The organism is Actinocatenispora rupis, assembly GCF_016861975.1.
GTDB classification, from domain to species: domain Bacteria; phylum Actinomycetota; class Actinomycetes; order Mycobacteriales; family Micromonosporaceae; genus Actinocatenispora; species Actinocatenispora rupis.
The window spans coordinates 170910-227721 of record NZ_BOMB01000008.1; the positions used below are offsets into that span (position 1 = coordinate 170910).

Genomic DNA, 56812 nt, shown 5'->3' on the forward strand with positions numbered 1-56812 from the left:
CGTCGCTGGGCAATCTTCCGTTGCGGCGCAAGGTATCCGGACGGCAGGAGCGTCAGGTCATGGTCCAGGTGGGGGACTCCAGGGTGGCGCGTACGGCGGCGATGCGGTCGTCGTCCCAGGTGACGGCGGGGTCCGGTTCGACGAAGGTCATGACGACGGCGGCCATGCCGAGGGCCGGCTGGGACCAGTCGGCGGCGTCCGGCGCGGCGAACGGGTTGGCGTGCACGTGCCGGGTGGTGATGTCCGGGTTGGCGGGGGCCATGACGACGAGGCCGCGGATGATGGCGGTGGCGAGGGTCGCGATGTCGTGGAAGCTGGTGTCGAGTTCGGGTCGGAGCCGCAGCCCGATCAGTTCGGTGACCCGTTGGTACGCGGCGGCGACGCGGGTGTTGAGGGCGGCGTCGGACGCGGCGAGCGCCTGTTCCACCTCGGTACGCAGGTCGCCGGCGGGCAGGCTGAGAAACGTTGCCTGGAGCGCGAAGTAGGTGCGCCATTCGGCGGAGCGGTGGAACGTCTCGAACTCGCTGCGGGCGCCCTGGCGGAGGACTTCGGCGGCGAGGGCGCGCCGGGTGTCGGGGGTACGCAGCCAGTCGAGGTGGTCGAGCATGATCTGCCGGACGTTCTCGACGGCGTCGGCGTTTCCGCCGCCGATGGCGGGGCTGGCGCCGCGGGCGAGTGCCTTGAGCAGGTCGCTGAAGAACAGGTCCTTGTACGGCCAGCGCCGGTAGACGGCGCTGCGGGAGACGCCGGCGTCGCGGATGACGTCCTCGAAGCTGATGTGGTCCAGGCTGACGGTCAGTCCGGCGCTGTTGACCATGTCCAGCGCGGCGCTCAGCATGCGCTGTTCGGTCTGCTCGTCCGACAGTCGCCGCCGTCGCCGGGCCGCACCGGTGGGAGCTGGTGTGTCCGACCCCACCTTGCCCGCCTCCTCTCGTTGAGACATGATGTTTCAAGTTCTGAATTTCAAACTTCAGACTCGGAACGAACTCTAGCGCACCGTACGCCGGAGCGGACCGACGAAGGGGAGCAGCATGAACACCAGTCCGAACCGCCGCCCGCGCCGCCGCGCCCTGCCCGTACTCGGTGGGGTCGCGCTCGGGATCGTGGCGCTGATCGTCCTCGCGGTCGGTGGCTTCGCCGCCACCCTCACCGGCCGCGGCGGGTACATGGACCTCGGGCACGCCGAGTTCCGCGGCGACGGCCACGCGGTCGTGAGCGACCCGTACGACTGGGGGCGCGGCACGTTCGTCGGCGCGCACTACGGCACGGTCAGGGTGCATCTGACCGTGCACGGGGGAAAACCGGCGTTCCTGGGCCTGGCGCCCGCATCCGCGGTGCGCGACTACCTCCACGGCGTCGCGTACTCGACGGGCCACGGGCGGTCGAACTACCAGGTCGCGTACACGAAGCACGCGGGTGGAGCGCCCGCCACGGCGCCGACCGGGGCGGACGTGTGGAGCGCGCACGCCTCCGGTACGGGGACGCTCACGGTGACGTTCCCGGCGGACAGGTACGACGGCGGGTTGGTGCTCGTCGCGATGAACGCCGACGGGTCGCCGGTCGTCAACGGCCGGGTCGCCACCGAGGCCACCGTACCGTCGCTGGGCGGCATCGTGGCCGGGGTCGTCGCGGTCGGTGTGGTGCTGCTGCTCGGTTCGGTCGCGCTGATCGTGCTGCCGTTCCGCCGCCGCCGCGCCTGACGTACCAGGGGTCCGGCGTCGTGCGCGGCGCCGGACCGGCACGCCTCCGCCGACCGGCGACGCGCTGTCGGTGGGGGCGGCTAGCGTCTGCAGCCATGACCGAACACGCAGACGTCACCGCCACCCGCACCGCGTACGACACGGTCGCCGCGGACTACGCCGACCTGCTCCGTACCGAGTTGGCGGGCAAGCCGCTGGAGCGGGGACTGCTCGGCACGTTCGCCGAACTGGTCGGCCCGGACGGCGAGGTCGGCGACCTGGGGTGCGGGCCCGGCCGGGTCACGGCGTACCTGGATTCGTTGGGGTTGCGCGCTTTCGGCGTCGACCTGTCGCCGGGGATGGTCGAGGTGGCGCGGCGGGACCACCCGACCCTGCGCTTCGAGGTCGGTACGATCGCCGACCTGGACCTGCCGGACGGCGCCCTCGCCGGCATCGTCGCCTGGTACTCGATCATCCACACGCCGCGGGAGCGGCTGCCCGGGGTCTTCGCCGAGTTCCACCGGGTGCTCGCGCCCGGCGGGCGGCTGCTGCTGGCGTTCCAGCTGGGCGACGAGATCCGGCACATCGAGCACGGGTACGGGCACGACATCGTGCTCGACGCGTACCGGTTGTCGCCCGACCGGGTCACGGACCTGCTCGCCGACGCCGGCCTGACCGTCGACACCCGCGTCGTACGCCAGCCCGAGGGGTGGGAGCCCACGCCGCAGGCGTACCTGTTGGGGCACAAGGGGTGACCGGAGCTGTCAGGGGTCGAGTGCAGCATCGTCGGCATGACGAACGACGGGTACCGGCGCGCTGGGAAGTACACGGGGCTGGGTGACGGGGCGCGGCTGGCCGTGGGGCTGCCGACGGACCCGGTCGGGATCTGCGCGGTGGTGCGCGGGCTGGTGATCCAGCCGGACGACGCCGCGGCGGCCGGGATCGGGCCGGATCGCTTGCGGGAGAAGGACATCCGGCCCGTCGCGCGGCTGCTGGACGTACTCGCCGGGCTCGACCCCGCGCCGCTGACCGTGGCGCGCGGACCGGCGACCCGGGTCGTCGGCACCTGCCGGCACTTCGCCGTCCTCGCGTGCGCACTCCTGCGGTACCAGGGGATCCCGGCGCGCGCCCGCTGCGGCTTCGCCACGTACTTCCGGGCCGGACGCTACCTCGACCACTGGATCACCGAGTACCGGGCGGACGGGCGCTGGGTGCGGGTGGACAGCGAGGTGCTCGGCCTCGACGTGGTGGACCGGCCGGACGACCTGGCCGACGGCGCGTTCCTGACCGGCGGCGAGGCGTGGCACCGGTACCGGCGGGACGGCGCGGACCCGATGCTGTTCGGCGTCGCCGGCACCGACCACGCCTGGGGCGCCGCCGAGATCCGCGGCAACGCGATCCGCGACCTGGCCGCGCTGTGCGACCGGGAGATGCTGCCGTGGGACGAGTGGGGCCGGATGACCGCGTCGTACGCCGGGCGTACGGGTGCCGACTACGACGCGCTCCTCGACGCCGTGGCCGCCACCTGCGCCGCCGACGACCCGACCGAACTGGCCCGGCTGTACGCCAGCGCCGACCTCGCCGTCCCCGACACGCTGCACTGACCCGCGCGCCGGATACGGCTCAACCGCAAGCATTTCCCGGCCCGGGGCCGTCGGGAACGGCTGAACCGCAGGCACTCCCGGCCCGGTGCCGCCGGGAACGGCTCAACCGCAAGGGGTTGCGGGGTCAGGCGCGGTCGGTGAGGGGGAGGCTCACGGTGAACCGGGTGTCGCCCGGTACGGACGTGACGCGCAGGTCGCCGCCGTGCCGTTTGACGATGATGCGCCAGGAGACGTCGAGGCCGAGGCCGGTGCCGTGCCCGATCGGCTTCGTGGTGAAGAACGGTTCGAAGATCCGGTCCTGGTTCTCGGCGGGGATGCCCGATCCGGTGTCGGCGATCTCGACGACCGCCTGGTTGTCGTCCCGCGCCGTACGCACGGTCAGCGTGCCGTCGCCGCCCATCGCGTCCACCGCGTTGTCGATGATGTTCGTCCACACCTGGTTCAGCTCCGCCGGGTACGCCGGCACCGGCGGCAACGTCCGGTCGTACTGCTTGACGACGTGGACGCCGCCGAGCTTCGCGGTGAGCATCACCAGCGTCGAGTCCAGCCCCTCGTGCAGGTCCACGAACTGGTGCGGCGCGCGGTCGAGCTGCGAGTACTGCTTGGCGGATCCGACCAGGGCGGAGATCCGTTCCACCGCCTGCTGGATCTCGTTCATCAGCGTCTCGGTCTCCACCGTGTACCCGAGCCAGCGCAGCGCCGGTTCGAGGAACTCGTCCCGGGTGTTCGCGGCGAACAGGTCGAGGTCGTCGACGGTGATGCCGCCGCCGACGAGGACCGGCGCGATGTCCCACCCGTTGGCCACACCGTGGTCGTCGAGCCAGTCGGCGACCGCGTCCTCCCGGTCGCTCGTCTCCAGCGCGGTCAGCGTCGGCGCCTTCGCCACCCGCGCGACGTACTCCTCCTGCACGTCGGTGAGGTGCTTGAGCTGCAACACCTTCGGGTCGCCGGCGGCGAGCATGGCGAGCTTGTGCCGCATCCCGGCGACGCGCTCGCGCAGCGCACCGGTCGCGCGTACCGCGGCGGCGGCCGGGTTGTTCAGCTCGTGCGTCAGGCCGGCGGTCAGCTTGCCCAGCGCCAGCAGCCGCTCCCGCTGGCTCACCAGCGCGTCGGTGTTCCGCGAGCCGGTCAGCATGCCCTGCAACAGATGCACGGCCATCGGGTACCACCGGGAGAACGCGGTGCCGAACTCGTCCGCCGGCAGCGCCAGTACCACCGTGTCGGTCACCGCCCGCACCGACGCCTTGTACTTCTGGTCGATCTGGTCGCCGAGGTAGAACGTGACCGCCCCGAAGTACGCGCCGACCTGGTCACTGCGGTTGATCTCCATGTCGCCGCCGGTGACCGCGCGGTGCATCGTGATCGTGCCGGAACGCAGTACGTAGAAGCAGCGCGCCTCCTCGCCCTCGGTGACGATGGTCGTCCCGGCGGGAACCCGTACCTCGTCGGCGTGCTTGCCCACCCACGCCAGCTGCTCGTCGTCCAGGTGCTCGAACAGGAACAGCTCACGCAACCCGTCCGTACTCACACTCATTGGTGTTCCTCCTTCGTCGGAGCACCGATGAGGCACGGCGCGCAGTGTTCATGATTCGCTCGCTGACGCTCGCTCATGGCTGCTCCTCCTTCGTGGGAACGCCAACGAAGCGCTGAGGGTTCCCGCGGCCGGTCACTGGTCCTCCAGGTACCGGTGGACCAGGGTGACGGCCATCGCGCCCTCGCCGACAGCGGAGGCGACGCGCTTCACCGACTCGGCCCGTACGTCGCCGGCGACGAACACGCCGGCCTGGCTCGACTCCAGGTAGTACGGGTCGCGGTCGAGGAGCCAGCCGGCAGGTCGTTCGCCACCGACCAGCAGGTCCGGCCCGGTACGGACGAAGCCGAGTTCGTCGCGCTCGACGACGCCGCCCAGCCAGTCGGTGTGCGGCGCCGCGCCGATGAACACGAACAGGTGGCTGGTCGGCAGCTCCTCGACGGTGTCGGTGACCCCGTCGCGCAGCCGTACGCCGGTGAGGTGGTCGTCGCCGAGCGCCGCGTCGACCGTCGTGTTGGCCCGTACGCAGATGTTCTCGGTGGCCTCGATCTGCTCGATCAGGTAGTGCGACATGGAGTCCTTCAGCGACTCGCCGCGGACCAGGATGGTGACCGAGGCGGCGTGCCGGGAGAAGAACATGGCGGCCTGGCCGGCGGAGTTGGCGCCGCCCACCACGTACACCGGCTGGCCGGCGCAGGCGGGCGCCTCGGTGTTGGCCGAGCCGTAGTAGACGCCACGGCCGGTCAGCTCGTCGATCCCCGGCGCCGTCAGCTTCCGGTACGACACGCCGGTGGCGAGGATGACGGCGTGCGCGGCGATCTCCGTACCGTCGCCGAAGCGGACGACGCGGGCGGAACCGCGTGCCTCCAGGCCGACGACGTCGCGGGCGGACAGCACCTCGGTGCCGAACTTGACGGCCTGCCGCCGCGCCCGGTCGGTGAGCTGGGCGCCGGACACCCCGTCCGGGAAGCCCAGATAGTTCTCGATCCGGGAGCTCTGCCCGGCCTGCCCGCCCGTCGCCTGCCGCTCCACCAGCACGGTACGAAGCCCCTCGGACGCCCCGTACACGGCGGCGCCGAGGCCGGCGGGTCCGGCGCCGACGACGACCAGGTCGTAGAACTCGGCGGAGGGCGCGGTGGACAGGCCGACCGCGCGCGCCAGGTCGACCTCCGCCGGCTGCCGCAGCACCTCGCCGGTCGGGGTGATCACGACCGGGATGTCCTCGGCCGTCACGCCCGCCGCGTCGAGGAGCCGCCCGCCCTCCGGCTCCTCCACGCTGAACCACCGGTACGGCACGGTGTTGCGCGCCAGGAACTCCCGGGTCTTGTGCGACGGCGCCGACCACCGGTGCCCGACGACCTTCACCTCCGGTACGGGGGAGTCGCCGGTGCTGCGCCACATCTCGATGAGCGCGTCGACCACCGGGTAGAGCTTCTCCTCGGGCGGATCCCACGGCTTGAGCAGGTAGTGGTCGACGTCGACGATGTTGATCGCCTGGATCGCCGCGTCGGTGTCCGCGTACGCGGTGAGCAGCGCCCGGCGGGCCCGCGGGAACAGGTCCATCGCCCGTTCGAGGAACTCGATGCCGTTCATCTCCGGCATCCGGTAGTCGGCGAGCATCGCCGCGACCGGCTCACCGCGCAGCTTGAGCTCCTTGAGCGCGGCGAGCGCGTCCTGGCCCGAGTCGGCGCGCACCACCCGGTAGTCCTGCCCGTACCGCCGGCGCAGGTCGCGCGCCACGGCACGGGACACCCCCGGGTCGTCGTCCACCGTGAGCAGTACCGGTTTGACCTCGCGGCCCGTCATCGTCACCCTCCCCGATCCGTACCGGGCAACGATACGTCCGCGTCGGGCCGTCGTCCGCCGGGGCGCCGCACGTCCGGTTCGTGGTGCGCTGACGGATCCGCCCGCGTCCGCGGCGTTCGGCCGGACCGCGGATCCGGCTCAGCCGACCGGATCCGCCGCCGGCTCAGCTCCCCGGGTACGGGTTGTACGCCGGGGCGTCGGCCACGTCGCGCGGCACCGGCAGCGCGCTGCCCCGCACGTACGCGGACCAGTTCATGTCCCAGCCGGTCCAGCCGTTGCCGGGGACGAGGCGGGTGCCGGTGCCGGTGACGGTGACCGGGTCGCCGACGTGGGTCTGCCCGAACAGCCAGTCGGCGTTGCCGGGCCCGACGTTCACGCAGCCGTGCGAGACGTTGCGGTGGCCCTGGTCGCCGACCGACCACGGCGCCGAGTGGATGAACTCGCCGCCCCAGGTGAGGCGCTGCGCGTCGTCGACCGGCGCGACGTAGTTCTCGCCGGGGATGCCGAGCGTGTTGAACACGGTGTGCGCTGCCTTGGCCATGACGACCATGTGGCCGCTGGAGGACGGCGCGTCCGGCTTGCCGAGGCTGACCGGGAACGTACGGGTGAGCTTTCCGTTCTCGTACACCTGCATGCGCTTGGGCCAGTTGGTCACGCGCATCTCGACCCGGGTCCTCGTGATCGTGGCGGTCGCGGTGCGGTCCTGGTCGCCGTACCAGCCGCCGCCGAGCGGCAACCCGCCCAGCGCGATCCGTACGGTGAGCTTGGTGCCGGGCCGCCACCACGTCGCCGGCCGGTACTCGACGCGCTGCGGGCTGAACCAGTGCCACGCGCCCGGCTGCGGCGGGCTGCTCTCGACGAACAGGCGCCGCTGCACCGACGCGCGCAGCTTCGCCGGCACGTCCCGCAGGATCTCCACCGCCACCGGCATGCCGACGCCGTACGTCTCGCCGTCCTGGACGTACATGCCGGTGCCGACGCGCTTCGCCGGGTCGGACATGGTGGTGAACGTCGTGGTGCGCGTGACCTGCTGGCGGCGCGCGCCCACCGCCGTCACCGTCGCCGTGTACTTCCGGTGGTACGCAAGGGGTTCCGCCGGCACCCAGCTCGACCGGTCGGCGCGCATCGCGCCGGACACGCGGTGCCCCTTGGCATCGACCAGCCGTACGGTGTCGACCGAGCCGCCACCGACGCGTACCCCGATCTCGGTGGTGACCGGGAGGTTCGTCGCCGCCGCGGCCGGCGTGACGGCCAGCGTGACCGGATCCCGGTCGCCGGCCGGCGTGGGCGCAGCGTCCATCGTGGTCGACTTCGTGCCGGTACAGCCGGCCAACAGCGTGACCGTCGCCCCGACGGCCACCGTCATCGCCAGGACCCGCTTCACCGCTTTCCCCCGTCCCCGCCGTACATGTCTCCCTCATCGTGCATCGGCAGGTACGCGGGGCGCGCCGGATCGGCGTTACCTGCCCGGATGTCGGGTCGGGGAGCGGGGACGCGGGCGGGCCGCCCGGAGTGTCGTCCGGACGGCCCGCACGGCTCAGACGCGGAGGTTTCCGCCGGTCTGCACGGACTTGCCGTCCGCCGGGACCGAGCGGTCCACGCCGGCCTCCACGTTGCTCGTGTGCAGCAGGTACGACCCGGGGCCGAAACCCTTGTCGGACAAGGCGATCCGGCCGCCGCTGAACCGGGCGCCGACCGCGCGGTACCGGTTGGTGCCGGCGTCCACGCTGACGTGCGCGGTACCGTCCGGCGCGGTGCTCGCGTAGTCACCGAGATCCCACGTCACCGTACGGTCGCCACCGGTACGGGACAGCAGCGCCTTCGCCGTGTTCGTACCGGAAACCGTTGCGCCGCCGCCGATCCGCAGCCGCTGGTCCTTCGCGCCGGCCAGCGAGATGCCCACATTGGACAGTGCGCCGCCCTCGACGAGTACCGCACCCGCGGCGAACGTGGCCGGGTCCGCGTCGTCCGGCCCGGTGACGACGCAGTCGGTGAACCGCAGTTCGCCCGTACCGCTGAAGGCGTTGCCGGACAGGCCGACCACGCGGCACCGGTCGAAGTGCACCGGGCTGGTGACGTTCGCCTGGACGATCTCGTTGGCCTTCTGCCCCGGGTAGATGACCTGCGTGGTCGGCGTCGCCGGGATCACGCAGCCGGAGATGACGTTCGGCCGGGCGGACCGGTTCGACGTCTGCGACACGATGAACGTGTCGCTCGCCTCGCAGCCGCGCATCTGCACGCCGTCCGCGTTCACCCAGATCATGCCGGAGCCGTCCAGCCCGGCCTTGCCGATGACCTTCACGTCCTCCAGCGTCAGGTCGGTGACCTTCACCCGCGCCACGAACCACGAGCACACGTGCCGGCGTACGGTGATGCGCTTGGCGGACGAGCCCCACGGGGCGCCGCTGTTCGCGAACGTCATCAGCCCCGAGCACCCGGTGTACACCAGATCGTGCTCGTACTGGCCGTGCGTGACGAACGGTCCCTGGTCGTCGCCGTCGCCGTGGCAGTTCGTCACGTAGCAGTACGCGCTTGCGGTCCAGTCGTTGAGGTGCCGCGCGTTCGAGGTGTGGCAGTCCTCGACGTGCCCGTACAGGCAGTAGATCTGCTGGGTCAGGTAGCCGGCGCCGCCGTAGTCGACGGCCGGCGGGTTGGTCAGCGAGCACTGCGACGTACGGAAGTGCGTGCACCAGCGTCGCATCACGACCGGCCAGAACGTTGCGGTGCCGTGGATCTGCGACACGTCGCAGCGCACCGCGTACTCGTAGGCGACCGGGTGCGAGCCGGACAGCTCGTCGCCGCCCACCCCGACGAACACCATGTTGCGGACGCTGGCGTTCACGACCGGCTCGACCTTGCGCCACGTGAACGTGCGCCCCGCCGCGAACGCCCAGCCGTTCTGGTAGTTGACGCGCACGTGGGTCTTGTCGACGAGTTCGGTGATCTGCACGAGCTTCTGGAGCTCGCGCTCCCACGTGGTGTTGAGCAGGTTCACCTCCAGCGCGTACCAGTCGCCGACGGTGAAGGCGCCGGAGTCGGCGACCTGGAACACGTCGGACAGCTCGGCGATCGCCTCGGTGGTGGTGAAGTCGGTGCCCTTCTCTGCGACCTTCCCGCGGAAGTAGAGCACCGCGCCGAACGGGTTGTCGTGCGTGTTCGGCTCGATTCCCTTGCTGTGCACGGTGTTGCCGCCGAAGTCCAGCTCGATGTCGCTGCGCGCGAACGTGTGCCGCTTGGCGAAGTTGAGGTCGGTGTGCGCCTCGATCCGGGCGACCGCAGGGTCGTGCACCATCGCGTCCAGCGCCGCATCCGCGTTCCGGTCCGTACCGAAGATGCCGAAGCGCCGGAAGTCCACGGTACCGTCGTGCAGCGCCAGCCAGCGTCCCTTGCCGTTGCTCGGCTTCAGCACGGTGCCGCCGTTGTCGTCCACTGTGGACTTCGCCGACCACCGGTACCCGCCGCCGCCACCGTCGCCGCCCTTGGCGTACCCGCCGACGAGGGCGAGCGTGCCGTCCGCCTCCGGGCCGTACGCCAGCAGGTCGGCCACCGTGTCGAAGCCGTGCACCGCCGCGCCACCGTCCGGCGCCGCCTGCGCGGTACCGGTGGCCGTCGCGGCGAGCAGCAGCCCGCCGACGCCGGCCGCCCCGGCGAGTACGGCGCGCCGACTCGGTCTGACCTTCTCCATCTCCGAGATCCCTTCTGTGATCTCACGACGAACCCGACACGGGCGCCCGCGCGGCCCCGGGGCGCCCGCTCGAAACGGAACTCAGGGCGTCAGCGTCGTGCCGGTGTGCACCCGCTCGCCGTCCGGCGGGAAAGCGTGCCGCGCGACGTCGTCCTCCACGCACCCGGCGTGCAGCAGGTACGATCCGGCGCCGAACGCGGCGGGCGCCAGCGCGAGCGATCCGCCGCTGAACCGCGCTCCGACCGCCGTGTACCGGTTGGTTCCGGCGGACAGCGCGACGTGTGCCGTGCCGGCCACCGTACGACTGTCGTATGTGGACAGTGCGACGCTCACGGTGCCCGAGCCGGTGCCCCGGGAGACCAGCGCGCCGGTCGCGTTCGTACCGGAAAGCGTTGCGCCGCCACCGATCGAGAGCCGCTGGTCCCGTGCGGCGGTGAGCACGAACCCGGTGTCGGTGTACGTTCCGCCGCGCACCACCACGTCCCCCGCGAACGACATCGGCGCGCCCTTCGCCGTCCCCGTCACGGTGCAGTCCGTCAGGTACACGGTGCCGGTGCCGTGGAACTCGAAGCCGCTCGCATCCGGGAACACGCACCGGTCGAAGTGCACCGGTACGTTCACCGGCGTCTGTACGACCACGTTCGCCGAGGCGGTGTCGAACGTGCAGCCGCTGATGACGTTCGGCCGGGACGAGCGCGACGACGTCTTCGCCACCGCCAGCGTCCGCCCGACGCAGCCGCGCATCTGGAGCCCGTCCGCGTTCACCACGAACGTGCCGCGCGGGTCGAACGTGTCGCGCGCGACGACCCGCACGTCCTCCAGCGTCAGGTCGGTGATCCTCGTACTCACGGTCAACCAGGACAGGACGTGCCGCCGGATCGTGAACCGCTTCGCCGACTGCCCCCAGTCCGCGCCGCTGTTCGCGATGTCCATCAGCCCCGAACATCCCGTGTACACGATGTCGTGCTCGTACTGGCCGTGCGTGGTGAACGGGTTCCCGCCGGCGTCGTCGCCGTCCCCGTGGCAGTTCGTCACGTAGCAGTAGCCGGCGTTGACGAAGTCGCACAGGTGCCGCGCGTTCGAGGTGTGGCAGTCCTCGACGTGCCCGTACAGGCAGTAGATGTTCTGCGTCAGGTAGCCGGCGCCGCCGTAGAAGACGGTCGGCGGGTTCTTCAGGCTGCACCGCGCGGTGCGGAAGAACGTGCACCAGCGCCGCATCACGACCGGCCAGAACGTCCCCGTCGCCTGGATGTCCGCCACGTCCGCCCGCACCGCGTACTCGAACGCGACCGGGTGCGATCCCGTGTACTCGTCCGGATCCGGCTTCGGCCAGTCCGACTCCCCGTACTCCGTGAACGGTCCCGAACCGACGAACACCATGTTCCGTACGGTCACGTCCTGCACCGGCGCGACCCGGGTCCACGTGAACGTCCGGCCCGCCGCGAACCCCCACCCGTTCTGGTAGTTCACGCGGATGTGCGTGCCGTCCACGATCTCGGTCACCCGCACGAGCTTCTGCAGCTCCCGCTCGTACGTCCCGGCGAGCCGGTTCACCTCCACCGTGTACCAGTCGCCGACGGTGAAGGCGCCGGAGTCGGCGACCGGGAACACGTCGGACAGCTCGGCGATCGGCTCGGTGGTGGTGACGTCGGTGCCCTTCGCGGCGACGGTGCCGCGGAAGTAGAGCACCGCGCCGAACGGGTTGTCGTGCGTGTTGCGCTCGATCCCCTCGGTGGTGACGCGGTGCCCGCCGAAGTCCAGGTCGATCCCGCTGCGCCCGAACGTGTGCCGCCGCGTGAAGTTCAGCGCGGTCCGCGCCACCACCCGGGCCACCGCCGGATCGCGTACCAGGGCGTCGAGCGCGTCGTCCGCCGCCGTGTCCGCGCCGAACACCCCGAACCGCCGGAAGTCCACGGTCCCGTCGTGCAGCGCGACCCACCGACCCTTTCCCTTGGTACGCAAGGGCTCCAGTACGGTGCCGCCGTTGCCGTCCGCGCCCGATCCGGCGTCCCACCGGTACGCCCCGCCGCCGCCGTCACCGACCTTCCGGTACCCGCCGACGAGCGCCACCACGCCGTCCGGCGGCGCCGCGGCGCCGCGAAGTTCCGCCACCGTTCCGTACCGCCGGACCACCTGTCCCACGGCCGCCACCTTCCCCACGCCAGTCCCGCCGACCACGGTGCGGACCCCAGCGACCCGCCAGCTGGTCGCTCATAGAAAACTCTGTTCGCCAAAGCCGAACAACGAAACGTAAACCTAGGCCACGCCCCCACCCACGTCAACACCCGACCCCGCACCTCCCGGACCCCCGTTCCCGCCCGCAGAACCCCCGGTCCGCCGCAGGTACCGAAGCCTCCGCCGGCGCCCAGGGGAACGATCACCCGGAACGGCGCCGCCGGTGCCCCGGGGCGACCGAGGTGCCGGGTGGATGGAGCCGAGTTCGGTTGGCGCACAAGGGATGTGGAGCGTACGGGAGGGCGCGTCCCGCTCCCTCCACGAACCGCAAAGGGCGTGGCCCGGCCGGCTAAACCGGGACTCAACCGCCACGCCCTACCGTGACCCCGGCCCGACACACAGTGGGGCACCGGTACCGGAAAGGGGACACACCCATGCCCGTCACCGAGATCGTCCGTGCCTGGACGGACACCGACTTCCGCGCGACGCTCGCGTCGCACGAGCGGGAGTACGCCCTCGACCACCCGTCCGGCTCCATCGGCGCCGAGCTGGACCAGATCCTCGGCATCTTCGACCCGGACAGTACGAGCACGAGCAGCGCCGGGTGCAGCCAGTGGAGCGGCGGCCTCTGCTGCTGCTGACCGAGAGGGTGCCGGGCGGATCCGTCCGGCACCCGAGCCGAGGAGGACCGCGCATGCCCGCTGCCCCGACCCGCGCCGCGTCCCTCGCGGAGCGCCGCCGTACGCCCGGCCCGGACCGTGCCACCGCCAGCGCCGACAACGCCGCCCCGGGGATCGCCGTAGCCGCAACGGATTCCCGGTCGGAGAAGGCCGCGCGCCGGCTGGACCGGTGGCGCGCGCAACCCCCGTTCGACACGTACTGGGCGGAACGGTTGCGCGCCGACGCCCTCACCGAGGAGGAGCTGCGCGCGCTGCTCGCCGAACCGGACGAGGCGCTCGCCGCCCGGCTCGGCGACCCCGGGTGGGTGCGGGACCTGGCCGCCGCGTACGAGGAGGAGCCGCCGCCGCAGTCGGACGAGCCGCTCACTCCGATCCTCGATCCGGTACTCGCCCGGGCACGCGCCCGGCTGGCGACCGAACTGTCCGATGTGGACGGTGCCGGGAGGTACGTGGAGCTGCTGTACCCGCCGCTGCCGCACCAGCTCAACCACGTGGTGACGCGCTGCCTGGTACTGGAGCTGAACATCGCGCGGCTGCTCGACGACCTGCCGGGGGAGACACCGGAGGAACGCTTCGCCGCGTTCCGGGTACGGCTGCGCGACCCGGCGTACCGGCGGCACCTGCTGGGAGAGTACCCGGTGCTGTTCCGGCTGGCGGCGACGATCGCGGACCAGTGGGTGACGACGAGCGCCACGTTCGTGCGGCGGCTGCTGGCGGACCGCGCCGACCTGACCCGCACGTTCGGCGAACTCGGTGCCGTGACGGCGATCCGGACCGGGCTGGGCGACGCGCACCGCGGCGGGCAGACGGTGTCCACAGTGGACTTCGCGGGCGGGGTGACGCTGGTGTACAAGCCGCGGCCGGTCGCCGTGGACGTGCACTTCCAGGACCTGCTGCGCTGGCTGGACCGTACCGGCGCCACGCCGGGCTTCCGCACGCTGACCTACCTGGACCGCGGCACGTACGGCTGGTCGGAGTTCGTCCGGCCGGCGCCGGCGAGCGGACCCGACGGGCTGCACCGCTTCTACCACCGGCAGGGTGGGCTGCTCGCGCTGCTACATGTGTTGTGCGCCAACGACTTCCACGCCGAGAACCTGATCGCCGCCGGCGAGCACCCCGTCCTCATCGACCTGGAGTCGCTGATCCAACCCGACCTCCTGGTACGCGCGGACGGCGCGCCCGAGGCCGAACTCCTCGCCGTCAACGCCGCGGCCGCCTCCGTACTCCGGATCGGGTTGCTGCCGTTCCAGGCGTGGCAGACCGCGTCCGGCAGCAGCGTCGACGTGAGCGGGTTGGGCGGCGGCGCCGGGGACCGCCTCACCCCGATCGCCCTGCCGTACCTGGCGGAGGAGGGCACCGACCGGATGAGCGTGCGGCTCCGCCGGCAGACGATGGGCCGCCCCGCCAACCGCCCCGTCGACGACGGAACCACACTCCGGGTACTCGACTACGCCGACGACATCGTCGCCGGCTTCACCGAGGTGTACCAGGTGTGCGCGGAGCGGCGGGACGACCTTCTCGCGCCCGGCGGCCCGGTCACCGCGTTCACCGGCGACGAGGTGCGCGTCATCCTGCGCGCCACCATGCAGTACGAGATGCTGCGGCACACCGCGTACCACCCGGACGTGCTGCGCGACGGGCTGGAACTCGACCGGCACCTCGACCGGTTGTGGAAGGACGTGGCGCGGCGGCCCGCGCTCGCCGCGGCCGTCGAGCACGAGCGCGCCGACCTGTGGCGGCACGACATCCCCGTGTTCACCGCCCGTACCGACGAGACGGACCTGCGCGCGTCCACCGGCGCGCCGCTGCCCGGCCTCGTCGGCGCCAGCGGCCTCGCGAACGTCACCGCACGGCTGCGCGGACTCGGCCCCGACGACCTCGCCCGGCAACGCTGGCTCATCCGCGGCGCGCTCGCCACCACCGCCGTCGACGTCCGCGGCGTCGAGTACCCCGGGTACCGGCCGCCGCCGCTGCGGGCCGACGCCGCACCCGACCGGCTCGTGGCGCACGCCGACCGGATCGGCCGGTACCTCGCCGGCATCGCGTACCGGAGCGACGGGGCGGCGGAATGGCTTGGCGTGCAGTCGAACCAGGGCGAGAACTGGTCGCTCAGCCCGCTCGGCGCCGACCTCTTCCACGGGCTGTCCGGCATCGCGCTGTTCCTCGCCCACCTCGGCGCCACCACCGGCGAGCGCGCGCACACCGCGCTCGCCCGCGACGCGTTCGCCACCGCACGCTCCCAGGTCGCGCGGGACATGGTCGGCAAGGTCGGCGGCATGGCCGGGCTCGGCGGCCTCGTGTACGCCGCCACCCACCTCGGCGTCCTCTGGGACGACCCCGGCCTGCTCGACTACGCCGCCTCGCTCGTACCGGCGATCGCCGCCGACGCCGCCCGCGACACCCGGTACGACTTCGTCGCCGGATCGGCCGGCTCCATCGCCGGACTCGCCGCCCTCGCCGCCGTACGCCCCGGCGGTGCGCTCACGGACGCGCTCGCCGCCTGCGCCGACGCGCTCGTCCGCGGCGCCCGGCCCGCGGGCTCGGGCGCCGCCTGGCTCGGCACCGTCATGGTCGAGGAACGCGTCGCCGACGTACCGATGGCGGGCGTCTCGCACGGCGCCGCCGGCATCGTCTGGCCCCTCCTGCTCGCCGCCGGCACCCTCGGCGACACCCGCTGCACCGACACCGCGCGCGCCGGCCTCGCGTACGAGCGGGACCTGTTCCTGCCCGCCGCCGGCAACTGGCAGGACGTCCGCCGCGGCGGCAGCGGACCGGGCGGCACCCTCGTCGCGTGGTGCGCCGGCGCCGCCGGGATCGGCATCTCGCGGCTGCTCTCCCTGCCCCACCTCGACACCCCCGACGTACGCGCGGACCTCGACACCGCCCTCGACACCACCCGCCGCCGCGGCTTCGGCATGAACCACTCCCTCTGCCACGGCGACCTCGGCAACCTCGACCTGCTGCTCCTCGCCGCCGACCGGCTCCACCGCGCGGACCTCGCCGCCGAAGTACGGCTGCGGGCCGGATCCGTCCTCGACTCCATCGACGCGGACGGCTGGATCTGCGGCGTACCAACGGGAGTGGAGGCACCCGGGCTGATGACCGGGCTCGCCGGCACCGGGCTGCAACTGCTGCGCCTCGCCGACCCGACCCGGATCCCTTCCGTGCTCGCCTTCGAACCCCCGCGCCTCGCTCCATAGTGGACGGACATCCGGGTGGTCACCCGGAGGGCCAGTGTGATTCGCGGGAGCGACGTCAGCCGTCGGCGAGGGCCGTCGCCCGCTCCCGGCGGCGTGCCGCGGCGGCCGGATGCCCTGCGGCGTCGAGGATGTCGGCGAGCCGGCGCAGCGCCTCGGCCTCGCCGAGCCGGTGCCCGACGTCGCGACAGGTGACGACGGCGCGGCGGAGCCAGCCGACCGCGGGGCCGGTGTCGCCGGCGCGGTACCGCGCCCAGCCGAGGTTGATCATGACGAGTCCGGCGAGGTGGTGCCGGTCGAGCCGGCGCGCCAGGTCGAGCGCCTCCTCGTGGCAGCGCACGGCCCGCTTGGTGTCACCCAGATCCAGGTACACCAGGCCGATGTTGTCGAGCGTCGAGCTGGCCTTCACCTCGTCGCCCAGCCGGCGCCGGATGGCCAGGCTGGTACGCAGGCAGGTGAGCGCCGCCGTCGGCCGTCCGGTACGGCGGTGCGCCAGCCCGAGGTTGTTCCACGCGCCGGCGGCACCGCCCTCGTCGTCGAGCGTCCGGTACAGGTCGAGGCTGCGGCGCAGGCAGTCGACGGCCGAGGCGTCGTCGCCCTGCCGCAGGTACGCGGCGCCCAGCCGGCTCAGCGCCGTCGCCTCCGCACCCCGGTCCCCGGTACGCCGGGCCGCGTCGAGCACGAGGTGGCCGACGGCTTCGGCTTCCCCGTCGTACCCCCAGACGGTGAGGTAGCTGGCGAGCGTGGAGCCGAGGCGGGTCGCGTCGCGGCGCAGCGAGGGGACGGCGGCGGCGCGGCGGGTGAGTTCGCGGGCGTTGCCGCGCTCGGCGTCCAGCCAGCGGCGCGCGGCGTCCGGCCCCCCGAACTCCGGCCCCGCGTACCCCCGGCCGTCGGTGACCGTACCGACGAGTCGGGCGGCCCGGTCGGCGGCGTCGGCGTACCAGGCGACGAGCCGGCGCAGTGCCGCGGACCGGTCGGCCGGCGTCTCGTCCGCCGCGGCGCGCTCCGCGGCGTACAGGGCGGCCAGGTCGTGCATCCGGTAGCGGCCGGGCTCCCGCGCCTCCACCAGGTGCGCCGCGAGAAGCCGCTCCGCCAACGGATCCGCCGCGCCGTCGCCCGCCCGGTCGCCCGGCGCCACGCCCAGCAGTACGCCGAAGGTGGTGGGGGAGTGCTCGCGCAGCCCGGTGTCGGCGAGCAACCGCCACACCCGTGCGGCGGCCCGGTCGGCCGGGTCGGCGCTGTCGGCCAGCATCCGGTACCCGGCCTCGAACGCGGTCCGTACCGCCAGGTCGTCGATCTGCAGCTCGTCGAGCCGGCGGCGCTCGTTGGACAGCCGGGCCACCAACGCGGCCGGATCGGCGGTACGGAGCCGGGCCGCCACGATCCGCAGCGCCAGCGGTACGCCGTCGCACAGTCCGGCCAGCGTCGCCAGCGTCGCCCGCGGTACGCCGCCGGTCAGCGCCGCCAGCAGCCCCACCGCGTCGCCCGCCGCGAGCGGCCCCACCTCGCAGGTCGCGGCCGCGTCCAGGGTCGGCAGCGTACGGCGGCTCGTCACCACCGCCGCGCAGCCCGGACCCGCCGGCAGCAGCGGCCGGACCTGCGCCGCCGAGCCCGCGTCGTCCAGTACCACGAGGATCCGGCGATTCGCCAGCACCGACCGGTACGCCGCGCTCGCCTCCGCCACCGACGCCGGCGGCCGCGCCACACCCACCGCGCGCAGCAGCGCCGCCAGCACCTCCGCCGGCGACACCGGGTCCGCGCCCGAGCCGCGCAGATCCGCGTACAGGGTGCCGTCCGGGTAGCGGGCACGCAGCGCATGACCGACCCGTACGGCCAGGGCCGACTTGCCACAGCCGCCCATCCCCGTCAACAGGCACACGCCGACCCGGTGCGCGCGGCGCGCCTCCCGCAACGCCCGGCGTACCGCGGTGATCTCGCGGCGCCGACCCACGAACGGCACCGCCGCCGGCGGCAACTGTGCCGGTACCGGGGAAACCGTTGCGCGGGAAGGGTTCCGGCGCGTCGGCGCGGCCCGCATCCCCGGTCCGCGCGGCGTACGCCGATGGCCCCGCGGGGCATCCGAACCCAGCTCCCGGCCCAGCGCCCGCGCCGCGTCGCCGGGCCCGATCCCCAACTCCGCCGCCAACGCCCGCCCCAACCTCCGGTACGCCTGCACCGCCTCCGACCGGTGCCCCGACGCCAGCAACCCGCGGATCAGCCGTACGTGCAGCTCCTCGCGTACCGGATGGGCCGCCGCCAGCTCGCGCACCCGCGGCGGCACCAGATCCGGCCGGCCCAGCGCGAACTGCGCGTCCGCCCAGCACTCGACCGCCTCCAGGCGGGCACGTTCGAGCCGGTCCACGGCGAGCCGCACCCGCGGCGTCCGCGGCACCCCCGCCAGCGCCGGCCCCCGCCACAGCCCGATCGCCTCAGCCAACACGTCCGCCGCGGCCGTCGGGTCCGCGCCCAGCCGCTCCCGGCCCGCCGCCGCCAGCGCCTCGAACCGCCCCGCGTCGACCTCGTCCGCCGCCACCGCCAGCAGATACCCCGTCGTCCCGGTACGCAGCACCAGCCCGGCCGGGTCGTCGATCAGCCGGCGCACCCGATGCACGTACACCTGGACGAGCTTGCGCGCGGTGGCCGGCGGGCTGCCCGCCCACAGCTCGTCCACCAGCGCCTCCGGGGCGACCGGCCGGCCCGCCCCGAGCAGCAGTACCGCCAGCAGCGTCCGCCACTTCGCCGCACCGACACCCCGCCAGCCGGCCGGCCCGCACACCTCGACGTCACCCAGAATCCGGTACCGCATCCCGCAAACCTAGGTTCCCCGACCCGCGCCGGCCTCAGTCGACGGCGGCGTGCCAGACCCAGGACGTGACGGGCGTACGGCCCGGGAGCGGTCCGCGCCCGGTGGACCAGAGGAGTACGGCGGTGGGGTCGCCGGCCGGGGCGTCCGGGAAGAGCCGGGTCAGGACGGCCGCGCTGAGCCGGCCCGGTGGCCGCCACCCGACGCCCAGCCCCTGCACGATGTCGTACGTGTGCAGCAGGGTCTCGGCGACGCCCATCGCGGCGAACCCGGCGCGGTCGGTGCGGCCCCAGTGCCAGGCGCGCAGGTCGGCGGGGGCGACGGTGAGCGCGGCGGCGAGCAGCCCGCCGGCGGCGGCGACGACGGCGAGCAGGTCGGCCGGCGTGGCCTCCTCGTACGCGCAGGTCGTACGGCAGGTACCGGTCGGTGGGGCGGCCGGCGACCTGCCCGGCGTACGCGAGGAGGTCGTGCGCGACGTGTGCGGCGGTCTGCCAGCAGGTCCAGTCGAGGCCGCCGGCGGGCACCTGCCAGTCCCGCCCCGCGTACGGGCCCAGCACCCGCGTCATCTCGCCCGTCGCGTCGAGTACGTCCGTGCCGTCCATGCCCCCACGCTAGCCACGTCGCGACGCGGTCGACGCCCGCTACGGGCACCACGCGCGCCAGCCGGTGTGGGCGACGACGTCGGCCGCGATGTCGGCGACGGTACGGCCGTCGGTGGGGATCCGCGCCACCCACGGCGGTACCTCGGATGCCAGCCGCCGCGCCATCTCCGCGCTGCGGCGTACGTGCCGGTCGAGGGTGGAGCCGATCTCGCGGCGGGCGAGCCGGTCGTTGGCGGTGTCGTCGGACGCGGTGAGCAGCACCCCGAGCAGCCGTACGGGCCGGGCGCCGGCGGCGGTGAGCGCGCGCCGGATCATCGCGCTGTCGAGTACCGAGGCGGTGTTGGTGTAGACGAGCCGGTGCTGGCCGGCGGCGGCGAAGGTGCGCCACAGCGCGGCCAGGTTCGTCTCGGCGAGGGGCAGGTCGGGCCGCGGGTGGACGGCGTCGAGCGCGTCGCCCTCCAGGTACGCGTGGGCCACGTCGGCCGCGGTGAGCTGGGCGGCGACCTCCCACCCGACGGTCGACTTGCCGACGCCGGACCGTCCGCCGATGAGCAGTGCGTCGACGGCGGTCACGACACCGCCGCGGTGAGGTCGAGTTCGACGAGCTGGTCGCGGTAGCCGAGCCGGGCGACGCCGAGCAGGGTGCTGGCGCTGCCGAACGCGGCGCCGAGCGGGGACGCGCGGAAGCGGTCCCAGACGGCGGCGAGGACGGGCTGCTCGTCGCTCGCCACGTAGATGACGGAGCGGACGACGTCCTCGGGTACGGCGCCGGCGGCGGCCAGCGCGGCGTACGCGTTCGCGGCGACCTGGTCGGTCTGGGCGAGCACGTCGCCGACGCCGACGACCGCGCCGGCCGCGTCGAGCGGGCACTGCCCCGCCAGGTACGCCAGCCGCCCGGCCTCGACGACCGTCACGTGGTGGTACCCGGGAGTCGGGTGCAGGCCGGCCGGGTTGGTACGGGTGACTCGCGGCATCGGCGCAGTATCGCCGGTCTCCGCGCCGGCCGCAGCCGGTTTCCGGGCGGGCATGCCTGGTGGAGTATCGCGGTACCGGGGTCGCGCCCCGGTCCGTTTCCGTAGCCTGACCAGCATGGACGATGCGACGGAGTTCGGCGCCGAGGAGTACGCGGGGCGGATGCGCCGCGCGCTCGCGGAGGCCGGCGCGGTGGGGCTGGCCGGGCTGGTGGTCACCCCGGGGCCGGACCTGGGCTACCTGTGCGGGTACACGCCGCCGGCGGCGACGGAGCGGCTCACCGCGCTGGTGCTGACCCCGGGCGCGGCGCCGACCCTGGTGGTACCGACCCTGGAACGTGGCGACGCGGAGCGCACGCCGGCCGGGCTGCGGTTCGTGGACTGGACCGACGGCGTCGACCCGTACGGGGTGCTCGCCCCGCTGCTCACCCGCCCCGACGGCCGGTACGGCGTGTCCGACGAGACGTGGGCGCTGCACCTGCTCGGCCTGCAGCGCGTCCTGCCGCACAGCACGTACGCCGGGCTGTCGGACGTGCTGCCGATGCTGCGCGCGGTCAAGGACGACGCCGAGGTGTACCGGCTGGCCGCGGCCGGCGCCGCCGCGGACGCCGCGTTCGAGCGGATCCTGACGGCACGCTTCGGCGGGCGCCGGGAGCGCGAGGTCGCCGCGGACCTGGCGGACCTGCTCCGCGAGTACGGGCACGAGCAGGTGGACTTCACGATCGTCGGTTCCGGCCCGAACGGGGCGAACCCGCACCACGAGGCCGGCGACCGGGTCATCGAGCCGGGCGACACCGTCGTCCTTGACTTCGGCGGCCTGCGTTCCGGGTACGGCTCGGACACCACCCGCACCGTGCACGTCGGTGAGCCCACCGCCGAGGTACGCCGGGTGTACGAGGTGGTGCGCGACGCGCAGCAGGCGGCGTACGAGGCGGTGGCGCCGGGCGTCGAGTGCCAGCGGATCGACGCGGTGGCGCGGGCGGTGATCGCCGACGCCGGCTTCGGCGAGTACTTCATCCACCGGACCGGCCACGGCATCGGCGTCACCACCCACGAACCGCCGTACCTGGTGGCCGGCGAGCGGCAGCGGCTCGTCCCCGGCATGTGCTTCTCCATCGAGCCGGGGATCTACCTGCCGGGCCGCTTCGGCGTACGGATCGAGGACATCGTCACGGTCACCGACTCCGCCGGCCGCCGCCTCAACAACACCAGCCACGAACTCCAGCTCGTCGAGTAGCCACAACCGTTGCGCCGCAAGGGAAGTAGCTGGACCCCTCGCGGCGCAACGGAACCATCCGATCCCCTTGCACGGCAACGGAACTCGGCGGAGCGCGGTCAGTCCTCGGCGAGGACGACGACGCTGTCGCCGGGCCGGATCGTGAGCGGCGCGGCCTTGTCCGGGTTCAGCACGATCCCGTACGTCGGAGGCACGAGCGACTGCGCCGCCACCCGGTACCCGATGGCCGACTCGCCCTTCGCCCGCGCCGCCTCGACCACCGTCTGGTAGTTGATGGGCATCCCGGGACGCACGTACCGGCCGGCGGGCTTGAGGTAGATCTCGCAGCCGTCCGCGTCGAACAGGTCGTCGAACAGGGTCGCGAGGTGCGGGTTCTCCGACACCTGCGTCATCATCAGGGTCAGCAGCTTGTCGCTGACGATGAAGTCGTCGGCCTGGGTGACCTGGGCGAGCGCGCGGTTCCGGTCGTCGGCCATCTCGCTGACGATGGAGAACCGGTCCCCGAGCTTCTGCTCCATGTCGCGCAGCTGGAGCAGCGTCGCGAGCGTACGGGAGTCGGCGAGCTGCGGGTCGACGTCGTCGCCGCACAGCACGATGACGTGGTCGAAGTCCTGTACCCGCAACGACTCCAGCACGCTGCGGTCCGAGCTGTCCTCGGCCTTGAAGTCCAGCAGCAGGTTGAGTACGGCGAGCTTGCGCATGGCCGGGCCGGCGTCCGGGTGGCTCGCGACCACCTGCGCCTCCGACCCCGCCGACACGTACTGGTCGAGCTGGGTCAGGACGCCGGTGGCGCGGGCGTTCCAGCCGAGGATGAGCGTGCGTTCCTTGGTGGGCGGGGAGTTCGGGATGGCGGTGATGGCGCTGCGGTCGACGGGCGCCGGGCCGGTCGGGGACAGCACCACGGTGTCGTCGTCCTCGGAGATGGCGATGAGCCGGTCGCCGGGCTGGATCCGTACCCGGCTGTCGGGGTTGATCGCGATGCGCCCGTCGCCGCCGAGGATCCCGATGATCGACGACGTCCGGTACGCGTGCAGCGCGTCGGCGTACGTGTACCCGACGAGTGCCGGCTCCTCCTTCAGGTACACCTCGTCGCCGCCGAAGTCGAGCAGGTCGGTGTACACGACGGACAGCCCGGACTGCCGGCAGGTCTGCACGATGAGCCGGGCGGCGATGTCGTTCGCGTCGATCAGGTACGCGCTGGGCCCGCCGGCGAGCCGCGCGGCGGCGAGGTTCTTCGACTCGGAGACGCAGCCGACGACGGGGCACGGGGCGGCGCTGTTCTCGCGCGCCTTGCCCACCGCCAGCAACGTACGTACGAGCTGGGCGTCCGGGTTCGGTTCGGTGGACGGCAGGATGACGACGGCCTTGGCCTCGGCGGGGTTGACGATGGTGATGTCGTCCGGGTCCACCGGATCCCCGGTACGGCACACGACCCGCATCCGGCCGACGTCCGGTACCTTGGCCCGGATCTCGTCCTCCATCTCGACCTTGTCCCGGTCGGCGAGGATCGCGATGGCGGCGCGCCGCTGGTTGGCGTTCGCCTCGGCCAGTTCGGAGATGACCGTGAAGACCTGGTCGGACCAGCCGAGGATGACCGTGTGCCCCTGCTCCAGGACGTCGGAGCGGCCCTTGCGCAGGTCGGCGAGCTTGGCGTCCAGGCCGGTGGTGAGCACACCGATGAACGCGGTGACGATCAGGATGCCGCCGATCGTGATCAGGAACGCGATCGCGATGTACCACCAGTGTCCGGTGTCGCCGGCGACCGTGCCGGGGTCCATCGCGTGCAGGACCGCCTGCCACAGCGAGGCGAGCAGCCCCTTCGGCTCGTTCTCGTCCGGGTGCTTCTCGGGGACCAGCCGTTCGGCCGTCCAGGCGAGTACGCCGCCGACGAGGACGACGGCGAGCGACGCGATGGCGAGCCACCCGACGAGGGCGGGCGTGCCCTTCGACATGGTGCGGTCGAACCAGTACCTGGTTCTGCGGCGTAACGAGTTGGTGCGGGGCACTGCCTCTCCCGGTGTACTTGTTCGCGTCCCGCCCGGCGTCCGTGTCCCGCCCGGCGCGGGGAGCGCAGTGTAAAAGCCTCGCAAAAAAGCTTCAACGTTCGGTTCGAGGAGTGTCGGTACGTCTCCGGACGGTGGCCGTACCGTTGCGGTTGTGTGTCCGGCTGGTGGCCGCTGCGCCGTTTGCGCCGCCTCGCCACCGGTTCCCGAATCGGGCCGCCGCCGCGCCGCTCACGCCCCGCCGCCGACGAGCGTCTCGTCCTGCTCGTCGACCACTTCCTGGCCTGACGGCTCAGAGCCGGCCGGCCGCCTTCAACTCCAGGTACGCGTCCGCGACGGCCGACGGGTACCGGTCGGCGGGGGCGTCGACGACGATCACCTGGTTGCGGGACAAGGCATCCCGGACCCGGCCCCGTTCGGCGAGGGTACGTTCCGCCGCGGCCGCCGCGTACGGGTCGGCCCGGTCGGCGGCCATCGCGGCGACGTCCGGGTCGTGCAGGGCGGCGAGGACGACGGTGTGCCGCGCGGTCAGCGCCGGCAGTACGGGAAGCAGGCCCTCGGACAGCGCGCCGCGTTCCAGCGCGGTGAACAGCACGACGAGGGAGCGTTTCCGTTCGGCGCGCAGGATCTCGCCGGTGACCAGCTCGAAGTCGGTCTCCACCAGCGACGGTTGCACCGGCGCGAGCGCGTCGGCGAACCGGGGGAGCAGCGCGGCCCGGCCGGCGCCCCGGACGGCGGCACGGACGGCGGTGTCGACGGCGAGCAGGTCGACCCGGTCGCCGCCGCGGGACGCGAGCGCGGCGAGCAGCAGGCAGGCGTCCATGGCGGTGTCCAGGCGCGGTTCGTCGCCGATCCGGGCCGCCGACGTACGGCCGGTGTCGAGGACGCACAGCACCCGGCGGTCGCGTTCCGGGCGCCAGGTGCGGACCACGACACCGCCGCGCCGGGCCGTACCCCGCCAGTCGATGGACCGTACGTCGTCGCCCGGCACGTACTCCCGGAGGGCGTCGAACTCGGTGCCCTGGCCGCGCCCGCGCACCACCACCGCGCCGTCGAGGACGCGCAGCCGGGCCAGCTTCTCCGGCAGGTACCGCCGGGACCGGAACGGCGGCAGCACCCGCACCGTCCACTGTGGAGTGATCCGGTCCGCCCGGCGTGCCGTCGTCTGCCGGTACGAGAACCGCAGCGGCCCGTACGAGCGGACCGTCACCCGCGCCGCCGGCCGGTCCCCGCGGCGCGTCGGCGTCAACCAGCTCGCCATCGTGTACGCGCCGCCCGCCGGCACCGTCATCCGGCGCACCGTACCGACGGCGCCGGCGGACGGCACCCAGGCGTCCCGTACCTCCGCGCGGAGCGGGCGGGTGGCGCGGTTGGCGACGGTCAGGTGCACCGCCGCGGACTCGCCGAGGCGGAGCTGCGTCGGACCGGACCGGGTCAGCCGGACCGCCGACAGCGGCGCCGCCGCGACCAGGTCCACGGTCGTCAGCGCGAGCACCGCCGCCACCGAGCAGAGCACGCCCAGCAGCGGCGACGGCCACAACGGCAGCGTCACCGCCAGCGCGGCCAGCAGCGCGACCGGGCGCCAGGTGAGCATCAGCGCGGCGTCGGCACGCTGGCGAGGACGCTGTCGAGTACGGCGTCCGGGGTGACCCCGGTCAGCTCCGCCTCCGGGCGCAGCCGGATCCGGTGCCGCAGCGCCGGACGGGCCAGCGCCTTCACGTCGTCCGGGGTGACGAAGTCGCGGCCGGCCAGCCACGCCCACGCCTTCGCCACGTGCAGCAGGGCGGTCGCCCCGCGCGGCGACGCGCCCAGCGACAGCGACGGCGAACTCCGCGTCGCCCGGCACACGTCCACGATGTACCCCAGCACCACGTCGGTGACCCGTACGGCGCCGACCTCGTGGCGGGCGGCGGTCAGGTCCGCAGGGCCGGCGACCGGCCGTACGACGGAGAGGTCGCGGGGGTCGAAACCGTGGTGGTGCGCGCGGAGCACGGCCAGCTCGGCGTCCCGCTCCGGCAGCGGCACCGTCAACTTCAGCAGGAACCGGTCCAGCTGCGCCTCCGGCAGCGGGTAGGTCCCCTCGTACTCGACCGGGTTCTGCGTCGCGGCCACCACGAACGGGTCCGGCAGCGCCCGCGGCGCACCGTCCACCGACACCTGCCGTTCCTCCATCGCCTCCAGCAGCGCCGACTGCGTCTTCGGTGGCGTCCGGTTGATCTCGTCGGCGAGCAGCAGGTTCGTGAACACCGGCCCCTCGCGGAACTCGAACTCGGCGCTGCGCGCGTCGTACACCGCGGAGCCGGTGACGTCGCCCGGCATCAGGTCCGGCGTGAACTGGATCCGCTTGGAATCCAACGCCAGCGCCCGCGACAGCGCGCGCACCAGCAGCGTCTTCGCCACCCCGGGCACGCCCTCCAGCAGTACGTGCCCGCGGCACAGCAACGCGATGACCACGCCGCTGACCACCGCGTCCTGCCCGACGACGACCTTGCCCACCTCGGCCCGCAGCCGACCGAGCGCGTCCCGGGCCGACACCGTGGCCACCTCAGTCGTGTCCTGCACCCCGGCCTTCCTCCTGTACTCGGCGGACCAGTTCGTCCAGCTCGGCGACGGCGGCGCGCAGCTCGTCGTCGGTCTCCGGCTCCGGGCCGAAGAGTACGGCGTGCACGCGATCGGGTGGCCAGCCCGCGCGGCGGGCCAGCCCGGACACGACCGTCGCGGGCCGGTCGCCGCCCGCCGGCTGCCCGTCGGCCAGGTCGGCGAGCACCGGGGCCAGCCGGCGCAACGCCCCCGCCCGCAGCGCGCCCAGCGCCACCCCGCGCGCCTTCGCCCGCTGGTACAGCCGGGCCCGGCCGCGGACCGTCTCCGCGGCGGGCACCACCACCGGCAGCGGCTCCGCGACCGGCGTACCGAGGCGGCGGGCGCGCCACAGCGCGAACAGCACCGCGGCCAGGAGTACCTGGGCGACGACCGCCCACACCCACGGCGGGAACGCCCCACCCAGCGGGCTCGACCGGTCGCCGCCGGCCTGCCGCCCGGATCCGCCGCCGTCCGCGGTACCGCTCGGCGTCGGCAGGTCGGTCGGCTGCCCGCTCGGGGTGTCCGTCGGCAGTGGCTCGGTCGGCCGCGGCGTCGGCTCCGTCGTCGGCGGTACGGCGGGCGCGGTGGCGCGTTCCGGCCGGTGCAGGCTGAGCCAGGCGAGCCGGTCGTACCCGCCGAGCAGCGCGCCGGCGAGCGCGGCGTTCCGGTGTTCGCCGAGCCGGTCGTTGCGGAACACGTCCGCGGCGCCCACGACCACGATCTCCGGCCCACCGGCCGGTACGACCCGGACCAGGCCGCCGTCGAAGCACCGCGTCCCCCCGCGCACCGCGTACGCGGAGCCGAGGGTGGCGGCGGGTCCGGGCAGCCCGCAGCCGGCCGGTCGTACGCCGGTCGTCCAGCGTGACCCGGTCCGGCGTACCGGAAGGTCCTGGGCGGCGAGCACACCGGGCGAGGGGTCGACGAGGACGACCCGGTCGTCGGCCGGCAGCGACAGCAGCGCGCCGAGCGCGTCGGGCCGGACGAAGTCGGGCGCGGTCACCAGCACCGTCGTACCGCCGCCGCGGGCGCCCTCGACCGCGCCCGCAGACCCGCCGTACCGCTGGACGGTGACGCCGCGCCGGTCGAGCTGGCCGGCCAGCCGGTGCGAACCGACCGCCGCGGTCGAGCCCGGTTCGAGGAAGTCCCGGTCGGTGGCGGTCTCGTGGTCGACCGCCCAGGTGACGACGGTGAACGTGCACAGCACGAAAACCGCGCCCCACGGCGCCATCCACCGCCGCCACCGCAGCCGCCGCCACACCGGCGGACGCGCGCTCACCGGACCGCTCCGACGGTGCGGTGTACCGCGTCGGCCAGCTCGCGCATCCGCGCGTCGTGCCCCGCCGTGGCGTGCTCCCCGCCGTACCAGAGGGCGGAGAAGACGGCGGCGGCCTCGCCCATCGGCCCGACGATCCCCGGCTCCGCGGAGCCGGCCGCGGCGGCCAGTTCGGTGACCGTCCACCCGGGCCGGTGTACGAGCACGGCACGGTCCACCAGCTCGCGCACCATCGCCCGCAGCCGCTCCCGTACGGCCTCGGCGTACCGGCCGGCGGCGGCGTACCGGTCGGCGAGGGAGCGCAGGTCGGCGGCGGGCACGTCGGGCAGCTCGTCGTCGTCCGGCCCGTCGTCGGGCAGCGGCAGCGTGGTGTGCGTACCGGGGTCGGTGTCGCGGCGCGGGTGGCGCCGGCGGGGCCGCCAGTACAGGGCGACGGTGACGGCGGCGGCGAGCAGCAGCAGGAGCGCGGCGAGCCCGGCCACCCCACCCGGTACGTGGTCGGCGACGTCGGCGACCAGCTCGGTCCAGAAGCGGCTCACCCCACCGCCTCCACCACCGCGCGCGGCCGGTCGGAGCCGGCGAGCGCGAGGTCCAGGCCCTCGATCCGCATCCGGTTCTCCAGGTGTACGCACGCGTCCAGGCACGCCAGCGCCGGGTACGCGACCGCGTCCACGACCACCCACGGCAGCGCCGACAGCAGGTCCGACTCGTACGACGACAGCAGCAGGACCCCCGCGTACCCGACGGCGAGGCGGATCGCGAGCCAGCCGACATAGCCCAGCAGCCGGATCCCGGCCACCCGCCCCGAGCCCCGGAACACCAGCCGGAACGGTCGGGTCACGGCCGACGCGCCCGCCCGGTCGGCGACGATCACCGGGACGACCAGTCCGGTCACGGCGTACAGGAACAGCCAGGGCAGGCCGCACAGCAGCGCGGCGACCGTGGCGCACGGCCCCAGCACCGCAGCGGCGAGCAGTACGCCGAACCAGCGGCGCCCCGGCGCGGTCAGCAACGTACGACGGCCGGCCGGTTCGCCGAGCAGGGCACGGACCGCGCCCACCGAGGCCGGCGCGGCGAGTACGGCGAGCACCGTGCTCTCGGTGCCGAGCCACACGGCCAGCCACACCCACCACGCGGGACGCAGCGGCCCACCCGGCGTCGCGGCACTCAGGGCGACCGACAGGGCCTGCTGCGCGGCGGCGAGTACCAGACCGAGGAGCAGCAACGGCAGGCCGCAGCGGCGCAGCAGCACGACCGACGCGTCGAGCAGCTCGCCGACCGTCGCCGGCCGCATCGGCAGCACCTGCACCACTCACTCTCCCGGGGGGCGTTCCGCGCCATCCTGGCACGCATCCGCATCCCCGGAACGACCGCGGCGCTATCCGGTCGGCAGGAAGCGGAGGAACCGGGCGGCCTCGGTCGCGGCCCGGTCCGGGTCGCCCGCGGCGATCGCGTCGACCAGCCCGGTGTGGCTCAGGTACCCCTCGGGCCGGACGGTCTCACCGACGCACGTGTGCAGGATGTCGCGCAGCTGCACCCCGAAGTCCGCGTACAGCTCGGCGAGGACGCGGTTGTGCGCGCACTCGGCGACGGTGTGGTGGAACCGCGCGTCGGTCTCCACGAACACGTCCGCGTCCTGCGCGTCCCACGCCTCGTCCCGGGCGCGCAGCGCCGCCCGCAACACCACCAGGTCCTCCTCGGTACGCCGGAGCGCGGCGAGCCGGGCGGCCTCCACCTCGAACGCCCGGCGTACCTCCATGAGGTCGCGGAGTTCGGCGTGGGCGAGGCGGCGGCGGACGGCTCCGGCCAGCTCGCTGTCCGCCCGGACGTACGTGCCGGCGCCCTGGCGGGACTCCAGGAGGCCGAGGTGGGCGAGGGCACGGACCGCCTCGCGCAGCGTGTTGCGGCCGACGCCGAGCTGGGCGACGAGGTCGGGCTCGGTCGGTATCCGGCTGCCGACCGGCCACTCGCCGCTCGCGATCGCCTCGCGGAGCTGGTCGATGACCGACTCGACCAGCGGAGTACGGGACGCGTTGCGCAGTGGCATTGCCAACAACCTCCTGTCATCCGGTCATCCCATGAATCTACAGTGGGTCGGTGGAACAGACGACCCCCGCCGGACTCGCCGTCGCCGAGCGCGCCCCCGCCGGCACCACCGACCGGCGCGCCGGCGTCCTCGTCCTCGTCGGCATCCTGCTCGTCGCGCTCAACCTGCGGCCCGCGATCACCAGCGTCGGCGCCCTGCTCGGTGAGGTACAGACCGGCCTGTCCATGTCCGGTACGGTCGCCGGGCTGCTCACCACGCTGCCGGCCCTGTGCTTCGGCGCGTTCTCCGCGCTGACCCCGCGGCTGTCCCGGCGCTTCGGCGCACACCGGGTACTCCTCGCCGCCATGGCCGCCCTCGTCGTCGGCCTCGCCGTACGGCCGCTCGCCCCGTCCACGCCGGTGTTCATCCTGGTCAGCGTGCTGGGGCTGGCCGGGATCGCGGCCGGCAACGTGACCCTGCCGGTCCTCGTCCGCACGCACTTCCCGCGGCGGATCGGCCTGGTCACCGGCCTGTACACGATGGTGCTGAACCTGGGGACGGCGCTGGCCTCCGCGGTCGCCGTACCGGCGGCGCACGCGACGGGTGGCTGGCGCGGCGGGCTCGCCGTCTGGGCCGCCGTCGCCGTACTCGGGTTCGTGCCGTGGCTGGGTGCGCTGCGCGCCGACCCGACGCGTACCGCGGGGGCCGGGGCGACGGTCGCGACCCGGATCCGGCCGGCGCGGACCCGGCTCGGCTGGGCGCTGGCGGTGTACATGGGCACCCAGTCGCTCCAGGCGTACGTGGTGTTCGGCTGGCTGGCGCGGATCTTCGCGGACGCGGGCTGGTCGGCCGGCGCGGCGGGCCTGCTGGTCTCGCTGGTGACCGCGATCGGCATGCCGATCGCGCTGCTGCTGCCCGGGCTCGCCAGCCGCGGCCGGGACCAGCGGCCGTACGTGGTGGGCCTGATCGCCTGCTACGTCGTCGGGTACGTGGGGCTGCTCGTCGCCCCGCACGCCGGCGCGATCCTCTGGGCCGTACTCATCGGCATCGGCGGCGGCGCGTTCCCGCTGGCGCTGCTGATGGTCGGTCTCCGCTCCCGTACACCGGCAGGCACGTCCGCGATGTCCGGGTTCGTGCAGTCCGTCGGGTACCTGATCGCGGCGCTCGGACCGTTCGCGGTGGGGTTCCTGCACGACGCGACGCGCGGGTGGACGGTACCGGTCGTGTTCCTGCTGGTCGTCCTGGTGCCACAGCTCGTCGGCGGGCTGATCGCCGGACGTAACCGGTACATCGAGGATGAAGCGGCTCGTTGACGCCCTCCGTTCGGCCGATCCGGCTCGACCCGAACGGGCCGGTCGGCCGTCACGGCGACGGCGGGGTTCGTCCCCGGTGGGCAGCTGATGAAAACATAGGGGCCATGAGCGATACGCAACGAAGCGCAGCGCGACGGTTCGCGTACGCACCGGGTCCTGGGTCGACGCCGCTCCGCGGCCGCGCGGTGAGCCGTCCGGGCGAGGCGGTGGCATGAGGGCTCGTGTGTTGGTCGTCGACGACGATCCGGCGCTGGCCGAGATGCTCGGCATCGTGCTGCGCAGCGAGGGGTTCATGCCCTCGTTCGTGGCCGACGGCGAGCGGGCGCTGGCGGCGTTCCGGGAGACCCGGCCGGACATCGTCCTGCTCGACCTGATGCTGCCCGGGATGAGCGGCATCGACGTCTGCCGGGCCATCCGGGCGGAGTCGGGCGTGCCGATCGTGATGCTGACGGCCAAGAGCGACACCGTCGACGTCGTACTCGGGCTGGAGTCCGGGGCGGACGACTACGTCGTGAAGCCCTTCAAACCCAAGGAACTCGTCGCCCGGATGCGGGCCCGGCTGCGCCGCGGCGAGGACACCGCGCCGGAGCTGCTGACCATCGGCCCGCCCGGCCGGCAGATCACCATCGACGTACCGGCGCACACGGCGACGCGGAACGGCGCCGAGGTGAAGCTGACGCCGCTGGAGTTCGACCTGCTGGTCGCGCTGGCACGGAAGCCGCGCCAGGTCTTCACCCGGGAGGTACTCCTCGAACAGGTGTGGGGTTACCGCCACGCGGCGGACACCCGGCTGGTGAACGTGCACGTCCAGCGGCTGCGCGCCAAGATTGAGCCGGACCCGGAGCGGCCGGAGATCATCCTGACCGTGCGCGGGGTCGGCTACAAGGCAGGTACGGGATAGGCACGATGCGCGCCACGGTCGACGCCGCCGTCCGGTGGATCCGCCGGACGGCACGGCGCCTCGCCCCCGGGGTGATGCGCCGGCTCCGTCGTGCGTTCGGACCGTGGCGGCGCTCGCTCAACCTGCGCGTCGTGTCGATCACCCTGCTGGTGTCGTCGCTGCTCGTCGCCGCCTTCGGCTACTTCGTGGCCAAGCAGATCACCGCCGGCCTGCTGGTCGCCAAGCGCGAGGCCGCGATCCGGCAGGTGTCGAACGGGGCGAACACCGTCGAGCAGCAGCTCTCCACGCTGTCCGGGCCGCAGGACCCGGAGCTGGGCCGGAACGTACGCGACGTGGTGGTGAGCCTGTACAACGAGGCGACCCGCGCCGGCACGTACGAGGTGAAGCTGGTGCCGGACGCGCAGCTCGACACCGCGCCGTACGGCGGGCCGGCGGATCCGGCGTCGATCAAGGTGCCGCCGGCGCTGCGCGACGTGGTCAGCCGGCAGGGCACGCTGGCGTACCAGTTCACGACGGCGAACCCGGGCGGCGGCGCGCTCAAGCCGTACCTGGCGGTCGGGGTGCACGTGGACGTCGGCTGGGGCGTCTTCGACCTCTACTACCTGTTCCCGCTGGACGACGAGGTGTCCGCGGCCAACCTGATCCGTACCACGATGATCGTGGCCGGGGTGGCGCTGGTACTGCTGCTGGCGCTGATGGCGGCGATCGTGACGCGGATGGTCGTGACGCCGGTCCGCGCGGCGGCGCGGACCGCGCAACGGCTGTCCGCGGGCCTGCTGCACGAACGGATGGAGGTGCACGGCGAGGACGATCTCGCCCGGCTCGCCGCCTCGTTCAACCAGATGGCGAGCAACCTGCAGACCCAGATCGTCCGGCTGGAGGAGCTGTCCCGGCTGCAACGCCGCTTCACCTCGGACGTCTCGCACGAGCTGCGCACGCCGCTGACCACGGTCCGGATGGCCGCCGACATGCTGTACGCGGGGCGTGACGACTTCCCGCCCACCGCGGCCCGCTCCGCCGAACTGCTCGCCGACGAGCTGGACCGGTTCGAGGCGCTGCTCACCGACCTGCTGGAGATCAGCCGGTTCGACGCCGGTTTCGCCGTACTCGACGCCGAAGCCGTCGACCTGGTACCGATCGTGCAGCGTGCAGTGGACGGCTTCGCGGTCCTCGCCGAACGGCTGCGCTGCCCGGTGCACCTGATGCTGCCGGACGGCCCGGTCATCGCCGAGGTCGACCCGCGCCGGGTCGAACGGGTGCTGCGCAACCTGATCGGCAACGCCATCGAGCACGGCGAGCACCGCCCCGTCGAGGTACGGCTGGCGGCCGACGACCGCGCCGTCGCCCTCGCCGTACGCGATCACGGGATCGGGCTGCGGTCGGGCGAGGAGAAGCTGGTGTTCAACCGGTTCTGGCGGGCGGACCCGTCACGCGCCCGGCAGACCGGCGGTACGGGGCTGGGCCTGTCGATCAGCCTGGAGGACGCCCGGCTGCACGGCGGCTGGCTGGAGGCGTGGGGCGCGCCGGGCCAGGGTTCGCAGTTCCGGCTGACGGTGCCGGCGCGGGCCGGCGACCGGATCGTGTCCTCGCCGCTCCCGCTGGTACCGCCGGACGCGGACGTGCTGCCGTCCGGTCCGCTCGCGCTGCCGCCCGGACCGACCCGGGCGAACGCCGGCGCGCCGGGAGGTACCGATGACTGAGCGCCGCCGCGTACGGCGGGGTCTGCTGGCGGTCGGTGCGGCGGTGTTGCTGGCGCTGGCCGGCTGCGGGGTGCCCGACTCGGGGCCGCCGGTGGTGGTGTCGACGGCGCCGGTGACCGGGTCGCAGGGCGGCGACGAGAGCAACCAGCGGCCCGCCGACCTGCCCACGCCGGAGACCGCCACGAACCCCAGCGACCTGGTGCAGCTGTTCTACCGGGCGGCCGGCGCCGACCCGAACCAGGTGCAGAGCACCGTGTCCGCGTTCTTCACGTCCGACGTGGCGCGTACCTGGCGGCCCGACCCGGCGGGGCTCACCGTCGTCCGGATCACCAGCTACACGGTCACCGACCAGTCGAAGGACAAGGACGGCCAGGAGAGGGCGACGGTCCGCGCCCGCGGCCAGCTCGTCGGCGTACTCGGGGACCGCGGGATCATGCAGTCGCCGCCGCTCGGCCGGTCCCGGTCGTACCAGCAGTTGTTCCACCTGGTGCGGGTGCCGGTGCCGAACGGGACGACGAAGGAGTGGCTGATCACGAACCCGCCGTCGGAGACGCTGATGTCGACCGAGGCGATGTCCACCGAGTACAACGCCACCATCCTGTACTTCGCGAGTCCGGACCACCGGTCGCTCGTGCCCGACCTGCGGTACATGTCGGTCGGGGTGCTCGCGCCGAAGCAGCGCACCATCCTGGTCGACTGGCTGCTCGCCGGCCCGTCGCCGTGGCTCGGCCAGGCCGCCGTCAACGACATCCCGGACGGGACGAAGCGCCGCGGGAACGTCGTCGCCAGCGGTACCAACGTGGTCGTGGTCGACCTGTCCAGCGACGCCGCGGCCGCGCCGCACACCGACATGCTGGCCGCGCAGCTCGCCTGGTCGCTACGGATGCAGGCGCCGCGGCTGCAACTGCGGGTGGAGGGCCGCGCCGTCCACATCCCCGGGGTGCGCGGCACCACCTTCGACGCCAGCACCTGGCACGGCTACAACATGTCCACGATCGGCGCCGGCTCCACCGGGTACTACGTGTCCGGCGGCCGGATCGTGCCCGCCACCAGCAACGAGTCGCTGCCGGCGGTGCTGTCCGGTTCGCTCGCCGGCGAGCTGAACAGCGACGTGCAGCGCGCCGCCCTGTCCGTCGACGGTTCCACCGCCCTCCTGGTACGTGCCGCGTCGGACGGCGGGTCGGAGGTGTGGCTCGGCCGCGCCGGCGGCGAGAACCGCGGCGGCGTCGTGTACACGCCGGTCACCGGGCTCGGCGCGCACGGCATCGGTACGCCGAGCCTGCTGCCCGGGTCGGCCACCGCCCTCGTACCGGTGCGCGGCTCGCTCCGGTCGGTCGGCTCGGACGGCGCCGCGCACGCCGTCACGTACTCGGAACCGCCCCCGGGCGGGAACGTCACCGCCGTCTCCGTCGCGCCCGACGGCTGCCGCGTCGCCCTCGTCGCCGACGGCCACCTGTACGTCGCCCCGCTGCTCACCGGCCCCGGCGCGGGTCGTCTCACGATCGGCCGGCTACGCCCCCTCGCGAGTACGTTCACGCAGCTCACCGAGGTCACCTGGACGCAGGAGGACGAGGTCGCGTTCGGCGGTCGCGGCACGGTCAGCGAGGACGGCCCGCTGTCCGGCGGCCCGCGTGGCGGGGTCTGGCAGTTCAGCGTCGACGACGTGTCGTCCGACCTGCTGACCGGGTCGGCCGGTGACGCGGTACCCGACCAGCTCGCCTCCGCCACCAGCGACCCGTCCAAGGGCGGTGCGCACGGCACGATCCTGCTCGCCGCGTCCGGCCGGATCGCCCAGATCACCGGCAACGAGGTCGGCCCGCCCGGCGGCGCCACCCGTTCCCCGCACGGCAGTTCGCCCTTCTTCCCCAGCTGACCCGCGCCCGCCCGGGTGCCGGCGTCCGTCCGCCCTGGCTCCGCGGCCGCGTCGCGCCGCGCTCTGCCCTGGGGTCGGGGCCGGTCCGGGCTGGTGTCCTTAGCGCGCTTCCGCTTGGGGCGCGGCCTGTCCCTAGCGCGCTTTCGCTTGTACGGCAACCTGTCCACAGGCGTTGTCCACAGGCACGCCGGTACGGTGGCCGTCGCCGTACCGGCCCGGCAGGGTGGTGGCATGTCCGTCCTCGCCGACGTCCTCGACCTCGTGTTCCCCGCCGACTGCCCCGGGTGCGGTTCGTCCGGCCCGGCGCGTCCGCTGTGCCCACCGTGCGCGCTCGCCCTCGGCGGCGCCCGGCCCTTCCCGACCGTCCCCGACCCGCCCCCGCCCGACCTGCCCCCCTGCGCCACCCTCGGCCGGTACGAGGGAGTGCTGCGCGAGCTGGTGCTGGCGTACAAGGAGCGGGGGCGGATCGGGTTGGCCGGGCCGCTCGGTCGCCGGCTGGGTGACGTGGTCGCCGCGACCGTCCCCGCCCACCTCTCCATACTCCTGGTGCCCGTGCCGGCGACCCCGCGCGCCGTCCGGGCCCGGCACGGCGACCATGTGCTGCGGCTCGCCCGGCACGCGGCCCGCTCGCTCCGGCGTACGGGGCGGGTGGCCGTGGTGCACCGCGCGGTCCGCGCCGTCGGGTCGCTGCCCGACTCGACCGAGCTGTCCGCGGCGGGGCGGCTCAGGCGCGCCCGCGACGCGTTCCGTCCCGCACCGGTCGGCCTGGCCCGGCTGGCCGCGGCGTCCCGTCCGGCCCGGGCGGGCCCCGTCGTCCTGGTCGACGACATCGTCACCACCGGCGCGACGCTCGCCGCGACGGCCCGAGTCCTGCACACCGCCGGGGTACCGGTCGGCGCGGCCGTGGTGCTCGCCGCGACCCGTCGCCGACGTACCGGTCTACCTGCCGGTGAGTAAGCGACCATCCGGTAGATCCCAGGCTGTTGCCAGGCAGGATCCAGCCGCTCGGCATACGGTGTTGGCCTCCGTCGGACAGCCAGTCCGTCGGAGGACCCCGAGTTGGTCCCCAGACCCCGGATGACCTCGGATTCCTCGTGAACAGAGGTATGCCGGGAGGGGTACGAGGGGCTAGCGTCGGGTGCACGGACGGTTTTCCCGTACGAGGGCAGGGAGGTTCCACCGAAGTCGATGACCGGTCGGGACGCACAGGGGGCTGAGGTCGCCGGCCGGGGTGCGGATCGCGACACCGGATCCGCGGAAACCCAAGATCAAGACCGTGGGAGGTCAGGCGTGGATGTAGTCGTCAAGGGCCGGAACCTGGAGGTGCCCGACCACTTCCGCCAGTTCGTCACCGAGAAGATGCAGAAGGTCGAGCGCTACGACCAGAAGCTCTTCGAGGTCGACGTCGAGTTGTCCCACGAGCGCAACAGGCGCCAGTCCGAGCGGTGCCAACGCGTTGAGATCACGTGCCGGTCCCGGGGCCCGGCAGTGCGTGCGGAGGCATGCGCGAAGGACTTCTACACCGCGGTCGACGCGGCCCTGGCCAAGCTTGAGGGCCGGTTGCGCAAGGTCGCGGACCGGCGGCGGGTGCACCGCGGCCGGCGTACCCCGGTGTCGGTCGCGTCGGCGACCGCGCCGCTGGTGGACGAGGCCGCGATGGCGGTCGATCAGGGATCGGTGGCCGTGCTCAACCGACCTGCCGACACCGACGTCGAGCCGATGATGGAGGAGGGGCCCGGCCGCATCGTCCGGGAGAAGGAGCATCCCGCCGACCCGATGACCGTCGACGACGCCCTCTTCCAGATGGAACTGGTGGGGCACGACTTCTACATGTTCATGGACAAGGAGTCCGGCAGGCCCAGCGTGGTCTACCGGCGGAAGGGTTTCGACTACGGCATCCTGCGTCTCGCGATGTGACGCAGCCCGAGGCGACTGGCTCCGGCCCGGCGCGGCTCCGACCTCAGGTCGGGGCCGCGCCGCCGTCCGTCCGACCGGGCAATGTCGCCGGGATCGCGCCGGTCTTCGGGATCGCGCTGCGGCATCAGGCCCGCTGTGCCGCAACCGGCTCCCGGCCACCCGCCGCGGGTACGCATCCCTCAGCGGTCGCGGGCCAGCTCGTACTGGACGTCGTCGATCCGGGTACCGCGCGGTCCGGGCCGGCGGGACAGTTGGACGCCGACCCGGCGGAACCCGGCCCGTTCGAGTACGGCCTGGGAACCGGTGTTGTCGAGGGCGGCGCCGGCCTCCAGTCGGGCGAGTCCGGCGTGTTCGAAGGCCCATTCGGCGAGCAGCCGTACGGCGCGGGTCGCGTAGCCGCGGCCGCGCCAGTCCCGGGCCAGGTGGTAGCCGATCATGCCGGTGGCGGTGACGGGCTCGGTGTAGAGCAGGAGGATCTCGCCGGCGTACCGGTCGCTGGGTGCGTCGCGGATGGTGAGCCGGGCGGCGGCGCCGGCGAGCCACTGGCTCTGCGCCGTACCGCAGCTCTCGCGTACCTGGTCGAGGGTGGGCGGCAGCGGCGGTACGGAGGACTCGTACACGTCGGGCAGTCGCTGCGCGGCGTACGCGTCGGCGGTGTCCGCGGGGCCGAGCGGGTGCAGCGCGACGACCCCGTCGGACAGTTCGTCGCCGGGCAGGTCGGGCAGCAGCCGCGGGGTCGGGCCGGGCGGGTCGGTGGCGAGCCGCGCCCACAGGACCATGTCGTACCGGGTGCCGTCGGGTCGGCTGCCGCCGCCGCGTTCGACGCCTTCCCGGCGGTACCCGGCGGCGAGGGCGACGCGCTGGCTGCCCGGGTTGTCGGGCGCGGCGAGCAGTTCGAGGCGGGCGATGCCGTGCCGGAGCGCCCAGTCGGTGACCGCGGTGACGGCCTCGGCGGCGTACCCGTGGCCGCGTGCCCACGGCGCGAGCCAGTACGCGATCTCGGCGTCGGTCCGGCGCGGCGACACGTGCTGGAGGTACACGCCGCCGAGGAGGCGGTCGTCGGTCCCGTCGGCCACCGCGAACCCGGCGCCGCCGGCGGCCCACCGGCCCGGCGTCTCGACGTCCCGCCAGGCCACCGCCTCGGCAGTACCGAACGGCTCCGGCGTGTACGGCAGGAAACGCCGTACCCGCTCGTCGCGCATCGCCGTGACGAGATCGTCGAGGTCGCCCTCCGCGGGCGCCCTCAGCAACAGCCGGGCGGTACGCAGCTTGTCGGTCGGCAGCTCGCCCATCCACACCTCCCCAGGTACCGGAACGGGCGTATGTTGCACGATCCCATCCACTTTTCTGGTGCGCGGCGCGCCGTGGTGCGGCAGTCTGGCGGTATGAGTACCGCCGAGGTCCATTCCGCCTCACCTGCGGACGCCGCCCAGTTCGGTCGGGAGACCGGGTCGGGCGGCCAGTTCGTCCGCCAGCCGAACCGTTTCACCGACCGGGTCACCCGCGACTCGCGGTCCGCGCCCGGGGAGGGCCCGGACGACGAGGGCCGGTGGCCGGTCGAGCCCGGACGTTACCGGCTGGTCGTGTCCCTCGCGTGTCCTTGGGCGCATCGTTCGGTCATCGACCGGGAGCTGCTCGGGCTCCAGGACGCCATCTCGCTCGCCATCGTCGACCCGATCCGGGACGAGCGGGGCTGGCGCTTCACCCTCGACGAGGGCGGCCGGGATCCGGTGCTCGGCATCGGCTTCCTGTCCGAGGCGTACCTGGCGACCGACGACGAGTACCAGGGGCGGGTGACGGTGCCGGCGCTGGTGGACACGAAGACCGGCCGGGTCGTCACGAACGACTATCCGCAGCTGTCGCTCGACCTGTCGACCGAGTGGGTCGACCTGCACGCGCCGGGCGCGCCCGACCTGTACCCGGAGAAGCTGCGGGCCGAGATGGACCCGCTGATGCAGGAGATCTTCGCCGACGTCAACAACGGCGTGTACAAGGCGGGTTTCGCCACCGGCCAGCGCGCGTACGAGGACGCCTACGACGCGCTGTTCGACCGGCTCGACGTGCTGGAGGACCGGCTCGCCGACCGCCGGTACCTGATGGGCGACGCGATCACCGAGGCCGACGTGCGGCTGTTCACCACGCTGGTGCGGTTCGACGCGGTCTACCACAACCACTTCCGGTGCAACCGGCAGAAGCTGACCGAGTTCATCAACCTCTGGGCGTACGCCCGCGACCTGTACCAGACGCACGGGTTCGGCGACACGGTCGACTTCGACCACATCAAGCGCCACTACTACCTGACCCACGACAAGATCAACCCGACCGGCATCGTGCCGAAGGGGCCCGACGCGCTCCGCTGGCTCACCCCGCACGCCCGCGGCTGACCGTCAGTCGGTACTCAGGCGCGCGCCGTACCAGGTGTCGACGGGGACGCCACGTTGCAGGTGGTGTCCCCGTTCGGTGCCCTCGACGGTGAAGCCGGCCTTCTCCGCGACGCGCCGGGACGCCGGGTTCGCCACGAACGCGCGCCACTCGACCCGGTCCAGCGCGAGCGCCGCGTACGCCCAGTCGCACAGGGCGCGCAGCGCGGTCGTCGCGACGCCGCGGCCGCGGGCCCACGGCGCGACCGAGTAGCCGACCTCGCCGACCCGCGCCGGGTACCCGTCCAGCCGCAGCTCGAACGTGCCGAGGAACCGCCCGGTCGGCGCCGCCGCCGCGAACACCACCCCGGTACCGCCGCGCCAGCAGTCCGCCGCGTACCGGACGAAGAACTCGGCGTCCGACTCCTGGTACGGCACGGGAATGCCGGTGTTCGCGACGGTCTCCGGATCCCGCGAGGTCCGCACCAGGTGCGGCACGTCGCCGGGCCCGAGCGCCCGCAGTACGAGGGTGCCCGCGTCGACGGTCGGCTGCGCGCCGGAGTACGTGCGGGCCTGTCGGGCGGCGCGGGCCAGCCGTACGTCGTCCGGGCCGGCGTCGCGCAGTTCGCCGGGCAGCATGCCGGCCAGCCAGCCGTCGACCGGATCGCCCTCCCCGCCGTGCGGGCGGAGGCCGGCCCGGGTGACGCCCTCCATCCGCATCCCGAGCCGCAGCGCGACCAGCCGGGACGCGTGGTTGCCGACCACCGCGCGCCAGCCCAGCCGGCGCAGCCCGAGCGCGTCGAACCCCCACCGCGCCGCCAGCCGCCCGGCCCGTTCGGCGACGCGCCGGCCGCGGGCCCACGGCGCCGTCCAGTACCCGAGGTCGGCGCCGCGGCGGGCCGGTTCGAGGTGCAGCGCCGTCGAGCCGAGCAGCTCCCCGCCGTCCGCGTCGAACACGCCGAACGGGGTGCCGGTGCCCGCCGCCCACGCCCCGGCCGCACCCGTCACGAACGCCTCCGCGTCGCCCCTCCCGTACGGGACGGGCACGGTCGTCCAGCGCGCGATCTCCGGGTCCTGGCAGGCGCCGAGCACGGCGTCCGCGTCGGTCGGTCGCCAGCAGCGCAGCAGCAGGCCGTCGCCGGCCAGGTCGACAGGGTCCATGGGCGGATCCTGCCGCGCCCGCCGGCGCACCGGAACCGATTTCGCCGCGGCACCGTCCGGGTGTGTGCACTCACCCCGGGTACGCACGCGCGGTTCGGCCCGGACGCTTCCGCCGGAGTACCCGGGCACGGCAGACTCGAAGACCACGGACGGAGGCGCCGATGCCCGACACACAGGCCAGAGAAGCCCAGCCGGTACGCGCCGGGCGCGCGGTGACCGTCGCCCGGGCGTACGCGGCGAAGTGGATCATGACGGCGGCGCTGGTGGTGGCGCTGCTGCTGGGGCTCGGGGCGGTCCTGGTCGGTTTCGGCGCCAACCGCCACAACGTCCTGGTCAGTACGCTCGTGTCCGTGGACGGGTGGCTCGCCGGGCCGTTCGGTGACCTGTTCACGTACGCCGACCCGGTCCGGCAGAGCCTCGTGAACTGGGTGATCGCGGCCGCGGCGTACCTCGTGGCGGGCGGTATTCTCTCCCGACTGGTCCGTCCGTGACGGTGCGTGCCGCCGGCTCCGCGCGACGACTCGCGGGCCGATTGTTCCGTGATGAACGTCCGGATCTGGTAGCAACGTCATGTTCGGGTGACGATCTGACGGCAGGAGTGTGCCGGAGCGCCGTCGCCCTGCCTACGATGGTCGCCGGAGAACAGCCCCCAGGGAGCGTTGAGAAGTGTCCGTACTGGAAAAAGTGCTGCGCGCCGGCGAGGGCCGGATGCTGCGTCGGCTCAAGGCGATCGCGTCCGCCATCAACGAGCTTGAGGACGACTACACCGAGAAGACCGATGACGAGCTGCGCGCGCTGACCGACGAGTACAAGGAGCGGTACGCGGACGGCGAGACCCTGGACGAGCTGCTGCCGGAGGCGTTCGCCACGGTCCGCGAGGCCGCCCGCCGGGTGCTCGGCAAACGGCACTACGACGTGCAGCTCATGGGTGGCGCCGCGCTGCACTTCGGGCACATCGCCGAGATGAAGACCGGCGAGGGCAAGACGCTCGTCTCCACGCTCCCTGCGTACCTGAACGCGCTGTCCGGCAAGGGCGTGCACGTCATCACGGTCAACGACTACCTGGCCCAGCGCGACGCCGAGTGGATGGGTCAGGTGCACCGCTTCCTGGGCCTGACCGTCGGCGTGGTGCTGCCGCAGATGACGCCCGCCGAGCACAAGGCGGCGTACGAGTGCGACATCACGTACGGCACGAACAACGAGTTCGGCTTCGACTACCTGCGCGACAACATGTCCTGGTCGGCCGACGAGCTGGTGCAGCGCGGCCACAACTTCGCCATCGTCGACGAGGTCGACTCCATCCTCATCGACGAGGCCCGGACGCCGCTGATCATCTCCGGCCCGGCCGAGCAGTCCGCCCGCTGGTACCCGGAGTTCGCCCGGGTGGTCGGGCGGCTCAAGCGCAGCAGCGAGGTCAGCCCGTCCGCGCAGCTCGGCGGCAGCCGTCCCGAGCCGGACGGCGACTACGAGGTGGACGAGTCGAAGCGCACCGTCGCCATCACCGAGGCCGGCGTGCACAAGGTCGAGGACCAGCTCGGCATCGACAACCTGTACGAGTCGGTCAACACCCCGCTCGTCGGCTTCCTGAACAACGCCATCAAGGCCAAGGAGCTGTACAAGCGCGACAAGGACTACATCGTCAGCGACGGCGAGGTCCTCATCGTCGACGAGTTCACCGGCCGCATCCTGCACGGCCGGCGGTACAACGAGGGCATGCACCAGGCGATCGAGGCCAAGGAAGGCGTCGAGATCAAGCAGGAGAACCAGACGCTCGCCACGATCACCCTGCAGAACTACTTCCGGCTGTACGACAAGCTCGCCGGCATGACCGGTACGGCGCAGACCGAGGCCGCCGAGTTCAACAAGGTGTACAAGATCGGGGTCACCAGCATCCCGACGAACAAGCCGATGGTGCGCGAGGACCGCGCGGACGTCATCTACAAGACCGAGTCGGCGAAGTTCGAGGCGGTCGTCGAGGACATCGCCGAGCGGCACGAGGCCGGCCAGCCCGTGCTCGTCGGTACGGTCAGCGTCGAGAAGTCCGAGGTGCTGTCCGACATGCTGCGCAAGCGCGGCATCCCGCACTCGGTACTGAACGCGAAGTACCACGCGCGCGAGGCGGAGATCGTCGCGCAGGCCGGTCGCAAGGGCGCCGTCACCGTCGCCACCAACATGGCCGGCCGCGGTACCGACATCCTGCTCGGCGGCAACCCCGAGTTCACCGCCGCGGCCAAGCTCCGCAACGCGGGCATCACGCCCGAGGAGGACCCCGAGGGCTACCAGGACGCGTACGAGGGGGCCCTGGAGGAGGCGGAGAAGGAGTGCGCCGCCGAGGCCGACGAGGTCGTCGAGGCCGGCGGACTCTACGTGCTGGGCACCGAGCGGCACGAGTCCCGCCGCATCGACAACCAGCTCCGCGGCCGGTCCGGCCGGCAGGGCGACCCCGGCGAGTCCCGGTTCTACCTGTCGCTGCAGGACGAGCTGATGCGCCGGTTCCGCGCCGGCGCCGTCGAGGCCGTCATGGAGCGGCTCAACATCCCGGACGACGTGCCGATCGAGTCCAAGATGGTCAGCCGCCAGATCCGCAGCGCGCAGACCCAGATCGAGCAGCAGAACGCCGAGATCCGCAAGAACGTCCTGAAGTACGACGAGGTCCTGAACAAGCAGCGCCAGGTGATCTACGCCGAGCGCAAGCGCGTGCTCGACGGCGAGGACCTGCACGAGTACGTCGACAACATGATCGACGACGTCATCGGGGCGTACGTCACGGGTGCCACCGCCGAGGGGTACGCGGAGGACTGGGACCTCGACAAGCTGTGGACCGCGCTCAAGCAGATGTACCCGATCTCGGTCACGGTCGAGGACCTTGAGGACGAGGCCGGCGGCCTGGAGGCGCTCGACGCCGACTTCCTCACCGAGCAGCTCCGCCAGGACGCCCACGAGGCGTACGCGCGGCGCGAGGAGGAGTTGGGCGCCGACGCGCTGCGCGAGCTGGAGCGCCAGGTGCTGCTCGCCGTCATCGACCGCAAGTGGCGCGAGCACCTGTACGAGATGGACTACCTGCAGGAAGGCGTCGGCCTCCGCGCGTACGCCCAGCGCGACCCGCTGGTCGAGTACCAGCGTGAGGGCTTCGACATGTTCCAGCAGATGCTCGACGGCATCAAGGAGGAGGCGGTCGGCTTCCTGTTCAACCTGGAGGTCCAGGTCGAGGAGGAGTCCGAGGCGCCGGCCGAGGCCGTCCCCGCCGCCACCACCGAACTCACCGCCGAGGAGTTCGCCGCGCAGGTCGGCCGCGCCGCCGGCGACACCGGACCCGCCCCGGACGGCGCCAGCCACGTCGAGATCCACGCCAAGGGCCTCGGCGCCGACTCCCGTCCCCAGCAGACCCTCCAGTACTCCCAGCCCGTCATCGACGGCGAGGCCGGTGCCGGAGGTGTCGAGGTCGGCCGCAGCTCGTCCGCCGCGGCGCTCGGCGTCGGCCCCAAGTCGGGGATCTCCGCGGGCGAGAAGCAGACCGCGCCGGGCCAGAAGGTCGGCACCGGCCCGTCCCGCAACGCCCCGTGCCCCTGCGGCTCCGGCAAGAAGTACAAGAAGTGCCACGGCGCCCCCGGCGCCGGCCCGCTCCCCGAGTGATTCCAGCGGGACGAGTGGTGGCGACGGTCGTCATCGGGCTTGGCTTGACGGCCCGGTGACGGCCCGGACGGCCCAGCGGCGGCCCCACAAGTCCACAGAGGACAGTCCAGAACGTCCCCGGTGATGCCCTGGCCCGACCCGGCCGGGGCATCACTGTCGGCGGGGCCTGGGGGCCGACTGAACGGACGATTGTCGCTGCTCGTGACCCCCGAGATCATCGGTCGGTGTTCCTGCGCTGGATGTTCCGTGGCCGCGGCCGGCTCCGCGTACTGCGTGGTCATGGTGGGCCTGACCTTCGTGCCGTGGCTGCCGCCGTTCAGCGGGTGGGTGGTCCTGCCGGCCGTGGTGACCGCTGCCCCGTGCTTCTTCACCGCGCTGTTCCTGGGGATCCTCCACAGTCGGGGACTACCGGGCTCGTCGGTGCCGTACCTGATCGGGTCGGTGCCGACCCGACTGCGGGTGGCCGGCCTGGCCGTCGCGTTCGGGTGCTTCCTGGTGATCGTGCTGACCGCACCGAGCATCAACAGGTTTGGAGTTGGCGTCGTGGACGGCCACCACGGACACCGACCGGACACGGTCATCGGCCGGACCGAGTACGAACGGCAGCTGCGGTACGACTTCCGCGTGGGCTTCTGTGCCGCCGGCTGGTTCACCGCGCTGCCTGGTCTCATGATCGCGGGTGCCGCCCAGCACAGGGCCGAAGGTGAAGCCGGCTCCTGAGCTGCTGCACCGGCCGCGTACGCCGACCACCGGCAACACAGCCAAGGTGGCCCCGGGGTTGGGCCGACCGGCGTTCCGGCCGTGGCGTTAGTCGCCCTAACAGAGATGGTATTTGCCGGTCCCGCGGCGAAGGGCGCGCCACTGTACGAACACCCGGAGGCAGCAGGCGGCGAACAGGAAGGTGAGCATGGCGAGCAGCCGACCCAGCCATTCGTTCGAGGCCACCACGAAGAGCAGCAGAGTCACCACGGCAGACGCGATGGCGGCAGCGCCGAAACCGATCGTGACAGCAAGAGTGACGTGCCGTTCGACGGCTGGCGAGATGATCATGACCTAGTTGTACCCCCTTTGCACACGCCGCATGCAGCCGCGATCGGCGCCGCATCCGCCCGACTTCGCGTACGGTCAGGGATCGAGGGTGGTGATGCGTTCGCGGAGCTGTTCCTCGGCGGTGTCGGCGTCGGTCCACAGGTCGAACCAGACCCGACTGGTGGCGCCGTCGGGCCGGTCGAGGCCGGCGACGGCGATGCTGTGGACGCCCCACAGCACGTCGAACCGGTCGGGCGAGTCGACGCCGACGGCGAACGGTGCGGCGAGCGCGGCGCGGGTGACGACGATCCGGTCGGGATCCTCGGGTCGACGCCGGCCGGCGGTGAGGTAGCGCGGCTCCTCGGTGATCCTCATCCACCGTACGGCCGCGCCCGGTACCTGTTCGTCGAGGATCTCGGCGACGGACTGCCGGAGCGCCGCGGCCGGGTCGTCGCCGAGCCAGTCGAGCCAGTGGCCGCCGTCGGTGAGCGCGGTGAAGTCGTCCTGGACCGTCCCGTACCGCGGGTTGGGCTCGAACTCGCCGGTGAGCCGTCCGTCGGCGCCGACCCGCCAGACGCCGCGGACGGCTTCGCCCGGCACGTACCCGTCGGGGTCGCCGATCAGCGTGCCGTCGATCTCGGCGACGAGCTCCGCGGGCGGCTCCCGGCGTGCCGTGGTGCCGTCCGCGGGTTCCGGTGGTGTGGTCATGATCGCCATCCTGGCACCGACCCACCAGCGCGTACGGTGCCGGTCCGGCGGCCGGGGCGCCGGACCGTACGACTGTCCGATGTGGACGGTACGGCCCGGCGCCCCGTGGTGCGTCAGCAGTTCTTGTATCCGGAGCCGCGGCTGGTCCAGCGGCACGTGTCGACCGTCGTACCGTGCGAGGTCTTCAGCGTCGCGGTGTCCCCGGTGTTGTTCCAGATGTACGCCCGGCTGCCCCAGTACCGGTTGGCGCTGGTGTTGGTGCCGCGCCCGGTGTGCACGGTGACGGTCTTCCCCGGCCCGAGCCGGAAGCTGCCGAACGTGTACACGTGCCGCGACGCGTCCCGCAGCGTCCACCCGGTCAACGTCACCGTGGTACGCCCCGTGTTGCGGACGTGCACCCACTCGGCGTTCAGGCTGGTGTTGCTGCGGTTGTCGGTCCCCGGCGAGTCGTACTGGATGCGGCCGAAGGAGATGGTGCCGGCGGCCTGGGCGGGCGCGGCGGCGGTGAGGGCGACGCCGAGCATGGTCGCGGCGGCGGCGACCGCCACGGCGGCGGTGCGGACTGTCATTCACGAACTCCCGGGTTCACGTACGTCGGCACTGCGGTGGGTACCGCAACATGCGCCGTACGTTATGGGTGCCCGGCGCCGGTGGGGGCCCGCCGATCGGCCGCAGTTGGTCCGCCGTCGGAACGTCCGGGTTCGCCGTTCCGGCAGGTGCAATCCGCCGTTCGGGCGGTCCGTCCGCAGTGGTCGCAGCCACTGTCGGATGACCGTCACGACCCCTTTTCCGTACCCGACGGGCTTGTAGCGTGCGAAAAGATCCACTCACCGTGGAGTGGACTTCGGTGCGGCGTACCCGGTTGGCCGGTCCTTCTGGGTTAGCCTGGGATCACTTTGGGGATAACGCACTCGCGGTCGGTTGCCCGCCGATGCCACACTCCATTGTGGAACTCGCAGGTCGAACGGCAGGTGGGAGCGCGCAGCGGTAGCGACGTGGGGAGGAGGTGTCCGAGATGACCGCGGTGAACAGGTCACGGTCCTGGCTGGGGCTGGACCCAGACGAGCGGTACGACGACGCGGCGGAGCGGCAGTCCACGGACATCGCGCCGACGTCCTCCAGCGCCAGTGACGTCGCGGTGCCGGACCGGCGCCTCGCGACGATCCACCTCACGAGCTTCCATCAGGCGCGGACCGTGGGCGAGCGGTTCCGCGAGGGTGTCCCGGTGCTGATGGACCTGTCCGGGATGGACGAGGCCGGCGCCAAGCGGGTCGTCGACTTCGCCTCGGGTCTGGTGTTCGGGCTGCGCGGCGGCATGGACCGGATCGCGCCGCGGGTGTTCCTGGTCCTTCCGGCGGGCACCGAGCTGACCCGCGCGACGCCGCGCTGAGTCCGGGCGCCGCGTGGCGTCCAGTGGTCCGACAGATTCGTACAATTTCCGGCCGGCCGGCGCGGGACCGACGCTTGACGCGTTGTTCTCGCGCCGGTTTCGCCGAGCCGTCCGTACCACCAGTGTTCACTACAATGCGTATTCATCAATTCACTTACTAACGTCGATTGGCGCGCATCTCGGCCACGCTCAAATCGGGCCAGAAAGCGCACATCGTGACTTGACGCCCCCGATCATGGTCGGCAAACTGGCCCGACGGGCGCCCGTATTCATGAATACGTACCGCAATTAGAGGAGTACCCACAGATGAGCCTTGGTGGAATTCTGCCGCTGGACAACCTGGGTAACGTCACCCACGGCTCGGCCGGCGTCGACGCGGGCCCGCTGACCGGCGGTGCCGGCCTGGACCTGACCGGCACCTCGGCCGCCGGCCTGCACGGCCCGGCCGGCCTCAACGCCGGTGGCGACGTGAACCTGGTCGCGCAGAGCGCCCACGTGGGCGTCGGCGCTGCGGGCCACGAGGTCGTCGGTGTTGGCACCGACAGCCTGACCAGCGGTCACGCCGACGTGACCGTGCTCGACAACACCGTGAGCCTCTGAGGCATACACACCCCCCGTGTGATGCACAGCGCCACCGCGTAACCGCAGCGTGCCGAGCAACCCGTACGGGTTCGACCGGCACGCTCGTGGTGCGGTGGCCGGGTGGCGGTGTCATGGCACAGCCCGGGTCCCTGCCTTGGGCTGTGCCATGACCGCCTCACCCGACCGGGACGTACGGACGGGAGCAAGACGCCCATGCGCAACGCACCGGCCATCGAGGTGACCGACCTGGTGAAGTTCTACGGCCGGCACCGGGCGGTGAACGGCCTGACCTTCGCCGTACAGCAGAACGAGATCTTCGCGCTGCTCGGGCGGAACGGTGCCGGCAAGTCGACGACGATGAAGATGCTCAGCACGCTGATGGTGCCGAGCGCGGGCAGGGCCAAGGTCGCAGGGTTCGACACGGTCCGCGAGCCCCGCGAGGTGCGTCACCACATCGGCTTCGTCTTCCAGGAGTCGACACTCGACGCCGGCCTCACCGTCGTCGAGAACCTCCGCTTCCACGCCACGCTGTACGGCACGCCGCGGCACCAGGTCGCCGAGCGCATCGAGTACGCGATGAAGCTGCTTGGGTTGGAAGGGCACGAGAAGGCGCTGGTCGCGCGGCTGTCCGGTGGTCTGGCCCGGCGGCTGGAGATCTGCCGGGCGCTGCTGCACAAGCCCAAGATCCTCTTCCTGGACGAGCCGAGCCTCGGCCTCGACCCGCCGACGCGTACCCGGCTGTGGCAGGAGATCAAGCACCTGCGTGACCGGGACGGCCTGACCGTCCTGATGACCACGCACTACATGGACGAGGTCGAGAACGTCGACCGGCTCGCCATCGTCAACGCCGGCGAACTCGTCGCGATCGACACCCCCAGCAAGCTCAAGGCCGCCGTGGGGCTGGACCGGATCCGGCTCAGTACCACCAACAACGCGATCGCGCTGCGGCAGCTCGTCGCGCACGACATCCCGGCCTGGGCCGAGGGCGAGGTCATCGTCTGCTGCGTACCGGATGCGGAGCGCGGCGTGGGTCGGCTGCTCAGCCTGATCGACGTGCCCGCCACGATGATCACCGTGCAGCGGCCCAGCCTCGACGACGTGTTCGTGCACTTCACCGAGATGGCGCTGGCGCGCGAGGCGGCCGAGTCGGGTACCGGTGGTGCGCACCGACGGCGGGCCAAGGCGTGACGGACGCACCCTCGTCGGGCGTCTACTCCTCCCGTACTCGTGAGGACGGGAACGGCTCGTCGCCGGGCGCCAGCATCCGGCGCCCGTTGTTCGGGCGCTCCCCGGCGGCCATCGAGCCGGCGCCGGCACCGACGCAACCCGACGACGCCGAGATGAGTACGGCGCGGCTACGGCCGAGCGCCGCCGACCGCGCCGCCCTGGCCGAGGCCCGCCGGGGCGCCAGGCCCGCCGAAGCGCCCGAGCCCCGCCGGGAGCCCTCGCCGCGCCCGCGGGCCCGCGCGATCGAGGCCCCGCGCCCGGCGCCGCGTTCGCACTCCGCGGACCCCGCCCCGCGTTCGCACGCCGTCGAGCCGGCGCCGCGGTCGCACGCCGCGGAACCCGAGGCACCCGAGCGTCCGCGGACCCGGGCGGAGGAGCGTGCCGCGCGCGAAGCGGCGCGTGGTGTGGACGAGCGTCCGCGTACGCGGGCGGAGGAACGCGCCGCCCGCGAGGCCGCCGAACGGGACGCCGCCGAACGCGAGATGCAGCATCCAGCCGGCGACCGGGGCGACCGGGCGACGCGCGCGATCGAACGCGCCGAGGCCCGCGGCCGGGCACGCCCGGGGGTCGCGCCGACGTCCGGGCCGCCCACGCAGCCGACGTCTGCGCCGCCGGCGCCGCGTACACCGGAGCCCCGTGCACCACAACCCCGCGCGCCGGAGCCCCGCGTACCGCAGCCGCGGGTGGAGGCCGAGCCGGACGACGACCGGGACGTGGTGCAGGGCAGTCACCGCCGCGACCCGCGCGTCGTCCTCGAACTGCGCGTCATCGGCATGGTGGTGCGCCGCGAGTTCAAGAAGTACTTCCGGTCGAAGGCGAAGATCCTCTCCAGCTTCGTCCAGCCGTTCTTCTTCCTGCTCATCTTCGGGTACGGGATGCGCACGCTGGTGCGGACGACCGGCGGGGCGAGCTTCGAGCAGTTCGTCTTCCCGGGCGTCATCGCGATGACCGTGCTCGGCCGCGCGCTGCTGTCCGCGGTGACGATCGTGCAGGACCGGGAACACGGTTTCCTGCGCGAGATGCTGGTGTCGCCGGCGAGCCGCGTCTCGATCGTGATCGGCTCGATCCTCGGTGGCGCCGGCATTTCCACGATCCAGGCCGTACTGCTGTTCTTCGGCGCGCCGATCATGGGCCTGTTCCCCGGCCCGGCGACGATCGTCAAAGTACTGGCGACCACCGCGCTGATGGCGGTCGAGGTCACCGCGCTCGGCGTCGCCCTCGCGACGTTCATCCAGAAACCGAACAGCTTCACCGCGGTGACGCAGGCGTTGACGTACCCGATGTTGGTGTTGTCGGGGGCGCTGGTGCCGCTGGCCGGGCTGCCGTCCTGGGTCGCCGGGATCGCGCGGTTCAACCTGTTCAGCTATCCGGTGGACGCGACGCGCCGGCTGCTCATCGGCTCGGATGTCAAGGCGGACAAGGGATCGCTGGTCGGGCTGGTGCTGTTCGGGCACCCGATGTCGGTCGGCGACGAGATCGCGCTGACCGCCGGCTGCACGCTCGTGTTCGTCCTGATCGCGGCGTGGCGGTTCGCCCGGGTGGCCTGACCGGCGCACCGTCACACCATCCGGAAGTACGCGCAGCGCCAGCCGCACGGCAGCCGGACGAGCTGGATCGTCAGTGCCCACACCCGGCCAGCCTCGTCGAGCGTCACGACCACCTCGGCCTTGTCCGGCACGGATCCCGTCACGTACAGCCGGCGCAGGGTGACGTGGCGGTCCGGCTGCGGGTGCACCACGCGCAGCTGCTCGACGCCCTCGCCGACCGCGGTCGCGGCGAGCTGGCCGGCACGCCGCCGCCCGCGCAGCACCTCCAGGTACGCGTTGACCAGCAGCCACGCCGCCTGGCGCGCACCCGGCGGCTCGGCCGGACCCGCGGCGCCGGCCCGGCCGCGGCGGGACCGGCCGGCCCACTCGATCGGCAGCTGCTCCGGCACGGCCCGCAACCGCGGACGCTCCCAGTACGGCTCCGGATCGTACGGCGGGTCGGGGTCGGGGGCCGGCACCACACGCAGCCGTGGATGCAGCGGAACCGGTGGCGCGACGGGGATCGGGACGGTCATCGGGTCTCCAAGAGAACTGGACGTTTCCCTGCGTTTACGGTCGACAGCGCGCGTTTGTCTGCAGATACCTATACACGGCCGGCACAACCGGACAGCTCGCCCGAGAGCGCCCGCGGCACCGCTGACCTGCGCCTTCACCCCAATCCCCAGGTACTCCACTGACCGCTTTCCGACACCCGGCCCGCCCACGGACCGTCCTCGGTGGACCCCGGTCGGTCCCGGGCGACGTCACCGGGACGCGGCAGCCCACGCCGGTCCGCGTACCAGCCGGCGGTCCGACCCCGCGCGGAGTCGGCGCGGCGAACGGATCGAGGGCGAAGGGTCGGGCGCTCTTGCGGCATGGCACTGGGCCGTGCATCGGGGAACGCAATGCGATGTGGATCTTGGCCAGTGACGGCGCGCGTGGGATACGTCAGTCGGTGGTGTCGCGGAGGAGCGGGTTCTCGGCGACCCAGGCGGCGGTCTCCGCGTACTTGCGCTCGATGTACTCCTCAAGCTTGGCGCGCTCGACGCGCCACTGGCCCCGGCCGCCGATCTTGATGGCCGGCAGGTCGCCGCTGCGGACCAGGTGGTACACCTGTGACTCGGTGACGTTGAGCTCGTCGGCGACGTCGGCCAGCGGCAGGAACCGGGACGGCATGGCGGCGACTCCCGTCGTACGAGGCGGGTGGTGGCGGGATGCGGAGCTGGTGCCGCCGGGGCTTGTACCGTAACCGCATCGACCGCCCGGTTGCGAGCGGGTGCTAACGCGCGTGGAGGGTTTCGTGGCGACTGGGCATGTCCGGGTCTACCTACCGGCGACGCTGCCGGTGCTGGCCGACCTGCGGCGGAACAACGAGTTCGGGCCGGCGCCGCTCACCGGGCACGCGGTGACGCCGTCGCTCCGCGAGTGGTACGCGGAGGGCGACGAGGAGGAGCTGGAGTACGTCGCGTTCACGCGCGCGGCGCAGGCCGCCCTGCTGCTGTTGCGCGCGGATCCGGACGCCCCGCGCCGCCGCGTCGTCGTGTCCGTCGACCTGCCCGGCGACGCGCTCGGCCCGGCGTCCGGCGAGCTCGGCGACAGCGAGGTGACCCTCGCCGCTCCGGTACCGCTGGCGGCGGTCGCGGCGCTGCACGTGGACGGTGCCGATGCGGAGTCGGCGGTGTCGGCCGCGGTCGACGTGGCCGTGGAGGCGGCAGCGGGCGACCCGGACGCGCAGTTCACCGTGGACGGCGCCGAGGACCACGAGCTGGAGTGGTACGACGTGTCCGAGTTGGGACAGCTCGCCGGCGCCTGACCGGCCGGTCGTCAGGAGGCGGAACCGGCGTCGGACGGCTCCGTCGCCGTCGGCCCGGCGGTGGGCTTCGCGTCCGCCCCGCGGTCTTCGGCCGCGGGCTTCGCTCCGGCCGACTTCCCACCCGCCGTCGACTCTGCGGGCTTCGCGTTCGCGGACCGCGCGGTCGAGGGCTTCGCCGCCGCTGACTTCGCGGTCGGGGACTTCGCGCCCTGCTTCGCGCTCGCGGCGGTCTTCGTGCCGCGCTTCGCCGCCCCGGAGGTGCCGTTCTTGCCACCGGACGGCTTGGCCGCATCGGACGGCTTGGCGCCACCGGACGTGCCGTTCTTGGCGGCGGACGTCTTGGCCCCGCGGGACGTGCCGTTCTTGGCGGCGGACGCCTTGGCCCCGCCGCCCTCGGTGCCGGACGACGTAGCCCCGCGGGACTGCGCGGCGCCGGACTCGCTCGGCTTGTCGTCCGTCGCGCCGCCGTCGGTCTTCACCTCGGCGTCGGCCTCGCGCTGGCGGGCGGCGCGGTCGATCTCGGCCGCGCGCCGCTCCTCGCGTACGGCCCAGTCGGGCTTCGCGGCGGGCGTCCTCGTACGGGGGCGGCGCGGGCCACGGGTCCGCCCGTACAGCAGGACGGCGACCAGGGCGCCGGCGAACAGCAACGCGAGCGAGCCGTTGAGCTGGTACCGGCCGGCGAGCTGGAAGGCGAGCGTGTCGCCGAGGTCGAGGCCGCCCGCGCTGGAGATCAGGCTGCTGCCGAACGCCCAGGTGAGCAGCTGCGCGACCAGTGCGAGGACGCCGGGGGTGGCGCCGGCCGCGACGTTCGCAGCGGTGCCGAGCCGGTTGCCGGTACGTCGCACGTACAGGTGGACGGCGACGCCGGCGATGATGCCGGCGACGATGAAGCTGACGAGGGCGAGGTTGCTCTGCGCCTGCGCGTACTTCGCGATGGTGCCCTCGCCGCCGAACAGCCGGGTCAGCGGCGTCAGGAACAGGCTGCGCAGGGCCAGAACGGCGATCACGACGACGGTGCCGATGTAGCCGGCGACGGTCATCAGGCCGGGCCGGATGGCGGTGGCGGCGCCGCCGAGCAGGGCCGCGGTGGCGACGCCGGCGCCGACCACGAGCCGGTCGGCGGTGCTCAGGTCGGCCTCCAGCAGGTAGCCGGCGCCACCGGCGACGATGCCGGCGACCAGGCCGCCGAGCGTGCCGAACAGCGCGCGCCGGGCGCCGTGGTCGAGCAGCCGGGTGCCGTCCCGGCCGGCGAAGAGGCGGATCGCGGACGCCCCGGCGGCACCGCCGAGCAGCAGGGCGGCGAGCAGTACCGAGGACAGGAACGTGGCGACCTGGATGGCGGCGACCGCGGGATCGCCGGCGGCGCTGACGAGGATGTGCTCGCCGCGCAGCACCATCGCGAACAGCAGGACCGCGAGCACCAGCAGTACGGTGACGCCGCGGGAACCGGGCTCGGCGAGCGTGGCCGCCCGGTACGCCCCGGATCGCGGCGTCTGAGCCGCGCGGGTCCGGTCGGTCCGCGCACCGGTCCGCGTCCGCTCTGCCATGGGTCAGGGTCCTTCCGCTGCGTGGCGCCCGACGGGAGCCAGCCTACGCGGGTACCTCGGGTGACCGGTCGCACAGGCCGCCGCCTCGGTCCCGGGACGCGCGCACGCGCGCGTGCGAGTATCTATGTATCGCGTGTCGCGAACGGGGTGGATCCCCAGGTCAGGCCGATGGCACGTGCTCGCCGACGTCGCCGAGTTGAAGGTGTGTGAGATGGACTCGATCTTTGCGGTACCGCAGCCGACCAACGAGCCCGTGCACGGGTACGTGCCGGGCAGCGCCGAGCGGGACAGTCTCGCGCGCACGCTGTCCGAGCTGGCGTCCGACAAGGTCGAGTTGACCATGACGGTCGGCGGCGAGCAGCGGATGGCCGGCGGCGAGCGGTTCTCCGTGGTGATGCCGCACCGGCACGCGCACGTACTCGGGGAGAGCGCGCAGGCGACGAACGAGGACGTGGCGGCGGCGGTGGCCGCGGCGAAGGCGGCGGCGCCGGCCTGGCAGGCCCTGCCGTACGACGAGCGTGCGGCGATCTTCCTGCGCGCCGCGGACCTGCTCGCCGGCCCGTGGCGGGACAGGATCAACGCGGCGACGATGCTCGGCCAGTCGAAGTCGGTGCAGCAGGCGGAGATCGACGCGGCCTGCGAGCTGATCGACTTCCTGCGGTTCAACGCGCACTTCGGCGCGGAGCTGCTGGCGAAGCAGCCGCGCAGCGTACCGGGCGAGTGGAACCGGTTCGACCACCGGCCGCTGGACGGCTTCGTCACGGCGATCACGCCGTTCAACTTCACCGCGATCGCGGGCAACCTGCCGAGTGCGCCGGCCCTGATGGGTAACACGGTGGTGTGGAAGCCGACCCCGACGCAGCAGCTCGCCGCGCACCTCACGATGCGGGTGTTCGAGCAGGCGGGGCTGCCGGCGGGCGTGATCAACCTGGTCACCGGCGACGGCCGGGCGGTGAGCGAGGTGGCGCTGACCGACCCGGAGCTGGGCGGCATCCACTTCACCGGCTCGACCCGTACGTTCCAGCACCTGTGGCGGACGGTCGGCGAGAACATCGACCGCTACCGGGCGTACCCGCGGCTGGTGGGGGAGACCGGCGGCAAGGACTTCGTGATCGTGCACCCGAGCTGGACGGACGTCGAGGCGGTCAACGTCGCGCTGATCCGCGGCGCCTTCGAGTACCAGGGGCAGAAGTGCTCGGCGGCGTCCCGGGCGTACGTCCCGCGGTCGATGTGGCGGGGCGGGCTGCGCGACCGGGTGGCGGCGACCGCCGCGGAGCTGACGTACGGCGACGTGAGCGACTTCGCGAACTTCGGCGGCGCGCTCATCGACCGCCGGGCGTACGACAAGCTCGCGGCGGCGATCGACCGGGCGAAGGCGTCGTCGTCCTGCACGGTCGTCGCCGGCGGCACGTACGACGACAGCGAGGGCTTCTTCGTCGCGCCGACGGTCGTCGAGTGCTCGGACCCGACCGACGAGGTCTTCACCACCGAGTACTTCGGCCCGTTCCTCGCGGTGTACGTGTACGACGACGGTGACTTCGAGCAGGTCGTACGGCAGGCCGAGAGCGCCTCGCCGTACGCGCTGACCGGTGCGGTGTTCGCCATCGACCGGCAGGTCGTCACGTGGGCGAGCGACGTGCTGCGCTTCGCCGCGGGCAACTTCTACGTGAACGACAAGCCGACCGGCTCGATCGTGTCGCGGCAGCCGTTCGGTGGTTCGCGCGCCTCGGGTACGAACGACAAGGCCGGTTCGTGGCAGAACCTGTCGCGGTGGATCTCGCCGCGGGCGATCAAGGAGACGTTCGTGCCGCTGACCGAGTGGCGCTACCCGAACATGGGCTGAGCCCCACCGCGGGCGTACCAAGGGGTGCGCCCGCGGTCAGTCGCCGGCCGGCGGCCGGATCACGCCGGCCAGGAAGCGCAGGTACGCGGGCCGGTCGGCGTCCGGCAGCAGCGCGCCGGCGGTGGCGCGCTGCGCCTGGATGAGCCCGATGTGCGCGGTGTAGCCGAGGACCGCCCGGTGCCGCGCGTCGCGCGCGGTGCACCCCATCTGCTGGTACGCGGCGGCGATGAACTCGACCCGCCGTGCCGTGACCGCGGCGAGTACCGGCGCGACGGCGGGATGGTCGGCGTGCGCGAGCAGTGCCAGCTCGGCCCGGTTGGCGACGGGCCGGCCGATGGTCGCGTCGAGCAGGGCGGCGAGCCGTTCGGCCGGGTCGGTGATCGGGTCGAGCTCGCGGATGACGGCGTCGGTGTGCCGGTCGGCCCAGCGGGCGAGGG

49 protein-coding genes (1 of these 49 running past the window's edge) are annotated in these 56812 nt (G+C 73.1%); 23 read left to right on the top strand and 26 right to left on the bottom strand.

What is annotated here, in order from left to right:
• Positions 1-52: 52 nt before the first annotated feature.
• Positions 53-943 carry a TetR/AcrR family transcriptional regulator gene (locus Aru02nite_RS07440; protein ID WP_203655944.1) on the bottom strand — a complete coding sequence of 297 codons (891 nt, stop codon included), beginning with the start codon at positions 941-943 and terminating at the stop codon, positions 53-55.
• An 88-nt stretch (positions 944-1031) separates the two neighbouring features.
• Here Aru02nite_RS07440 and Aru02nite_RS07445 point away from each other — a divergent pair, with 88 nt between their 5' ends.
• From Aru02nite_RS07445 to Aru02nite_RS07455, 3 genes are all read left to right on the top strand, one after another.
• Positions 1032-1700, top strand: a complete 669-nt coding sequence (locus tag Aru02nite_RS07445; protein ID WP_203655945.1) for a hypothetical protein — start codon at positions 1032-1034, stop codon at positions 1698-1700.
• Between the two features lie 95 nt (positions 1701-1795).
• Positions 1796-2434: a class I SAM-dependent DNA methyltransferase gene (locus tag Aru02nite_RS07450; RefSeq protein ID WP_203655946.1), complete on the top strand. Its 639-nt coding sequence runs from the start codon at positions 1796-1798 to the stop codon at positions 2432-2434.
• Positions 2435-2470: 36 nt separating this feature from the next.
• The gene (locus Aru02nite_RS07455; protein ID WP_203655948.1) at positions 2471-3283 is read left to right on the top strand and encodes a transglutaminase-like domain-containing protein; all 813 of its coding nucleotides are present in this window, start codon (positions 2471-2473) and stop codon (positions 3281-3283) included.
• Positions 3284-3407: 124 nt separating this feature from the next.
• Here Aru02nite_RS07455 and Aru02nite_RS07460 read toward each other — a convergent pair whose 3' ends face one another.
• The 5 genes from Aru02nite_RS07460 to Aru02nite_RS07480 all read right to left on the bottom strand — a co-directional run bounded on the left by Aru02nite_RS07460 (position 3408) and on the right by Aru02nite_RS07480 (position 12447).
• Positions 3408-4817 (bottom strand): ATP-binding protein, encoded by a 1410-nt coding sequence (locus Aru02nite_RS07460; RefSeq protein WP_203655949.1) that lies wholly within the window; start codon positions 4815-4817, stop codon positions 3408-3410.
• Between the two features lie 132 nt (positions 4818-4949).
• On the bottom strand, positions 4950-6620 hold the full coding sequence (locus Aru02nite_RS07465; RefSeq protein WP_203655950.1) for an NAD(P)/FAD-dependent oxidoreductase: 1671 nt from the start codon (positions 6618-6620) through the stop codon (positions 4950-4952).
• Positions 6621-6783: 163 nt separating this feature from the next.
• Complete coding sequence (locus Aru02nite_RS07470; protein WP_239076489.1) at positions 6784-8004, bottom strand: L,D-transpeptidase; 1221 nt, start codon at positions 8002-8004, stop codon at positions 6784-6786.
• A 153-nt stretch (positions 8005-8157) separates the two neighbouring features.
• Positions 8158-10305, bottom strand: a complete 2148-nt coding sequence (locus tag Aru02nite_RS07475) for a putative phage tail protein (RefSeq protein WP_203655951.1) — start codon at positions 10303-10305, stop codon at positions 8158-8160.
• An 81-nt stretch (positions 10306-10386) separates the two neighbouring features.
• Complete coding sequence (locus Aru02nite_RS07480) at positions 10387-12447, bottom strand: putative phage tail protein (RefSeq protein WP_203655952.1); 2061 nt, start codon at positions 12445-12447, stop codon at positions 10387-10389.
• A 467-nt stretch (positions 12448-12914) separates the two neighbouring features.
• Between Aru02nite_RS07480 and Aru02nite_RS07485 the strand changes: the two genes are divergently transcribed.
• Both Aru02nite_RS07485 and Aru02nite_RS07490 read left to right on the top strand, forming a co-directional pair.
• On the top strand, positions 12915-13121 hold the full coding sequence (locus tag Aru02nite_RS07485) for a mersacidin/lichenicidin family type 2 lantibiotic (protein WP_203655953.1): 207 nt from the start codon (positions 12915-12917) through the stop codon (positions 13119-13121).
• 53 nt (positions 13122-13174) lie between these two features.
• Positions 13175-16360, top strand: coding sequence for a type 2 lanthipeptide synthetase LanM family protein (locus Aru02nite_RS07490; RefSeq protein ID WP_203655954.1), 3186 nt, complete (start codon positions 13175-13177; stop codon positions 16358-16360).
• Positions 16361-16415: 55 nt separating this feature from the next.
• Here Aru02nite_RS07490 and Aru02nite_RS07495 read toward each other — a convergent pair whose 3' ends face one another.
• From Aru02nite_RS07495 to Aru02nite_RS07510, 4 genes are all read right to left on the bottom strand, one after another.
• A complete protein-coding gene (locus Aru02nite_RS07495; RefSeq protein ID WP_203655956.1) occupies positions 16416-19163 on the bottom strand; it encodes an AfsR/SARP family transcriptional regulator in 2748 nt (915 codons plus the stop codon).
• A 34-nt stretch (positions 19164-19197) separates the two neighbouring features.
• Complete coding sequence (locus Aru02nite_RS37435) at positions 19198-19419, bottom strand: hypothetical protein (RefSeq protein ID WP_308446256.1); 222 nt, start codon at positions 19417-19419, stop codon at positions 19198-19200.
• Positions 19420-19801: 382 nt separating this feature from the next.
• Entirely contained in the window at positions 19802-20335 is a 534-nt protein-coding gene (locus Aru02nite_RS07505) for a nucleoside/nucleotide kinase family protein (protein ID WP_203655958.1), read from the bottom strand.
• Positions 20332-20736, bottom strand: coding sequence for a RidA family protein (locus Aru02nite_RS07510; RefSeq protein ID WP_203655960.1), 405 nt, complete (start codon positions 20734-20736; stop codon positions 20332-20334). Before Aru02nite_RS07510 ends, Aru02nite_RS07505 begins: the two co-directional genes overlap by 4 nt.
• Before the next feature lie 115 nt (positions 20737-20851).
• Between Aru02nite_RS07510 and Aru02nite_RS07515 the strand changes: the two genes are divergently transcribed.
• Positions 20852-21970, top strand: a complete 1119-nt coding sequence (locus tag Aru02nite_RS07515) for a M24 family metallopeptidase (protein ID WP_203655962.1) — start codon at positions 20852-20854, stop codon at positions 21968-21970.
• Between the two features lie 98 nt (positions 21971-22068).
• Here Aru02nite_RS07515 and Aru02nite_RS07520 read toward each other — a convergent pair whose 3' ends face one another.
• Complete coding sequence (locus Aru02nite_RS07520; protein ID WP_203655963.1) at positions 22069-23922, bottom strand: CASTOR/POLLUX-related putative ion channel; 1854 nt, start codon at positions 23920-23922, stop codon at positions 22069-22071.
• Positions 23923-24129: 207 nt separating this feature from the next.
• Between Aru02nite_RS07520 and Aru02nite_RS37165 the strand changes: the two genes are divergently transcribed.
• Positions 24130-24261: a hypothetical protein gene (locus Aru02nite_RS37165; RefSeq protein ID WP_275408599.1), complete on the top strand. Its 132-nt coding sequence runs from the start codon at positions 24130-24132 to the stop codon at positions 24259-24261.
• Between the two features lie 4 nt (positions 24262-24265).
• Here Aru02nite_RS37165 and Aru02nite_RS07525 read toward each other — a convergent pair whose 3' ends face one another.
• The 6 genes from Aru02nite_RS07525 to Aru02nite_RS07550 form a co-directional block, all read right to left on the bottom strand.
• A complete protein-coding gene (locus Aru02nite_RS07525) occupies positions 24266-25567 on the bottom strand; it encodes a DUF58 domain-containing protein (protein WP_203655964.1) in 1302 nt (433 codons plus the stop codon).
• The gene (locus Aru02nite_RS07530) at positions 25567-26535 is read right to left on the bottom strand and encodes an AAA family ATPase (protein WP_203655965.1); all 969 of its coding nucleotides are present in this window, start codon (positions 26533-26535) and stop codon (positions 25567-25569) included. Before Aru02nite_RS07530 ends, Aru02nite_RS07525 begins: the two co-directional genes overlap by 1 nt.
• On the bottom strand, positions 26519-27829 hold the full coding sequence (locus Aru02nite_RS07535) for a DUF4350 domain-containing protein (protein WP_203655966.1): 1311 nt from the start codon (positions 27827-27829) through the stop codon (positions 26519-26521). Before Aru02nite_RS07535 ends, Aru02nite_RS07530 begins: the two co-directional genes overlap by 17 nt.
• Positions 27826-28365 (bottom strand): DUF4129 domain-containing protein, encoded by a 540-nt coding sequence (locus tag Aru02nite_RS07540; RefSeq protein WP_203655967.1) that lies wholly within the window; start codon positions 28363-28365, stop codon positions 27826-27828. The genes Aru02nite_RS07535 and Aru02nite_RS07540 overlap by 4 nt, the downstream gene beginning before the upstream one ends.
• Positions 28362-29138, bottom strand: coding sequence for a hypothetical protein (locus Aru02nite_RS07545; RefSeq protein WP_239076491.1), 777 nt, complete (start codon positions 29136-29138; stop codon positions 28362-28364). The genes Aru02nite_RS07540 and Aru02nite_RS07545 overlap by 4 nt, the downstream gene beginning before the upstream one ends.
• 66 nt (positions 29139-29204) lie before the next feature.
• Complete coding sequence (locus tag Aru02nite_RS07550) at positions 29205-29873, bottom strand: FadR/GntR family transcriptional regulator (protein ID WP_203655968.1); 669 nt, start codon at positions 29871-29873, stop codon at positions 29205-29207.
• Positions 29874-29923: 50 nt separating this feature from the next.
• Here Aru02nite_RS07550 and Aru02nite_RS07555 point away from each other — a divergent pair, with 50 nt between their 5' ends.
• From Aru02nite_RS07555 to hpf, 6 genes are all read left to right on the top strand, one after another.
• On the top strand, positions 29924-31165 hold the full coding sequence (locus tag Aru02nite_RS07555) for a CynX/NimT family MFS transporter (RefSeq protein WP_203655969.1): 1242 nt from the start codon (positions 29924-29926) through the stop codon (positions 31163-31165).
• A 211-nt stretch (positions 31166-31376) separates the two neighbouring features.
• Positions 31377-32066 carry an MtrAB system response regulator MtrA gene (gene mtrA, locus Aru02nite_RS07560; protein ID WP_203655970.1) on the top strand — a complete coding sequence of 230 codons (690 nt, stop codon included), beginning with the start codon at positions 31377-31379 and terminating at the stop codon, positions 32064-32066.
• Positions 32067-32071: 5 nt separating this feature from the next.
• Complete coding sequence (gene mtrB, locus Aru02nite_RS07565) at positions 32072-33766, top strand: MtrAB system histidine kinase MtrB (protein ID WP_203655971.1); 1695 nt, start codon at positions 32072-32074, stop codon at positions 33764-33766.
• A complete protein-coding gene (locus Aru02nite_RS07570; protein WP_203655977.1) occupies positions 33759-35639 on the top strand; it encodes an LpqB family beta-propeller domain-containing protein in 1881 nt (626 codons plus the stop codon). Before mtrB ends, Aru02nite_RS07570 begins: the two co-directional genes overlap by 8 nt.
• Before the next feature lie 231 nt (positions 35640-35870).
• The gene (locus tag Aru02nite_RS07575; RefSeq protein ID WP_203655979.1) at positions 35871-36596 is read left to right on the top strand and encodes a ComF family protein; all 726 of its coding nucleotides are present in this window, start codon (positions 35871-35873) and stop codon (positions 36594-36596) included.
• 333 nt (positions 36597-36929) lie between these two features.
• Positions 36930-37556: a ribosome hibernation-promoting factor, HPF/YfiA family gene (gene hpf, locus Aru02nite_RS07580; RefSeq protein ID WP_203655982.1), complete on the top strand. Its 627-nt coding sequence runs from the start codon at positions 36930-36932 to the stop codon at positions 37554-37556.
• 179 nt (positions 37557-37735) lie between these two features.
• Here the strand turns inward: hpf and Aru02nite_RS07585 are convergent, their stop codons facing one another.
• Positions 37736-38848 (bottom strand): GNAT family N-acetyltransferase, encoded by a 1113-nt coding sequence (locus tag Aru02nite_RS07585; RefSeq protein WP_203655984.1) that lies wholly within the window; start codon positions 38846-38848, stop codon positions 37736-37738.
• A 93-nt stretch (positions 38849-38941) separates the two neighbouring features.
• Between Aru02nite_RS07585 and Aru02nite_RS07590 the strand changes: the two genes are divergently transcribed.
• Positions 38942-39940 carry a glutathione S-transferase family protein gene (locus Aru02nite_RS07590; RefSeq protein ID WP_203655987.1) on the top strand — a complete coding sequence of 333 codons (999 nt, stop codon included), beginning with the start codon at positions 38942-38944 and terminating at the stop codon, positions 39938-39940.
• Positions 39941-39943: 3 nt separating this feature from the next.
• Here the strand turns inward: Aru02nite_RS07590 and Aru02nite_RS07595 are convergent, their stop codons facing one another.
• Positions 39944-41077: a GNAT family N-acetyltransferase gene (locus Aru02nite_RS07595; RefSeq protein WP_203655990.1), complete on the bottom strand. Its 1134-nt coding sequence runs from the start codon at positions 41075-41077 to the stop codon at positions 39944-39946.
• A gap of 161 nt (positions 41078-41238) precedes the next feature.
• Here Aru02nite_RS07595 and Aru02nite_RS07600 point away from each other — a divergent pair, with 161 nt between their 5' ends.
• The 3 genes from Aru02nite_RS07600 to Aru02nite_RS07610 all read left to right on the top strand — a co-directional run bounded on the left by Aru02nite_RS07600 (position 41239) and on the right by Aru02nite_RS07610 (position 45430).
• Entirely contained in the window at positions 41239-41568 is a 330-nt protein-coding gene (locus Aru02nite_RS07600) for a hypothetical protein (RefSeq protein ID WP_203655992.1), read from the top strand.
• A 175-nt stretch (positions 41569-41743) separates the two neighbouring features.
• Complete coding sequence (gene secA, locus Aru02nite_RS07605) at positions 41744-44710, top strand: preprotein translocase subunit SecA (protein ID WP_203655996.1); 2967 nt, start codon at positions 41744-41746, stop codon at positions 44708-44710.
• A 279-nt stretch (positions 44711-44989) separates the two neighbouring features.
• A complete protein-coding gene (locus Aru02nite_RS07610) occupies positions 44990-45430 on the top strand; it encodes a hypothetical protein (RefSeq protein WP_203655997.1) in 441 nt (146 codons plus the stop codon).
• A 96-nt stretch (positions 45431-45526) separates the two neighbouring features.
• Here the strand turns inward: Aru02nite_RS07610 and Aru02nite_RS07615 are convergent, their stop codons facing one another.
• The 3 genes from Aru02nite_RS07615 to Aru02nite_RS07625 all read right to left on the bottom strand — a co-directional run bounded on the left by Aru02nite_RS07615 (position 45527) and on the right by Aru02nite_RS07625 (position 47016).
• The gene (locus Aru02nite_RS07615; RefSeq protein ID WP_203655998.1) at positions 45527-45760 is read right to left on the bottom strand and encodes a hypothetical protein; all 234 of its coding nucleotides are present in this window, start codon (positions 45758-45760) and stop codon (positions 45527-45529) included.
• A 75-nt stretch (positions 45761-45835) separates the two neighbouring features.
• Positions 45836-46447 (bottom strand): hypothetical protein, encoded by a 612-nt coding sequence (locus Aru02nite_RS07620; RefSeq protein ID WP_203656000.1) that lies wholly within the window; start codon positions 46445-46447, stop codon positions 45836-45838.
• 113 nt (positions 46448-46560) lie between these two features.
• Positions 46561-47016 carry a lamin tail domain-containing protein gene (locus Aru02nite_RS07625; RefSeq protein WP_203656002.1) on the bottom strand — a complete coding sequence of 152 codons (456 nt, stop codon included), beginning with the start codon at positions 47014-47016 and terminating at the stop codon, positions 46561-46563.
• A gap of 446 nt (positions 47017-47462) precedes the next feature.
• Here Aru02nite_RS07625 and Aru02nite_RS07630 point away from each other — a divergent pair, with 446 nt between their 5' ends.
• The 4 genes from Aru02nite_RS07630 to Aru02nite_RS07645 all read left to right on the top strand — a co-directional run bounded on the left by Aru02nite_RS07630 (position 47463) and on the right by Aru02nite_RS07645 (position 51193).
• Positions 47463-47837, top strand: a complete 375-nt coding sequence (locus Aru02nite_RS07630; RefSeq protein WP_203656004.1) for a cell division protein SepF — start codon at positions 47463-47465, stop codon at positions 47835-47837.
• A 306-nt stretch (positions 47838-48143) separates the two neighbouring features.
• Entirely contained in the window at positions 48144-48437 is a 294-nt protein-coding gene (locus tag Aru02nite_RS07635; protein WP_203656005.1) for a hypothetical protein, read from the top strand.
• Positions 48438-48632: 195 nt separating this feature from the next.
• Entirely contained in the window at positions 48633-49607 is a 975-nt protein-coding gene (locus tag Aru02nite_RS07640; RefSeq protein ID WP_203656006.1) for an ABC transporter ATP-binding protein, read from the top strand.
• Positions 49604-51193, top strand: coding sequence for an ABC transporter permease (locus Aru02nite_RS07645; RefSeq protein ID WP_203656007.1), 1590 nt, complete (start codon positions 49604-49606; stop codon positions 51191-51193). Before Aru02nite_RS07640 ends, Aru02nite_RS07645 begins: the two co-directional genes overlap by 4 nt.
• A gap of 11 nt (positions 51194-51204) precedes the next feature.
• On the opposite strand, the gene Aru02nite_RS07650 is transcribed toward Aru02nite_RS07645, so the two are convergent.
• Together Aru02nite_RS07650 and Aru02nite_RS07655 are read right to left on the bottom strand one after the other, a co-directional pair.
• Positions 51205-51708, bottom strand: a complete 504-nt coding sequence (locus Aru02nite_RS07650) for an Rv3235 family protein (RefSeq protein WP_203656008.1) — start codon at positions 51706-51708, stop codon at positions 51205-51207.
• A gap of 412 nt (positions 51709-52120) precedes the next feature.
• Positions 52121-52348 (bottom strand): helix-turn-helix transcriptional regulator, encoded by a 228-nt coding sequence (locus tag Aru02nite_RS07655; RefSeq protein WP_203656010.1) that lies wholly within the window; start codon positions 52346-52348, stop codon positions 52121-52123.
• Positions 52349-52472: 124 nt separating this feature from the next.
• On the opposite strand from Aru02nite_RS07655, the gene Aru02nite_RS07660 reads away from it, so the two are divergent.
• The gene (locus Aru02nite_RS07660) at positions 52473-52985 is read left to right on the top strand and encodes a DUF6912 family protein (RefSeq protein WP_203656012.1); all 513 of its coding nucleotides are present in this window, start codon (positions 52473-52475) and stop codon (positions 52983-52985) included.
• Positions 52986-52996: 11 nt separating this feature from the next.
• Here Aru02nite_RS07660 and Aru02nite_RS07665 read toward each other — a convergent pair whose 3' ends face one another.
• The gene (locus Aru02nite_RS07665; protein ID WP_203656014.1) at positions 52997-54532 is read right to left on the bottom strand and encodes a hypothetical protein; all 1536 of its coding nucleotides are present in this window, start codon (positions 54530-54532) and stop codon (positions 52997-52999) included.
• Positions 54533-54743: 211 nt separating this feature from the next.
• Between Aru02nite_RS07665 and pruA the strand changes: the two genes are divergently transcribed.
• Complete coding sequence (pruA, locus tag Aru02nite_RS07670; RefSeq protein WP_203656016.1) at positions 54744-56375, top strand: L-glutamate gamma-semialdehyde dehydrogenase; 1632 nt, start codon at positions 54744-54746, stop codon at positions 56373-56375.
• A 36-nt stretch (positions 56376-56411) separates the two neighbouring features.
• Here pruA and Aru02nite_RS07675 read toward each other — a convergent pair whose 3' ends face one another.
• Positions 56412-56812 carry the 3' portion of a TetR/AcrR family transcriptional regulator gene (locus Aru02nite_RS07675; protein WP_203656018.1) on the bottom strand. It continues 169 nt past the right edge of the window, so 401 of the gene's 570 nt are visible here — the last part of the coding sequence; the start codon falls outside the window, past its right edge — the gene reads right to left on this strand; it ends in the stop codon at positions 56412-56414.

What these genes read in the sequence shown, in the direction of transcription:
- Aru02nite_RS07495 (WP_203655956.1), bottom strand. Translation starts at nt 19,163, where the DNA reads ATGCGGTACCGGATTCTGGGTGACGTCGAGGTGTGCGGGCCGGCCGGC.
- Aru02nite_RS07650 (WP_203656008.1), bottom strand. Translation starts at nt 51,708, where the DNA reads ATGACCGTCCCGATCCCCGTCGCGCCACCGGTTCCGCTGCATCCACGG.
- Aru02nite_RS07625 (WP_203656002.1), bottom strand. Translation starts at nt 47,016, where the DNA reads ATGACAGTCCGCACCGCCGCCGTGGCGGTCGCCGCCGCCGCGACCATG.
- Aru02nite_RS07640 (WP_203656006.1), top strand. Translation starts at nt 48,633, where the DNA reads ATGCGCAACGCACCGGCCATCGAGGTGACCGACCTGGTGAAGTTCTAC.
- Aru02nite_RS07585 (WP_203655984.1), bottom strand. Translation starts at nt 38,848, where the DNA reads ATGGGCGAGCTGCCGACCGACAAGCTGCGTACCGCCCGGCTGTTGCTG.
- Aru02nite_RS07655 (WP_203656010.1), bottom strand. Translation starts at nt 52,348, where the DNA reads ATGCCGTCCCGGTTCCTGCCGCTGGCCGACGTCGCCGACGAGCTCAAC.
- Aru02nite_RS37435 (WP_308446256.1), bottom strand. Translation starts at nt 19,419, where the DNA reads ATGGGCGTCGCCGAGACCCTGCTGCACACGTACGACATCGTGCAGGGG.
- Aru02nite_RS07635 (WP_203656005.1), top strand. Translation starts at nt 48,144, where the DNA reads ATGAGCCTTGGTGGAATTCTGCCGCTGGACAACCTGGGTAACGTCACC.
- Aru02nite_RS07620 (WP_203656000.1), bottom strand. Translation starts at nt 46,447, where the DNA reads ATGACCACACCACCGGAACCCGCGGACGGCACCACGGCACGCCGGGAG.
- Aru02nite_RS07490 (WP_203655954.1), top strand. Translation starts at nt 13,175, where the DNA reads ATGCCCGCTGCCCCGACCCGCGCCGCGTCCCTCGCGGAGCGCCGCCGT.
- Aru02nite_RS07595 (WP_203655990.1), bottom strand. Translation starts at nt 41,077, where the DNA reads ATGGACCCTGTCGACCTGGCCGGCGACGGCCTGCTGCTGCGCTGCTGG.
- Aru02nite_RS07515 (WP_203655962.1), top strand. Translation starts at nt 20,852, where the DNA reads ATGGACGATGCGACGGAGTTCGGCGCCGAGGAGTACGCGGGGCGGATG.
- Aru02nite_RS07590 (WP_203655987.1), top strand. Translation starts at nt 38,942, where the DNA reads ATGAGTACCGCCGAGGTCCATTCCGCCTCACCTGCGGACGCCGCCCAG.
- Aru02nite_RS07600 (WP_203655992.1), top strand. Translation starts at nt 41,239, where the DNA reads ATGCCCGACACACAGGCCAGAGAAGCCCAGCCGGTACGCGCCGGGCGC.
- Aru02nite_RS07615 (WP_203655998.1), bottom strand. Translation starts at nt 45,760, where the DNA reads ATGATCATCTCGCCAGCCGTCGAACGGCACGTCACTCTTGCTGTCACG.
- mtrB (WP_203655971.1), top strand. Translation starts at nt 32,072, where the DNA reads ATGCGCGCCACGGTCGACGCCGCCGTCCGGTGGATCCGCCGGACGGCA.
- pruA (WP_203656016.1), top strand. Translation starts at nt 54,744, where the DNA reads ATGGACTCGATCTTTGCGGTACCGCAGCCGACCAACGAGCCCGTGCAC.
- Aru02nite_RS07440 (WP_203655944.1), bottom strand. Translation starts at nt 943, where the DNA reads ATGTCTCAACGAGAGGAGGCGGGCAAGGTGGGGTCGGACACACCAGCT.
- mtrA (WP_203655970.1), top strand. Translation starts at nt 31,377, where the DNA reads ATGAGGGCTCGTGTGTTGGTCGTCGACGACGATCCGGCGCTGGCCGAG.
- Aru02nite_RS07455 (WP_203655948.1), top strand. Translation starts at nt 2,471, where the DNA reads ATGACGAACGACGGGTACCGGCGCGCTGGGAAGTACACGGGGCTGGGT.
- Aru02nite_RS07525 (WP_203655964.1), bottom strand. Translation starts at nt 25,567, where the DNA reads ATGCTCACCTGGCGCCCGGTCGCGCTGCTGGCCGCGCTGGCGGTGACG.
- Aru02nite_RS07465 (WP_203655950.1), bottom strand. Translation starts at nt 6,620, where the DNA reads ATGACGGGCCGCGAGGTCAAACCGGTACTGCTCACGGTGGACGACGAC.
- Aru02nite_RS07445 (WP_203655945.1), top strand. Translation starts at nt 1,032, where the DNA reads ATGAACACCAGTCCGAACCGCCGCCCGCGCCGCCGCGCCCTGCCCGTA.
- Aru02nite_RS07485 (WP_203655953.1), top strand. Translation starts at nt 12,915, where the DNA reads ATGCCCGTCACCGAGATCGTCCGTGCCTGGACGGACACCGACTTCCGC.
- Aru02nite_RS07520 (WP_203655963.1), bottom strand. Translation starts at nt 23,922, where the DNA reads ATGTCGAAGGGCACGCCCGCCCTCGTCGGGTGGCTCGCCATCGCGTCG.
- Aru02nite_RS07570 (WP_203655977.1), top strand. Translation starts at nt 33,759, where the DNA reads ATGACTGAGCGCCGCCGCGTACGGCGGGGTCTGCTGGCGGTCGGTGCG.
- Aru02nite_RS07575 (WP_203655979.1), top strand. Translation starts at nt 35,871, where the DNA reads ATGTCCGTCCTCGCCGACGTCCTCGACCTCGTGTTCCCCGCCGACTGC.
- Aru02nite_RS07665 (WP_203656014.1), bottom strand. Translation starts at nt 54,532, where the DNA reads ATGGCAGAGCGGACGCGGACCGGTGCGCGGACCGACCGGACCCGCGCG.
- Aru02nite_RS07630 (WP_203656004.1), top strand. Translation starts at nt 47,463, where the DNA reads ATGACCGCGGTGAACAGGTCACGGTCCTGGCTGGGGCTGGACCCAGAC.
- Aru02nite_RS07460 (WP_203655949.1), bottom strand. Translation starts at nt 4,817, where the DNA reads ATGAGTGTGAGTACGGACGGGTTGCGTGAGCTGTTCCTGTTCGAGCAC.
- Aru02nite_RS07475 (WP_203655951.1), bottom strand. Translation starts at nt 10,305, where the DNA reads ATGGAGAAGGTCAGACCGAGTCGGCGCGCCGTACTCGCCGGGGCGGCC.
- Aru02nite_RS07510 (WP_203655960.1), bottom strand. Translation starts at nt 20,736, where the DNA reads ATGCCGCGAGTCACCCGTACCAACCCGGCCGGCCTGCACCCGACTCCC.
- Aru02nite_RS07610 (WP_203655997.1), top strand. Translation starts at nt 44,990, where the DNA reads ATGGTGGGCCTGACCTTCGTGCCGTGGCTGCCGCCGTTCAGCGGGTGG.
- Aru02nite_RS07550 (WP_203655968.1), bottom strand. Translation starts at nt 29,873, where the DNA reads ATGCCACTGCGCAACGCGTCCCGTACTCCGCTGGTCGAGTCGGTCATC.
- Aru02nite_RS07450 (WP_203655946.1), top strand. Translation starts at nt 1,796, where the DNA reads ATGACCGAACACGCAGACGTCACCGCCACCCGCACCGCGTACGACACG.